A 53470-nucleotide genomic window follows, 5' to 3' on the forward strand; every position below is an offset into this window, starting at 1 on the left:
GTTGTAACAGTTCATCATTATCGATTACTGCGATACCAGCAGAATCATAACCTCTATATTCCAAACGACGTAATCCTTCCAGTAAAATTTTACTGATATCCCTTTCAGACACAGCTCCAATAATCCCACACATACCCTGCTCCTCGTTTCAACAACCGCACATGAACGATATATCAATAAAAAAACGGCAATTATGCCATAAACATTTATAAATCACTAACATGTTCCGTGTTGTGAGCGAAAAAGGACGATGTCGCAAATTGCTCCTCTAAGATTCAATTTAAATGCTAAGAGTAGGTGTAGCGATCAATTGAGCGATTCTGCAAAAAGAAAACCTGGGCTACAGCAGTACTTTCACCCAGGCTATGCTGGAAAACTCTTAGCGACTCACAACTCTATTTACTCTATAGGATTTTGACACATTACATCATAACCATGGTATTTCATAGCTTTGCACACTTCAAACGCAAGCAATCCATGGGCACGTGTACTTGGATGAATTTCATCCCAGAATAAATAACTTTCAGGAGTATCACATACTTGATAGTTCTTGTCTCCTGAAGCAAAACTTGCATCTCTATATTGAAGTACTTGCGCATAACGTAAAACATAGTTGTTAGCAAAAGGCGAGCTACGGAATGCATCATACATAGGAAGTTTTACATCAATACACGCATCCGTGGTGTTAGTAAATCCATAATTTTCCGGATTCTTTAAAGCACGTTCAAAATAATCGCTCATGTCGATATAGAGAAAATTTGCATCAGGGTAAATTTTTGCCCATTCCTGCATACGATTTCGAAGTCGATCGTTGTGCATATCAATCGCATTATTCAAAACCTCTCTATCAGTGGTTTGCGCAACGCGAGGAGTGTCTCCTATATGAGGCAGCCCCATGATTACAAAACGACGTGCGCCAGCCTTCATTAGTTTCATCACAGCAGAACCCGCGCCGGATAAAACATTATCAACATAGGTACTCATCACTTCCGTGTTGTAATTATCTTCAAAGAACAAGACATTAATGTAATCATTATTACCTGAGAAAATAAAAAACACGGTTTCTTTACTTAAAGCGGGATGTTCTAATAAATAAGCTTGAACGGTTAAACCGAGGCTTGGAGGAACCAACTTACCTACAATTAGATTTTTGATTGTTCCTAATGGATGACGAATCAAATTCCACACCGTTAATTGATAATCATAAGTTGCAGTCCAGCTACCTCCAAACGCGCGGTTTAAATAAACCTCTTCATCCTCTGGGGCAATGGAAAGCATTTTTGCTAAATATTCATTCCATACCTGGCCATTGGAAAAACGCGCATTCCAGTAAGGTTTTCCGGGTAATACAGGAACTAATTTAATTTTACTCACCAAATTGGCAATATAAGGTGCCAATTGGTTATCAAAAAAATCAGTAACTATGGCGATACCTGAATCCAAAACCATTTGTGGCACATAATATTCTTCGGCAAACTCAACCATTTTATTGAGAACAAATACTTTAAAAGGGGCTACTAAAAAAGCGGGGTCTTCTTCCTGACGTAAACTTTTAAGTAAGTGGGTTGTATTCCCTGTATCAGACAAACTGTCGCCAAAAACCACCATAGACTTTACTGGAGTAGCGGCGAAACTCATGAAGGGAACAAATAAACAAAGGATTAAGAACCAACGCAACTTCCGGATGTAATGGGCCATATTATCTCCTTATAAAATAAAGCCGCAAATGAAAGCACTGATAGCTTTGGTATATAACAGTATGATCGCTGGTTCGTTTTTGTCAACGCATTTAGTATTTTTTGCTTCATATTTAAACCTGTGTCTCATTGAACGAGGCACTAACCTAGGATGCATTTAATTCAAGCCTATTGATTAAATTCTGTGTAAATGGTAATTTTTGCCGAATATTTTTGTTTCTATTTCAGGTAGTACAATGGAAAAAATAGTGATTGCGGCATTTTATAAATTTGTTTCTTTGGATAATTTTGAAACAATGCGCGAGCCTTTGCTTGCAAAAATGCATGAAATCAAAATAAAAGGTACCATCATATTAGCCTCTGAGGGAATCAATGGAAGTTTTGCCGGTACCCGTGGGCAAATGGATCTGTTTTATCAATTCATTCGGCAGGATGAACGTTTGGCAGATTTAAAGTTTAAAGAAACTTTTGATGATGAAAACCCATTTGAAAAATCTAAAGTCAAGCTGCGCAAAGAAATTGTAACCATGGGCATAAAAAATGTTGATCCTTTAAAATCAGCAGGAACCTATTTAAGTCCTGAAGAATGGAATGAATTAATTCAAGACCCCGACGTGGTATTAATCGATACCCGTAATGATTATGAATTTGAATTGGGCACATTCAAAAATGCCATCAATCCCAGTACTGAAAACTTTAGAGATTTTCCGGAGTACGTGCGCGAGCATTTACTTGATAAAAAAGATAAAAAAATTGCTATGTTTTGTACGGGTGGGATACGCTGTGAGAAATCCACTGCTTACTTAAAAGATCTGGGTTTCGAAAATGTCTATCATTTGTATGATGGCATTCTCAATTATATTGAACAAATGCCCAAACCAGAATCGCTCTGGGAAGGGCAATGTTTTGTTTTTGATAACCGAGTAGCAGTTGATGATCAATTAAATCGAGTCTATCCTCAATTACCACTGGATTACAAACATGATCGCAACAAAGAATAAATATGACAAATAAAAAACAATCCGATTCAACCATTGTGTTGAACCGTAAAGCAGGCTTTAACTATTTTATTGAGGATCAATACGAGGCAGGTTTAGTACTTGAAGGTTGGGAAGTCAAAAGTTTACGCGCAGGAAAAATAAATCTTTCCGATGCCCATGTTATTATTAAATACGGCGAGGCTTTTTTGCTTGGCGCCCAGATTAATCCACTCATCACCGCTTCGACACATTCTATTCCTGATCCAATACGTACTCGCAAACTATTATTGAATAAAAAAGAATTAAACCATCTCATCGGTAGCGTCGAACGCCAAGGCTATACTATAGTCCCACTTTCTTTATATTGGAAAAAAAATAAAGTCAAAATAAAAATAGCTCTGGCCAAAGGTAAAAAAGAGCATGATAAGCGAGACTCCATTAAAGATCGTGAATGGCAAAGAGACCGTTCGCGCATAATGAAAAAAACAGGGAGAGATTAATGAACATAGATGAATCGGTACCCGATTTTGCATTCACAGCAACCAATGGACTTAATTCTCGTTTGAACGATTATCGAGGGCAATATGTAGTTCTTTATTTTTATCCTAAAGATGCAACCCCAGGATGTACTATAGAAGGGCAAGACTTTCGGGATGCATACCCTCAGTTCCAAAAATTAAATACCCAGATATTTGGAGTTTCCCGCGACAGCTTAAAATCGCATGAAAATTTTAAAGCCAAGCAAAATTTTCCTTTCGAACTCATTAGCGATCCGGACGAACAGTTATGCCAATTGTTTGAAGTAATTAAAATGAAATCCATGTATGGCAAACAAGTTCGTGGCATTGAACGCAGCACGTTTATCATTGATCCTCAAGGAAAATTAATCAAAGAGTGGCGCAAAGTCAGTGTTAAAGGACATGTAGACGAAGTACTCAGCGCATTAAAATAAAATTTATTCTTGACTGAAACTCATCCCCTAAGCAGAATGAAAGAGGTAATCAAATAATTGTAGCCCGGGTGAAGGCTACACGTTTTACTCACAAAGGTGAATTTTATGGATAATAGCAATACCCGTCGAAAGCTGTTTGTACTTGATACCAATATTTTAATGCATGATCCTACTGCCATCTATCATTTTGAAGAGCATGACATCTATTTGCCAATGGTTGTTCTGGAAGAATTAGACAGCCATAAAACGGGTACATCAGAAGTAGCACGCAACGTACGTCAAACCAACCGCATGTTGGTGGAACTCATGAGTAATGCGTCTCACGAACAAATCGTATCCGGATTAACAATACCCAACTACCTCAACTCAGATAAAAAAAAGTGCAGCGGCAAGCTGTTTTTTCAGACCGATGAATTCGATCTGGTTGTTCCTACCACTCTTCCAGGGCATAAAGTAGATAATACGATTCTTGCCACTGCTTTGGGTTTACAAAAAAAATACGCAGGCAAAAAGCAAGTAATTATTGTATCAAAAGACATTAACTTGCGTATCAAAGCAGGAATACTTGGAATTTCCGCAGAAGATTACTACAGCGACCAGGTATTGGATGATGTGAATCTGCTGCATAGAGGCCTGCACATTCTTGATAATAATTTCTGGGATACCCATGCTAAAGATATGGGATCATGGCAAGAAAGTGGTAAAACTTTTTATAAAGTAACAGGACCATTAATCAATCAATGGAACCCCAATGATTGCATCAGTACTGAGGATGATCAATTTCAGGCGATTGTGAAAAAACTTGAAAGCGACCATGCAGTAATTCAGTTAATTCGTGATTACACAAAGCACTCGGTATGGGGAATTCACGCCAAAAACCGTGAACAGAACTTTTCTTTAAACTTGCTCATGGATCCAGAGATTGATTTCGTAAGCTTACAAGGTCCGGCTGGAACAGGAAAAACACTGCTCACCATCGCTGCAGGCTTAACCCAGGTCCTGGATCAAAATCGTTACACCGAAATTCTCATGACGCGCGTGACGATTCCTGTGGGTGAAGACATTGGTTTTTTACCCGGAACTGAAGAAGAAAAAATGACACCCTGGATGGGCGCTTTAATGGATAACTTAGAAGTTCTGCACAGCTCACAAGTAGGTGGCAGTTTTGGACGCGGAGCAACTCAGGATTTATTACAAAACAAAATTAAAATTCGCTCCTTAAATTTCATGCGTGGGCGTACTTTTTTAAATCGCTACATCATTATTGATGAAGCGCAAAACCTAACTCCCAAACAAATAAAAACTTTAGTCACCCGAGCAGGCCCAGGCTCCAAAATTATTTGCCTCGGTGATATCAAACAAATCGATACTCCATACTTGAGTGAAACCACTTCAGGTTTAACTTTTGCAGTCGATCGCTTTAAACACTGGGAACATAGCGCACATATGAGTTTAACTCGTGGGGAACGCTCAAGACTTGCATTTTATGCTGCGGAGCATTTATAGTAGTGGCTTTAAGGATTACCATGACTGACCATGCCATCACTTTTGATGACGTTCTACTTGTTCCTTCGTACAATCACCACGAATCAAGAAGAGTAGTAGAAACCACCAGTACCGATAGACTGAGTAAATTAACCCTCGAGCTTCCTGTAATCAGCTCAAATATGGATACTATTACTGAAAGTGACATGGCTAATTTCATGAGCTCTAAAGGCGCTATGGGCGCCTTGCACCGCTTTATGTCCATCGAAGAAAACATCGAAGAATTTAAAAAGTGTCACCATAAAGTTTTTGTTTCAGTTGGCTGTACTGCTGCTGAATTGGAACGAGCAGAAGCACTACGTGATGCAGGAGCTGACTATTTCTGTGTGGATGTTGCCCATGCGCATGCTAAATATGTAGGAAAAACCTTAAAAAGCTTGCGTCATATACTTGCTGACCGCTGTATTATGGCAGGAAATGTTGCCACTTACGCTGGCGCTGATTATCTTGCTTCATGTGGTGCTGACATCATTAAAGCGGGCATTGGCGGTGGTTCTGTGTGCAGCACTCGTATTAAAACCGGTTTTGGCGTACCCATGCTCACTTGTATTCAGGATTGTTCGCGTGCTGATCGTTCTATTGTTGCTGATGGTGGAATAAGAACTTCCGGCGATATCGTCAAAGCGATGGCCTTTGGGGCTGATTTTGTCATGATTGGTGGAATGTTAGCGGGCACATCGCCAACTCCTGGTGAAGTCATTCAAAAGAAAGATGGCAGCAAAGTGAAGCGTTATCGTGGAATGGCGTCCAAAGAAGCGCAAGAGAACTTCTTGGGACAAATGCATGAATGGAAAACTGCCGAGGGCGTAGCAACCGAAGTGCCCTTCAAAGAAAATCCTGATGCAATTATTGCAGACATAGTAGGGGGCTTAAGATCCGGCCTTACCTATGCTGGCGCGGATACAATCAGTGAACTGCAACGTAAATTAAATTATGTAGTGGTCACGCAAGCCGGACGCATCGAAAGTTTACCGCATAAGTTATTGAGTTAAAATAAATCATACATGGATTGTAGGATTGTAGCCTGGGTGAAGCGAAGCGGAACCCAGGTTAAATCGATCGAGAATAAGGTCCCGGGTTCCGCTTCGCTTCACCCAGGCTACAACTATTGCATGCCCTTAACCAAGTCAGAGCCTTCCTCCAAAGCAGGTTGTTCTGAGGGGGTAGGAGTTTTAGGCTTATCGGTCAACAAGTCATCCCAACCTTCCATATCGCCAAATGCTTCTCTGGCCTCCATCAATAAATCCTCAGATTGAGTGCTCTCAGGACTCTTCATCTGGGTCTCGCTTTCATCAAGCTCTTCCCCAGGCTCTTTTTTGCCAATGTTACTTACCTTCTCTGTAGCTGAATCTATGGCATCAACCAATCCCTTACTAATTTTGTCAGGAATAGAACCCACAGTATCTTTTATACTTTGAATCGCTTGGCCCACCGTAGTCTTACCGAAAGCTGTACTCAGTGCATCGACTTTATCATCTATTTTTTTTCCAATTTGTTCTTTTATATCTGATACTTTCTCGCCTATTGCATCGGTCAACCGGCCAACAGCTTGTCCTACTTCTGTTTTTTTCAATTTATCCCAACCAGCTTTGGCCACATCTCCTAATGCTTTATTTATGCTTCCATTAATATCTGCAACCAGCTTTTCCAAACTCTCAAGCAACTCAAGATTTGGGTCTTTCTTTTTGTCGCCACCTTCTTTTTGAGGAGTAGTAGCTTTTTTAGGCTCTTCTGGCTGAGGTTTCTTATCGTCATTACCCTTTGCTTTTGGCGCAGGCTTGTCCTCAACAGTAGGAGCAATAACTTGTGGCTCTTGAGGGGGTACAGGATTTGTTGGTTTGGTCTCTACTTTTGGATCAGTTTTCTCAGTACTCATAAAATCTTAACCTCTATAATCTACCCCTAATATATTAAAGATAGCACATTAAAAAAAACATTGCCTTTAATATAGATAGCATAGATCCAATATTTTCAGATACACTAAATCTTATCAAGATTTATTTTTTTATGAGTTGTTTTGGACCATAATTTACAATAATTTTTCAAAATAGAGTTCTTTTCATACTCAGTAGGAAAGAGGTCATATAAATGCAACTTACATATGGAATGATTATGAATCCTAATAATTTTCGCTTCATGCGCCGCGGCAAACAACTGTTTGATTTAAAAAGGGAGGATTTTTCACTCCTTAAACCAATTCGACAACTAGGAACAAAACAAGATCGCGCATTACTGCTTTTACACGGATTTACTTCTTCACCGGCTGTTTATCGCTATCTTATTCCTCAATTAAATCATTACGATGCTTTAGTCTGCCCTGCATTACCAGGGCATGGAGACAGTATCGCTGCTTTTGCACAAGCTACGGCCAATGATTCGCTCGAATGTGTTACCCAAGAATGTGATGCATTATTTAAGCAATACCAAAAAGTAGATGTACTCGGATTATCCTTTGGCGGCATACTGGCATGCCAGTTAAGTGCACATTTTACATTCAATCATATGTTTCTTTTAGCTCCTGCCTTTAAATTGCAGTTGAATACCCATCAGAATCTAAAGCTTCTTATCGCACTGCAAAAACTTGGATTTTGCGAACTACGAGGCAGAGCAGGGAATCTCGTCACCAATAAATATGCTGAAATATCCTACAGAAAGATTCCAATTCCTGCACTGATCGAACTGTTTACCCTGATTAATGAATATCAATGGGTTTCCCCAAACTGCCCCATTGATCTCTTTTTTGGTGCCCATGACATTGTTGTTGCCTCAAAAGAGGTCGAAAAAATGTTCTCTCATTTACCCAATACGACCATACATTGGCTCGCAAACTCAGCACATGTTTTACCATTAGATAATGATCTGGATATGATTGTTCAGTGCATTAATCAACGTATGCTGGGTGAAAAATCTTCTCCCTTGTTAGGAGAAGAGATGCTGGTGACTGGAATATAGTAGCCTGGGTGAAGCGAAACGTAACCCGGGTTTCCTTAACCCGAACTTTCCCCGGGCTACGGCTTTCACCTTCACCCAGGCTACAAATCTGCTGCCATTATTTACTTTAAGGAAACTGCTTGTTGTAGCGCGTGAAATCTTTCAAATCATATTGATTCCATTCACGCATATCCAATACTGAACCATTATAAGCCATAAAATCCGCGCGTGTGGTTGACAGATTAAAATAATAAATATCACTCGCATCAGTAGCCATAGTGCTCTGATGCTTCACCGCCGAAATCTCTGCAACAGAATGATCATGGGTCCTCACAAAACTACGTTGTGCACGTAAATAACGTCCTTTAAATCGTGCATTTCCCCAAAGCTCAACATCAAGTCGATTCACCGCACCTGCTAATTGAATCGTTGTTTTCTGTTTCGCACGTACCGTTAAGTTATCCGTTTTAACCCAATAAAAACTGATCCAAGCATTTCCCTGCATGGTTAAATTAGATAAATTGGCAACACCCGAAAGTTGTACCTTTGGACTTTCCTGCAAATGGATCTGTAAGCTTGGACTTGTTATTCCACTAATTTGCATAAGCCCTTTCCCTTTTATATCCAGGACACGCAAGCCAATAGATCCCCCTAATCTTACATTTCCAGTATTTATCAAATATACATCCAATATGCTGGTATGCAGCCTATCTCCTGTGATTAGAGGCGTACCATTAGCCATCAAGCGGTTAAGAAACTGGCCTCTAACATCAGCATAAACTGGACCAAATTTTGGATAACCACTGCCTAGAATCAAATACAGCGTGTTTTGTGTTACTTCGACTTTTATTGCCGCCAAATCACGCGCATCACCCGATAAAATCACTTCAGGTTTTTTATAACCTGTATGCAAACTGACATTGATTTGTCCTTGCAGATTAACCTGATTAAAAGCAGAGACTTGTCTGACTTGTTTTGTCTTAACTGCTTGCGGCGGAGGTAGCGGTTGTTTTTTTGGCGCATGATGTGCGCAAGAAGCTAATAAAAAGACAATTAGAATCAATAAATAACACCGCTTTAGCATAGGTTTCATTCCCGTATCAATAATTCCTCTACATTAGAGGAAGTTCCGACAATGTGCAAGGCTATCCAGACTGCTTAAAACCAGGTTTCTTTATTAAAATTAGAAAGCATGACCTTGACAGGACACGTGTCATTCACTTGAGAATTAGGCGCATTATCGATGAGTGACTCTAATGGTTCATCGAAAGGAATTAATGCGGGTAATTGAATATAAATATCAACCAATATGCCATTCCTGCAACCTAAATAAACTTTCCCGGAATTATTTTTACCAAATGCTTGGCCTACCATCTCCCGCAAAGCGGTTAAGGGTACCTTTTGCCCCTGATGCTCCGTTAAATACTGCCCCAAAACAGAGTGATCGACTGATTCAGTCAAACGCATGGCCAGTGAAAAATATTCATCCGCAGACAAAATTTGACAACTGCCGTGTTTATTCCATTCATGGCGTTCCAAACAACTTCCATAATGATAACTGGGCATAATTTTTTTTAACTGTTCCGCTACTTGGGACGATAAATTTAATGGGGGATAGGCACAGTGATTGGATTTCTGCTCTACACCACAATATCCATAACTTTGTCCGCAAGCGCTTTGATTGGGCCATAAACCGTGTAAGGTCAGATGTTTTGCTTGATAGGAATTTTTAGGTAAGTGCATACACTCTGGTTTACCTGCTTCATATCCATATGTTTGACAAAAACCCGGCTGCGAACTAAGCGCTAAGACATAAGAATCGGACATGCCCGCATGCGTATCACACGTGTCACCAAGTTTAACAGAAGCAACAACGTTGACAGAAAAAACAAGCAACAACAGGATAGTGAGCTTTTTCATTAAGACACTCCAGTCAGGCTTCTTTTGAATATTATACAGAAGAAGATGATGGACGCCAGTTTTTATTTTTATATAACTGCATTGAATTTTAATGAAAAATTTTAAATAAGGTGTCTATTTTAAATACTAAATAGCACTCTATTCTGTAAGGAGACACAGCGAAACCCGGGTTATGATAAAATCATCACCCAGGCTAATAATCTATTACAGGAGCGTCCCTTGGACCATCGTTGTCCAATAGGCGTTCTTTTCCATTCTCGGAGAAAAGACGGTCACGTTCAATTTTCGGCTGCTGCTTTTCAAGCTCATTGCAAAACTTCTCATATGATTCCTCATCAAATTCCAATGTCTTTTTTTCCTCGGGTTTAAATAGCGCATCCACGAGCATCTTCGTTGCAATCGCTAAGGCTATTACGGCAATAAGTACCGGTATAATCCCTAGTCCTCCCAGAGGAACCGCCACTAAACTTACGATAACAACGACAGGAACTAAAGCTTCAATCATAATACGACGTGCTAAATTTACTGATTGATAAATCATCATCTGTTTCTGATATTCTGTTTCTGCCTGAAGTTGCTTAATTTCAAGATAAAGAAGTTTTTTCTCATTCTCATCTAATTTTGGATTCGCTTTTAACAAGCGCAGTAACTCTTTTACTTTGTCATCATGATCCTGCTTTTTCTCTTGCAGTGTTTTATAGGTTTTATAGAGTTCAATGCCTCCTTTGACTGCATTATTAATAACAGTAAATGCAAGACACGCTGCCGCGCCAGCAATAACCATGATGCCTGCTACTGGAGCGGAGACAGGTGCAGCTAAGACAATAAAAGCTAACATAAGACCAACGGCATAGGCAATACTAGTGATATAGGATACTTTTTGCAGTTGCCACTCTCTGTCGCACTTTGTTCTCTCTCGTCGTAATGTACGTAGTTCCACCTCGATTTGGCGTTTTTGCCTTAGCTCATCATCCTGAAGTTGCCTTTCTTTTTCTTGGTCTAGGAAAAATTTTAATTGATTCTCTAATCTTTCGATATCTTGATCATATTGCAGCATGGCCTTTTGATATTTTGCTTTTTGCTCTGCAAATTCCAATGCAACCATAGCGATATCAAAAATTAAAAGAACAAGCGTTAGGGCATCTCCAGCAGTACCCAATGCGCCCGCTCCGTTAAGCTTAAAGAAGCAAAGCAAATTAGCCGTTCCCCAAAGAAAATCATTCAGTAACGCAAATTTTCTTTGTGACCATTGAGTGAGAAAACGCTCTTCCCACGGTATTTTTGCTTCCTCTTCACTCATCCATGAGCCTTTGATGGTATGTTTGAGCAATAAACCTAACTCCAGGAAAAAACGTGCATAATATAAAGTCCAGCTCAAATTTCCCGTGTAAGGATCTGGAGTTTTCATGGCGTCAGGTGCCTGTGCTGCATACATATAATCAGGCAGGTGACCAACTACTGTTTTTAAAAAAGTTGAACCCCAAACCCAATAAAGTCGCCCTTCATTGATTTTACCCATGTACTCTTTAATGTTCTTAGTCACGCCCCCAGATAAATCAACCATATCATTAGCCAATAGTTGCCCAAGAGGAATACCCAAATATTTTACTGGTTGTTCATCAACACCCTCTGCAAGGCTCTCAGCTTGAAACCTTTTGATCCTTTTTTGATATTCAGGATCCAGCTCCATAAGAAATTTTGAGCATCGTTTAATATGCTGATTATAGGTGTTTACGTTTTCAGTTTTCTGATATTCTATTTCGTGTTGTTTTTGCGCCAGCAAAAGCAACAGCGTAATTTTCAGATTAAATGCCAGCTCTTCTTTTTGAGCATCGTTCATATAATCGAACATGACTCGATCAGTCTGTCCCAATATCCCTAAATAAAAATCGAGTGAAGAAAGAAAATGATCGCTACGATGTTCTGTGTAGGCACGGTCAGTTACAGACCTGACCCAATCCAACTCATCTCCCCTTGCTCGTTTATAGAATTCAGAGCACGATGCCTTGAGTCGCGTATAATCCTCTACTTTTTTGTCATCTGGTTCCGGTTCAGGAAGTTTACGAACTTTGCGACCTTGTGCATCTGTGTATGCATGGTAAAGCTCATTGTTATACAAAATGATCGCATCATTACCATTTAACCAACTTTCGAGTTCGTCAATACTCTCTTCAGGGTCAAAATATAAACTAATAAGGCCACATTCAGCGCGGTTGAACCGTAGCAAGTCCTCGAAGCTCAAATCAGCAAGTTTCTTTTTATCTTTGAATGCATCTCTAAGAAAGGATTGCAGAACTGCGCTACTCGTTGCCATAATGTCACCTCTGTGTCATGAATTGCGGCGACTAATTCATTTAATCACAAAAAAATTAATATGTTCTTTTTTATAACATAGCACTAATTTTAAAAACAAGCTGGACATTCATTGATTTACACTATTGAAACTAAAATTTGCATAAAATAGTGAATCTTCGTAGGGATTAACTTCTTAGGAGACATTGTAGCCTGGGTGCAGCGAAGCAAAACCCGGGAAATTTTTGTTTGGAAAACCCGGCTTTCGCTTCGCTGCACCCAAGCTACAAATTTTTTATAAAACAATTATTAGGAAAGTTCGCGTGCGTAGATGTCATCAAAACGTTTAATATCATCCTCGCCTAAATACGCACCACTTTGAACCTCAATAACATAAAGTGGTTCATTACCGGGGTTGCTTAAACGATGAAGTGTATTTTGGGCGATATAAGTTGATTGATTTACTGATAAATTAATCGTTTGGGTGTCATTGATTACTTCTGCCTTTCCAGAAACAACAACCCAATGTTCGGCTCGATGCTGATGCATCTGTAAGGATAAGCGAGCACCAGGTTTTACCATAAGTCGTTTTACTTTAAAAGAAGCACCCTCAGCCAAAACTTCATAATATCCCCAAGGACGAGATACGCGTTGGTGATCTTGAGTCAATTGATGGTGATCTTTACTTAAAGAACTCACTAAATCTTTAACGTGTTGCGAATATTGCTTGTCCGCGACCAAAACAGCATCTTGGGTAGCAACAATGATTTGATCTTGTACACCTATTGCGGTCACTAAAATGTCTGTGCTGTGAATCAGGCAATTAGAGCTCTGCTGTGCAATCACTTTTCCTGTCACCGTGTTTCCGTCTTGATCGGGTGTATTCGCATCCGCTACCGCAGACCAACACCCTAAATCGCTCCACTGCATGGAAACAGGTATCACTGCAGCTTTATCCGTTTTTTCCATAATTGCATAATCAATGGACTCAGCCTCACAACGAGAAAAACATTCTAAATCGAGACGTAAAAAATCATGGCGATGCTGTGCTTTTAAAACAGCTTGCTGACTAAAATAATGGATGTCTGGTTGGTATTCGACTAATTCTTGAAGGTATACGTCCGCACGGCAAACAAACATGCCGCTATTCCAAAAATAATTTCCACTGGCAATAAATTCTTTTGCTTGCTCAAGTGCCGGTTTTTCTCTGAAACTTAAAACCTGTTGCACTCCATCCGTTAATGATAACCCTGCTTCTATATAACCATATCCGGTTTTAGGACTATCCGGCTGAATGCCAAAAGTAATTAAAGCATGATGGTCTGCAGCAAATTGTGCTCCTTTTAACATGGCTTCTTGCCATGCCTGATCATCAGCTATCCAATGATCGGATGGAAGTACCAACATCACTGCATCAGGACCGGCAGTTTGGGATAAATAATGCGCTGCGCAGGCAATTGCTGGGGCTGTATTACGGGCGCAAGGTTCCAGTAAATAAGTCATCGAATGAGTTAAATGATTTAATTGATCCTGACAAAGAAAATAATGCGCATCGTTACTGACAATAAGTGCATGAGTATTTACCAGATTCTGCGCTCTGTTCACAGTTTGTTGTAAAAGAGAGAGTTCACCATTTAAGGCCAAAAATTGTTTCGGATAATTTTTACGAGATAAGGGCCATAAACGAGTTCCTGAACCGCCTGCAAGGATAACTGGATAAAGAGTAGTCGTCATAAAGTTCCATGTTATGGCATAATGGGCGCATTCTAGCAGCATTTTAAACCTAAAAAAAGGTAACTTCTTAAGAAGACTGTACAAATTAAAATCGCCCAGGCCCTGCGACTTATCCGCAGAACGTAGGATGTGGTTCTTGCATGGGCTTATAGAAGTTAAAAATGAGTGAATTTTGGAGACTTATATACTATGAAAAAAGCGGTAGTCCTATTATCTGGCGGCCTGGATTCAACAACGTGTCTGGCATTAGCACGCTCCAAAGGTTTTTCCTGCTATGCAATCAGCTTTTCTTATGGACAAAGGCACTCAGCTGAATTGCTCGCTGCACAACGCATTGCCCAACATTATCATGTTGTGACACATCAAATTGTCACCTTAGATACTGCATTGTTTCGTAATTCAGCGTTGACAGATTCTAATATAGAAGTACCTTCATTTCAGGAAGGCTCTGACATTCCAGTGACTTATGTGCCTGCACGCAATACCATTTTCTTGGCTATGGCCTTAGGTTTTGCAGAATCTATAGGAGCAAGAGAAATTTTTATCGGTGCAAGCTCTGTTGATTATTCTCATTACCCGGACTGTCGACCTGAATTTATCCAGGCCTTTCAAACTTTAGCCAATTTAGCAACTAAAGCAGGTGTAAGCGGTGATCGCTTTTCCATTCATGCGCCCTTACAACATTTAAGTAAGGTAGAAACAATCCAATTGGGGCTAAGTCTGGGGGTAGATTACAGCTTAACTGTTTCATGTTATCAGGCAAATGATGCCGGTGAAGCATGTGGCCAATGTGATAGTTGTACATTTAGAAAGCGCGGCTTTCTTGGCGCTGGAATTGATGATCCGACTCTATATCGTCGTTCCGATTACTAATAAAACTGCAGGGAATTATCAGGTGCTTACATAGTTCCCTTTATCGATACACCATACTTAAGTTTTTTATGTTTAAAAAAAAACCTTAAGGATTTATTAATATAAATCTTGTTCATTTATTACACTATTCACGCGAAAAAATCAAATATTTTTACACTTTTGTTACAACAAATTGAGCATTTTTAATTCACATATAGCAAAATCATTGCTATTATTCGCCCTGATTTATAACCTTGGAGTAACACATGAAACTTAGAAAAATAGCGAAGACAATTTTTGAATTGCCCGCAAATGCTTTTACAGGTATCACTAACTTAGTATTTGGTTCTACTGTAAAAGTAACAGGTAGAGACGGTGTTGAAAAAGTTAAAATCGGTCTTGATGGTAAACCTGTAACTACGCCTGGTTTAGTTGGTTATCTAGCTGATGGCATTAAATTTGTTAGTCGTTCAACTGCTGATTTCCTCTCGAACCACAAACAAGCAATCGCTGCTGCTGCATGGATTTCTTTACTTGCTGCTGGTGCAGTTGCACTTACTTTATTCTTGTGGCCTGCTGCTCTAGCTGCAGTTGCTACTTTCTCAATCGGTGGTCTTTCTATTGCTGCGATCGCTGGCGCGAGCACTGTTGCACAAATCGGTCTTGCTGCTGGATTAGCTGCTGCTGCTGCTTCTGTTGCAACTTATGTAACCGCTGCTGCTGTCAATGGAATTAAATGGCTTGCTGAATGCTGCAAAGGTCTTCGTGCTGGAAGCAGAAAAGGCAGTACAATAGAAAAACTAGACCTTGACTTTGACCATGTAGAAGACACTCATGGGCATGACAACAAGCGTAATGGTACTGATACTATGGTTATCAGCAGCCCATACACCTTGCTTCAACCCAAAGAAACAGTTAAGCGCACAGACAGTAGTTTAGAGAAGCGTTCATCAGGCACTGTAGTGACTTTGAATAAAAGTGAAGAAGTAGAACATCACTCGTCTCCTTTGTTGAGCACCAAGCCTCCTGTTAAGAAAGATGAAGTGGTCGTTGAAGAGACAAGAAAACTCAGTCTGAGCCAGTCTTAAGTATAAATCTACTAAATAGTAGAAATGCAAAACGCGGCGTATGCCGCGTTTTTTATTTCTAATGAATTATTTATAAGACATTAACCATAAATAATGGATGAATACTAAGCTATAGTCACAATTTAAAATTCTTGTTGTGTAATGGCAACCACAATTTACTCTATAACATAACTCCGTTGTCTACAGCATTTATGACTCACATGCGCTATAATCTGTCATTTTCACATATGCAGGTACTGAATTAATGGCGAAACAACGTAAAATGCTGGTAACCAGCGCCTTACCCTATGCAAATGGGCATTTACATCTCGGACATTTAGTAGAACATATTCAAACCGATATTTGGGTGCGTACCCATAAAATGTCTGGAATCGATTGCATCAGCATCTGTGGTGACGATGCGCATGGTACCCCGATTATGTTGAAAGCAGAACAAATGGGAATTACTCCAGAGACTTTGACTGCTGAAATAAAGCAAAGCCATGAGCGTGATTTCAAGGCGTTTGCGATCGATTATGACTGTTATCATACAACCCACTCTTCAGAAAACCAGACCTTAGCTGCAGGCATTTACGCGTCATTGCAGGCACATGGTTCCATTATTAAAAAAACCATACGGCAAGCTTATGATCCCGTAAAACAAATGTTTTTGCCTGATCGCTACGTCAAGGGAACATGTCCCAAATGTGGTGCTCGCGATCAATATGGGGATAACTGTGAGGTCTGTGGCGCGACCTACTCACCTACGGATTTAATTGATGCGGTATCTGCTATTTCAGGTGCCAAACCTATAGAAAAAGATTCGGAACATTATTTCTTTGATTTGCCACGTTATGAATCGCTTTTAAAAGAATGGACCCGTAGCGGTCATTTGCAAGCGGAAGTAGCGAATAAACTGGATGAGTGGTTTGCCGCAGGATTAAAGCAATGGGATATATCGCGTGACGCACCTTATTTTGGATTTCCAATTCCCGGAACTACAGACAAATACTTCTATGTCTGGCTTGATGCCCCTATAGGTTATATGGCCAGTTTTAAAAAATACTGCGATGAGCAAGGCATTTCTTTTGCTGAATATTGGGATAAAGACTCTACCACCGAGTTATATCATTTTGTTGGCAAAGACATTGTTTACTTCCATGCTTTATTTTGGCCTGCCATGCTTGCAGCCAGTGGTCATCGCATGCCTACAGCAGTGTACACTCATGGTTTTTTGACTGTTGATGGCCAGAAAATGTCAAAATCACGTGGAACTTTTCTTGAAGCTCGGACTTATCTGGAGCACCTGCACCCCGAATACCTACGTTATTATTTTGCCGCCAAGCTAAACGGTCGCGTTGATGATTTGGATTTAAATTTTGATGATTTCATCAATAGGATCAATGCTGATCTCGTGGGTAAAGTAGTCAATATTGCCAGTCGTTGTGCCGGTTTTATCAATAAGCGCTTTGATAACCGCTTAAGTAACAGTTTGAGTGCCCCTCAATTGTATGCAGAACTCCTCGAAATGCGCACTGAAGTGATTGAATCATTTATTTCTCGCGATTATGCACGCGCTATTCGTCATATTATGGATTGCGCCGATAAAGTGAATCAATATATAGATACACACAAACCCTGGGTATTAGCAAAAGAAGAAGGACGTTTGCCCGAAGTACAAGCCATTTGTACCATGGGGATTAATTTATTTCGGATTTTAATCACTTATTTAAAACCCGTATTGCCGTTGATGGCCAAAGCTGCAGAAGATTTTTTAAATTGTGAACCCCTTAACTGGGAATCCATTAATCAACCTTTGCTCAATCATAATCTCAATACTTTTCAGCCTTTAATGGTTCGTGTTGAAAAGGAAAAAATACATGCCATGCTGGAGCAATCCAAACAGGTGTACCATGGCCTCAGTTAAAGAAATTGATGCGCTTTTGCCACAAACTCAATGTGGCGAATGCGAATACCCTGGCTGCTTGCCCTATGCCGAAGCTCTGGCTCAAGGGACTGCTCCCATCAATAAATGCCCTCCCGGAGGCGTTACTACAGTCAAAGCGCTAGGCGCTTTACTCAATATTGATCCTGCTCCTTATTTGGAGAAAGCGCTTATGAATACCCGCTCCCCCTCTGTTGCGGTTATTCGTGAAGCAGAATGCATTGGGTGTACCAAATGCATCAAAGCCTGTCCGGTGGATGCAATTATTGGGAGCGGCAAATTAATGCATGCGGTGATTAACCATGAATGTACGGGTTGTGGCTTGTGTGTTGCTCCATGTCCGGTAGATTGTATTGAGATGGTTACTTTACCGGATGTACATTATGATAAAGACTTAGCACGTAACCGCTTTAATGCCAAACAAACACGTTTATTACGTGAGGAACATGAAAAACAACAGGCTTATAGAGAAAAGCGCCAACTTGCATTAAAAGCGGATAAGACTCAAGACCTAAAAGCCAAGCAAGACTATATTCAACATGCATTGGCACGGGTAAAAGCGAAAAAAACTCATGAATAAACAGCAGCGCCATGAAATTTTTGTGCGTTTTCGTAAACAAAACCCACATCCAACTACGGAGTTGGTTTATCATTCCGCTTTTGAATTACTAATTGCTGTCATTCTTTCAGCGCAAGCAACTGATGTGGGCGTAAATAAAGCAACAGCCAAACTATTTCCAGTAGCGAACACCCCCCAGGATATTCTTGATTTGGGAGAGGAAAAATTTAAAGATTATATTAAATCTATAGGTCTTTATAACAGCAAAGCACAAAACATTATGAAAACCTGTGCCTTACTGATCAAAAATTACAATGGAAAAGTACCTAATAAACGTAATGACTTGGAGTCTTTACCAGGAGTAGGTCGTAAAACAGCGAATGTAATCCTGAATACAGCTTTTGGCGAATCCACAGTGGCTGTAGATACCCACATATTTAGGGTAGCAAATCGTACTGGACTCGCTAAAGGGAAAACTCCTTTGGAAGTAGAAAAAGCGCTGATAAAAAATATTGCTCCTGATTTTTTAAAAGATGCGCATCATTGGCTTGTTTTACATGGGCGTTATGTATGTACTGCACGCCGCCCTCAATGTAAAACGTGCATCATTCAGGATCTTTGTGAGTACCCGGATAAAAACTTATAAAAACAAAAAATAACCCACTTTGTCTTATTAAGATTAAAAATTTAATAGAATCGTAGCACTATGTAATCTTCCTGGGCTTCATGAGAAAAAGACTAGCATTTCTAATTTTTTACTCATACAATAAAATTTCGTTGTTGCAGGGAGAGCAATACTATGAAATTTTGGACTTCTATGGGCGAGGGAGCCAAGTCACTTGGTGATGGAGCGACATGGCTTTGGAATAATGCCATAAAACAAACCGTAGGCTACGCTGCAAACACAGCATTTTATGTGGCCGAACAAGTCTTAGCCTTACGCGAGGCAATTCCTGCGGTGGTCACACCCCCGGTGATGAAAATCGTCAACGGGACAGGGAATATTCTTTTTTATGATGTTCTGCCCGTTGTCGCGGTACATTATGCAAACAATAGCATTCAAAATTATTTGCGCCCAACTGACCCAACATCCATGTTGGCATCCTATGCAGTTCTACCCACCTTGGCTCTGGTGAATTACGCGGCGTGGGGATTTACCTATAGACAGTCATCTAAATTAGTTGTGCATACTTTTGCGCTTGATGCATTAGGTTCCTCCGCGTTTAACGAGCACAAAGCGAAGCTCAATCCCCCTCCTCCAACACTCTGTGGCGAAAAAGAAGAAGATTGTAATTTCAAACGTAAATTTAAAGGAACCCTACGTGAACCCTTAGTTTTGGCCTTTAATGATCTGGTGCTTTGGGGAATTAGTAAATCCCTTCCTTATGGGGAGCAAATCTCATGGATATTAGCCATCTATTTTTATGGTGAATACATTACACGCATGGCAACACCCGAGCGCTGTGAGCGCCATAAAGCCATGAAATCCGAATCCATACTGTCTTTCGGTGCTGTCTATACTGGATTCTCGTACTTGATGGATTATGCATTTGAGTCCACAGTAGGTACTCCTCCATATCTGTACCTCAGAACATTGCGTCATTTATTACTTTTAGGACATATTAATGTTGCATCGCATATGTCTTTGCCGCTAGTCCGCTCGGCAAAAGATAAAATTCCGGTTGATCCTTTAGTGATTTATGATCGCGCCAAACGGTTTGTCGTTGACGTTGTGTTTGCAGGATTAATGCAAAGAATACCCATTGATTTTAAACCACCTCCAGGCACAAAACCATTTATTCCTTTATCAACTGTTTTCAAGTTCCTAACTCGAGTACTCGAAAGTGATTTAGAGCAAGTAAAAGTGACATCACCTGGTTTTTTTGGGAGAGCACTTAAAACAACAAAGGAAATTGCCCTTCCAAGTATGTTTCATAGCCCCAAAAATGCAGTCAATGATCCGGTGATTAAGGAATTTTGGCCCGACATTCGCACTGATTTACTCTATATTATAGAAGTCGTTGAAGCCACAAAGCCTGTTAAAACACTGACAACGGCACCTATGGCAATCGCATCTACAGTCAAATATACGCTCCCAGTCGTATTAAACTACCGCTTTGGTTTGCCCATAAAGCTCACTGAGTTTCTTTTATCATTGAGTAAAAAAGAAGATTTTTGGGATTTTGTATCAGCGCTTAAATTATGGATCGAGCGAAATAATGTATCTCATGAGGTACTCTTGGCTAAAGGAACACCTAATGTGGGCTTGCATGAAACGGACAAGATCATTGAACTTCCTCCAGAATCGCAAGTCAAAGTTATACCTTCAGCCAATGAGTTAAAAACACCACGAACGCCAACGGTGATTGAAGCCAAAAAGCTAATTCCTCAAAAAACTTTACCCTTAATATCAGCAAATAGTTTATTTTCTACCAAACAGCGCCCTGCACTCGTCACCAACACATCGCGCAAAAAATCGGAACTTGAATCATCAACTACCTTGGGGGAACTGTCTTCATCACTTGAATACAGCCAATAAGTTACTGTCTCTTAGCCACAAGTGACGAATTCTGGGGAAAAGTCAGATTTGAGTGCGAGTTGGGTTAAAATGTGGTTTTTCGATGAATTGCTGGAAGATTCAGTAATAAGTTAAGGGGGATCGAAAGAATGTATGTAGCGATTTTGATTCTTTTGATCACCTTAATTGGAATTGCCTTTCGTAGAATGACACGAATTATTATTCCAATCTGGCTTATTACCACCGTGGGCGCTGCTGCTGCACTACTATTGAAACAAATCACCCCTGCCCGTGCAGTTGCAGCAATTGAACCGGATGTGATGATTTATTTATTTGGTGTTTTTCTCATTGCACAAGCAGCAGAAGACAGTGGCTACTTAGAACAACTCACCGACAAAATGTTCTATCATGCTCACAATGGGAAACAGGCTTTAGTCATTATCTTATTTATCCTTGGGCTAAGCGCTTCCTTACTCATGAATGATACGATTGCAATCATAGGTACCCCCATTATCATTCAATTATGCCAATTACATAAAAAACTAATCAAACCCTTAATTTTTGCATTGGCATTTTCCATCACCATAGGCAGTACCCTCAGCCCTGTAGGTAATCCTCAAAACTTATTGATCGCAGTAAAAGGAGAAATGCCTTCTCCTTTTTTCCAATTTATAAGGCTGTTGGCGATACCGACATTGATAAATCTTGCCATTACTTACCTATTCATATATTTTTTTTATAAAAAAGTCTTAAACGAACCCATTGAGAAGCCAACTCCTTCACCTGTGAGTGATCACCATACAGTAATATTGGTTAAACTAAGCTTAGTGACTTTATGTCTTTTAATCATTCTTAAAATAGTTTTTGATTGTATGCAACCATCCACTCACTTAAATTTCAGCCATATAGCACTTGTCTCATCCTTACCCATTTTACTCAGCAAACGTCGAATAGAGCTCATCAAACGCTTGGATTGGGGTACTTTAATATTTTTTGCAAGTATTTTTATTCTGATGCAAAGTGTGTGGGACAGTGGTTTTTTTCAAACCGGCATCAATCATTTTCATCTTTCAATTACCCAAGTCCCTACTATTTTGATAATCAGTATTATTCTGAGTCAATTTATATCCAATGTACCTTTGGTGGCTTTATACTTACCGCTTCTCATGCACTATCCTGTTTCTGATTCAAGTTTATTAGCCCTGGCTGCAGGAAGTACTATTGCGGGTAATTTATCGATTTTAGGGGCAGCAAGTAACATCATTATTATTCAAAACTGCGAGAAACGCAGTGTTAGAGGTTTTGATTTTTTTGAGTTTATAAAAATCGGAGCTCCGCTCACGCTTGTTAATGCTTTGATCTATGCTTGTTTTCTTTAAAAATCAGTACGAAAAATAGAATTAAGTTTATCTGGATAAGGATTTTTTATCGTTCCATTTCACCCCATTCACTCTGTTTGCCAGTAGAATTACGTAACTACTTGCCATATTAAATGCAGTAGTGTTATATTTGCGCGCGAATTAGCTCATTACAAGGCAATTATTAGCAAATCAAAAATTATGGAAATCCTAAGCATATGAATCAATCATTGCCTTCACAGCGGTGCTGTTTTTTATTTCTAACTGTAAGTGTTATCACCTCTCTTATCTTATTAATTAATGTATCGTTCAAAATCGTTCTCATAGAAGGACTCATGTTCTCTGTGAACTGTTTGATCTGTCCACTCATTGCAGGTTTGTATTTATTAGCATTAAGAAATTGTACCATTAAAGAACAAAGACATTTACTGAATATCTCTTTACTGACTTTGTATGTATTTTGTATCGGGGTTTATATACTCATAAACTTACCCGCAGCCGAATACATGCATAATAATCCTGTTTATCAAATTATTTTTGAAGACATCCCTAAAAAATTCTTTGCAACTACTATTGCTTTTGCACTGAGTTTCTACGTCCCCCATCTATTATTTTATCCTAAAGCCAGTAAAGCATTGCCTTCACCCAAACAATGTATGCTGCTTGCATTGTTAGGGGGCCTCAGTTTTTTTGGATTGGACTTTTTCCTCTTATTTTCAGGGGTTCATCTGCACAGCTTCAAACACATTTTTATTGATTCATTCATGCTTGCATCAATCATACTACTTATTATTGGTGTGTTCTATCTGACCTTTTTACTGAAATACCAGAATTTGCCTTTTATCCCAGACCTCAAGCGAGATAGAGAAGCACTCCCCTTATATCATTACTTTATTTGTGTTGCGATCGTCATAATGCTCATTTGTTTAGCTTGCGAATACAGAATAGTAACGATTATCAATAAATATATGGTTTTATCAGCCAGCTCATTATTTTTTCCCATTACTTTAATGATAAGTACAATACTTGGCGAACTGTGGGGTTACAGAGTCAATTTAAAATTATGCCTAATCCTTATTGCGAGTCAATTCACTTTTGATATTTTGCTTATAGGAATTGTTGCTTTGCCATCGCCAACGTTCTTTAATTTGAATCCTTTTTACAACTACATTATGTTAAAAAGGCTACCTACTGCTTCTCTGACATTATTTGTTGCGTTCATCAGTAATGCTTTGCTACTACACCTCTTGAAACACTCAAAATGGAGTTTACATCGCCCATTACGTATCTTAATTGCTAATTTTTGTTCTAATTCTTTGTTGTGTTTAATTGACTACAGCTTACTATTCGGTGGTATTTATCCTTACGATCAAATTATTAGTTTGGTAGCTAATGTTTGGCATTACAAATTATTCATGACATTGGTTTTTCTACCCTTCATTATATGGTTCTGTGCCTATATGGAAAAAAACAAAGCATCGACTTTGCAGTATGATTGAGGTTCGATTTTCCGTAACGGTTCAGACAATCGCATCAACCTAAAAGAACAAACGAGCGGCAACTGAATCTTGGTGGAAAGTCAGATTTGAGCTCAGGTTGAACGAAAAATATGCTGAGAAAGCGCAGCATACATCAGTATGTGAGCATTTATCAGCATATTTTTCGTTCAAGATGAGCCAAATATGGCTTTCCGGTTATACAGAGTGAGTGCTTATTATTCTTTTTTCGCTGGTCTCTTCCAACCATACACCGTTTTCTGCCTTGATTCAGTAAGGGTCAATTCACCAGGAGGAACATTCTTTCGAATGGTACTGCCTGCTCCTATAGTTGCATAAGCACCTACAGTCACCGGCGCAATGAGTTGGGTGTCTGAACCGACAAAAACACCATCTTCAATGACGGTTTTGTGTTTATTAACTCCGTCATAATTGCAGGTAATTGTACCTGCTCCTACATTAACTTCTTTCCCTAAACTCACATCACCTAAGTAACTTAAATGACTTGCTTTGGAACCCGCACCAAATATAGCTTTTTTGGTTTCAACAAAATTGCCTATCTTACAATGTGCAGCTAACTCAGTACCTGCTCTTAATCGAGCAAAAGGGCCAATAGCACAATCATTTGCTATGGTACAACCTTCCAAGACACTGTTGGCATAAATCTCACACCCAGCATCTAAACTTACATCAGTAAGTATGCAATTAGGTCCTATAGAGCAACCATCTCCGAGAATCACCTTTCCTTTAAATACACAATTCACATCAATGAATACGTCTTTACCACAGATTAACTCACCACGTAAATCAAAACGATTTGCATCTGCTATAGCTACTCCCTGAAGCAATAATTTTTCAGCGTGTCGTACTTGCCATATTCGCTCTAATTGCTGTAATTGCAATCGGTTATTCACACCTTGAATTTCTGCACTATCTTTTACGCTCAGTGTTCTAATTGGTGTTTGACTCGCAGTAGCTAAAGCAATAATTTCAGTGAGATAGTATTCAGATTGAGCATTATCATTACCCAACTTGGGCAACCACTTTTCTAAATCATCAGAAATAGCACAACAAATCCCTGAATAAATTTCTTTTATATTCTTTTCTTGCTCATTTGCATCTTTTTCTTCTACAATGATGGAAACTTCACCTTGGTTGTCTCTAACAATCCGTCCAAGACCACTCGGATCTTCAAGATGAGCAACTAAGAGTGACAAAATGGATTGATGAGCGTTTGCTGTATTGCTGCACGCAATTAATGCGCGTAGCGTATCTGCTTGAATAAGCGGTACATCAGCAGATAAAACAAGAACTTGTGTTTGTGGTGGAATAAAGGGTAAAGCCTGCATTACTGCATGACCTGTACCTAATTGTTCTGCCTGATAGACCCAATGCACAGTTAAGTCAGGGAGTGAGTTCTTAAGTTGTTCACCACCATGACCGTATATGACATGGATTACATCAGGATTTAGTTGCTGTGCGGTTTCCACTACCCGAGTTAACATGGGCTTCCCAGCAATCTGGTGAAGTACTTTAGGAGTGCTGGAATACATTCGCTTACCCTGACCCGCAGCTAAAATAATAATTTGTAAATTCATGGAGTTATGAGTTCCTAGGTTAAAAACAATAACAGTTTTTCAATAAAACAATCTGCCTCAATATTAATGATTAAAAAGAGATATGATAACTAAAATACAGTTCAAGGAGTAGAGCAATGTCATCAATATTTGTTAGAACAACCAAAGCACTTACAGATCGCGTTTTAAATAAATCAATAGAAGATTCGATTAAGGATGATACCGGAATGTTTTACGGCTATTTTCGCGATACGAAACACTCCGAACAACAAAGAAGTTTAACCCGTACCCTGCAAAAATGCATTTCAGATTTTTCAAAGGAAGACACGGATAAGAATAATTTAGCCACGATAAAAGAGCAGATCAGTACAATAGACACTGCGGTGGAGGTTTTACGCAAAAAAAAATCATGGAATCGAGGTGACTTAAATGAGACCTTAAGTAAACTTAATTCCAGCCTAGACAGGTTTTATCGAGCTCTTGTTGAAATCCCCGCTCTTGCTGAGAAAACGTTTCTTCTTGAAAAAGCATCTCTTGGTGAGAAAAAAACATTTCTTGGTGATAAACCATTTAGCCTTATTGATGTAGCTGATGATGATGATCCGTTTAACTTACTTTGTGCTCATGCAGCTTATTACCTGGGTGAACATATTATTTGTCCTCCCGAAGAAGGCATGCTTGCTAAAATATATGAAACCGTTTCCAATACCATTAGTCATTCTACAGCAATAGAAATCAGAGCTAAAAAAGAAGACTGTCTGATGAAACACATTCTAAGATGCAAAGAAAAACTAGACGGTTTAGATAAGGAAAAATCGAATTATAAAGAGTTACGTAAGACTTTTGTTCTTGAAGCAATCGATGCGATTCAAAGAGAGAATGCTGGGATTTGTGAAGAATCAAAACCCATTGACTCGATACCTGTACAAGTAACCTTGATTGCAGTGGCCAGAGTTAAAGCACCTACTATAAAGCCCAGCAGAGGACGATTAAAAGTCGCGATGGACAATGCGCTTGAGGAAATTAAAGAACGATGCCCATCAGTGAGTGAGGAAGCAAAATCGTCATTAACCGTTTAACCCTTTGTATACTCATCCGCATAACCCTCGCAACGAACCTCGGAATTCGAAACCCAAATAAAAATGGTTCAATCCGGGTTCCGCTGCGTGGCATTTAGGCTTCAAACTCACGATTACGCAGTCAATTCCCCACAAAGATCCGTTTCCATCAGTCTTTTTATTTCTGAAATGTCCAATCGTTTACTGAGCAAATACAGTAACTTGCAATGCGCCGCCTCAGGGGTCATATCATGGCCGCTAATCAGTCCTGCTTTTTTTAAGGAGTGTCCCGTAGCATATTGACTCATTTCCACCCCTCCCTGTTGGCATTGAGTGCAGTTAATAATGATCACGCCGCGTGCACAAGCATCTTTAAGCAATTTTAAAAAACGAGGGTCATTATTTTGCGCATTGCCTGCACCATATGTTTCTAAGATCAGACCACATAAGGGTTGATTTAAAATATAAGCTAAAACGTCGGTAGCAAACCCTGGGAATAATCTGAAATTGGCAATAAATTGGGGTTCGATCGTTTGTAAGTGAAATGACTTCTGCGACCTTTTGAGCAAAAGATTTTTCTGCACCTTAATATCTATTCCTATCGCTGCCAAGCGTGGATAATTCGGCGAATCAAAAGCCTTAAATCCTTGCGAACTGATTTTTTGTGTTCGGTTGCCGCGTAATAAATGTTGATTAAAGTAAATGCATACCTCATGTATGGGCTGATTTGCACAAAGCCATAATGAAGTAACTACATTATCTATTGCGTCATTACGTACTTCCGATAAAGGAATTTGGGAGCCTGTAATAATTACTGGTTTACTTAAATTTTCCAGCATAAAAGACAAAGCCGATGCCGTATAGGCCATGGTATCAGTACCGTGAAAAACGACAAAGCCATCAAAATTTGCATAATCATCCGCTATATCTCTGGCTATTCGGTTCCAGTCGTATACGGTCATATTGGATGAGTCAAGCAAAGGGCTGTATTCTTTTACCGAATATTCAGGCATGTCTTTATGTTTGAGCAAAGGTATTTGTTGCAATGCAGCTTCCACATAACCTGCAGCAGGCTCATAACCATTTTCTGTTTTAATACAACTGATAGTACCACCCGTATTAATAATTAAAATTCTCTTTTTCATAGGAGTATAAATTAGACTATGTTTCTCAATTATATAACTAAATGATTTGAAATAGGTATTCGCTTTTATTGAACGTTTGTAGCCTGGGTGCAGCGCAGTGGAACCCGGTTTCGCTGCGCTGCACCCAGGCTACAAATACAATCCAGAAATAGAAGATAAGTCAGTTTTTATTGAGTAGTTATCTTTTTTCAATAATAATTACGGATTTAATTGCCAAGGTCTCGCTGTTTATGGAAAAATCAAGCTATTAGCAGTTTAATCTAAACAGTGACATCATGGTGATTGATCGTGCCGGTTATCGGTTGAATGTAGGTATTGTCCTAGTCAACGCACAGAATAGAGTTTTTTGGGGGAGAAGAACTGGTCATGATGCCTGGCAATTTCCACAAGGCGGCTTGGCTGCTGGTGAAACATCATTAGAAGCAATGTTTCGGGAATTGCATGAGGAAGTAGGATTGAATAAGGAGGATGTAGAAGTTATTGGTTCTACCAAGCGCTGGCTTAAATACAGACTCCCTAAACAATATCTACGTCATGGCAGCGAACCCTTAGTAATAGGACAAAAACAAAAATGGTATTTATTAAAGCTCATTGCCAGTGAGCAAAAAGTCAAACTGGATCTGAGTGATTCTCCAGAATTTGACAGCTGGCGTTGGGTTGATTTTCATGAACCTGAAGGACAGGTTATCTTTTTTAAACGTCAGGTTTATATGCAGGCGTTAAAAGAGTTGGAGCCTTTGTTGAAAAAAAATCGTCGTACACCTTACGGCATTAAACGAAAAAAGAGGTAATATAAGCGTAGATGCTCAAAGTACTTAAACGGATAGTTCAAGAAGTCACTGCAGCCAAGCAGCTCTCCGATGCACTTGGCATTCTGGTGCAACACATTAATAAAGCCATTAATGCTGAGGCCGCTTCCGTTTACCTCATCGATACCAAACATGCTGAATACGTTCTTATTGCAACCGAAGGTTTAAACAAGCAAGCACGATTCCGAGTTCGTATTTCATTTGATAGCGGCCTTGTAGGTCTTGTCGGCCGACGCGAAGAACCTATTAATCTAGAAGATGCCCCCGCCCATCCCGATTTTTATCATAATCCCTTATTAGGGGAAGAGCATTTCAAAGCATTTTTAGGCGTTCCTATTATTCAGCATAGAAAGATCTATGGCGTTCTCATTGTTCAGCAAACAGAACAACGTTGCTTCGATGATACAGAAGAGTCTTTTTTAATTACCTTAGCTGCCCAACTTGGCGGAATTATCGCTCATGCTGAAGCAACAGGAGAACTGGCTGAATTAACACAACCCAAGCCTTTGGGCGTTACCAAAAAAATTGAAACAGGTACAACCGCTCTGGCGGGAATCGGCTCTGTTCCCGGTATTGGAATAGGTACCGCTGTGGTTGTTTATCCCCAGGCAGATATTGATGCGGTTCCAAAAAATCCTGTAGAAACTTTGGATGAGGAAATTAATGCATTTTATGAAGCTCTGGAGTCCACCAGAGGTGACATGCACCGCTTGAGCAGACGTATGAAATCCGTTGTTGCAGAAGACGAGCATGCGCTGTTTGATGTGTACTTACGTATTCTTGATAAAGACAGTTTGGGGATTGAAGTAGAGCAGGTAATCCGTAAAGAAAAAATTGGAGCGCAAGCTGCTTTAGCGACCGTCATTAAAAAACACATCGCACAATTTGAAAATATGGAAGATTCATATCTTCGTGAACGAGCCAGTGATTTTCGTGATTTGGGACGTCGTGTTTTAGCCGCATTACAATGGTCACAACAAGAAGAAATTGTTTATCCCAAAAGGACGGTTCTCGTTGGAGAAGAAGTAACTGCTGCTGCATTAGCAGAAGTTCCGGAAGGATGTCTGGCTGGAGTTATATCAGCCAAGGGCTCCAATAACTCACATGTCGCAATTTTAGCCCGTGCCTTGGGCGTGCCTACAGTTATGGGCGTTCGTGGTTTAAAATTAGATTTGATTTCCCGCCGTGCCATTATTGTTGATGGATATTATGGGCAAGTTTACATTTCCCCATCAAAATCAGTACTCGCAGAATTCAAGCTTCTAGAGCAAGAAGAGCAGGCATTGAATCAAAGCCTGGTTAGTTTACGGGATAAACCTGCAGAAACTGTTGACAACTATAAAGTTTCTTTACAAGTAAACACCGGTTTAGCCATGGACGCAGGCTTATCCATGAGTGTCGGCGCAGAAGGTGTTGGCTTATACCGCTCAGAAGTCCCTTTTATGAGCCGCGATCATTTTCCTTCAGAAGATGAACAAACGATTATTTATCGACAAACATTGAAAGCCTTTGCGCCACATCCTGTGACGATGCGAACTCTTGATATTGGTGGTGATAAAGTACTTCCCTATTTTCCTGTTGCAGAAGATAACCCTTATTTAGGGTGGCGAGGAATTCGCGTCACGCTGGATCATCCTGATGTCTTCCTGATGCAAATCCGTGCGATGATGCGTGCAAGCGAAGAGTTGAATAATTTACGAATTATGTTACCCATGGTCACCAATTTAAGTGAGGTCGAAGAAGCTTCCTATCTTATTGATCAAGCGTTCACTGAATTATTAGAAGAAGGTTGTGCCATTGAAAAACCAAAGTTAGGGGTTATGATCGAAGTTCCCGCAGCTGCTTATTTGGCACGTGAAATTGCCAAACGTGTTGATTTTATCTCAGTAGGCAGCAAGACTTGACCCAATATTTTCTGGCAGTAGATAGAAATAACGCACGCGTTGCGGGCCTTTATGACGCCATGCATCCTGCCATGTTGCGTGTTTTGCTCAAAGTAGTTGAAGGAGGTCATGCAGCAGGAGTAGAGGTGAGTATTTGCGGGGAAATGGCCAGTGATCCCTTAGCTGTTATTTTGCTAATCGCCATGGGCTTTGATACCTTAAGTATGAACTCTTCAAGTTTACCGAGAGTGAAATGGGTTATTCGTAATTTCGCTATTGCAAATGCCCGCAAAATTTTAGCCGAAGTCTTGGAGTTTGAACACCCGGCCCAAATACGTTTTCATTTACAAAAAGCCCTAGAGGAAGAAGGATTGGGCAGTCTCATCAGAGCCGGAAAGTCTTTATGAATGGAAATCTGATTGAAAATTGTAGCCTGGGTGCAACGCAGCGGAACCCGGGAGTTTTGAGCTCAGCTAATCCCGGGTTCCGCTGCGTTGCACCCAGGCTACGTTCTCTCCATGATTTCGCTCTCTTAAATTATGGAAGTGCGCACATAGATAAAAAAGGAACTTAAAAAGATATGCTCACCTTTCCCTATATAAATCCTGTTGCATTTTCAATAGGTCCGATAGAAGTTCATTGGTACGGATTAATGTATCTGATTGGCTTTGTGAGTGGCTGGTTACTTGGCCATTGGCGCGCAAAGCACTATCAATTGGATTGGACCTCAGAACAAATCAGCGATTTGATCTTTTATGCAGCCCTCGGTGTCATTATTGGCGGACGTGTCGGCTACATGCTTTTTTATAATTTCCCTGAATTAATACATGATCCCTTGTCATTATTTAAAATCTGGCAAGGCGGCATGTCTTTTCATGGCGGCTTACTTGGTGTCGCTCTTGCACTTTGGCTCTTTTCTCTCAAAAGTAAAAAATCATTTTTGGAAATAGGCGATTTTATTGCGCCGCTGGTTCCCATAGGCTTAGGCGCTGGACGCATTGGTAATTTTATTAACGGTGAACTATGGGGACGGGTTACTGATGTGCCTTGGGGAATGATATATAGCCACGTTGATAATCAGCCACGTCATCCTTCAGAGTTGTACGAATTTGGCCTGGAAGGAATTGGGTTGTTTCTTCTTGTTTGGATTTATGCACGCAAACCGCGTCCCGTTGGTCGGGTATCCGCCGTTTTTTTAATGGGGTATGCCGTGTGTCGTATTATTGCTGAGTTTTTCCGACAACCTGATCCGCAATTGGGCTATATTGCGTTCGGATGGTTGACTATGGGACAAATTTTATCTATTCCCATGTTATTGCTGGGATTTTGGTTATGGTGGGCTAAACGATGAAAACTTATTTAAACTTGTTAGAACATATTTTACAACATGGAACCCAAAAAACAGACCGAACAGGCACAGGAACTTTATCGGTTTTTGGCTATCAAATGCGCTTTGATTTACGCCAAGGGTTTCCTTTAGTTACTACAAAAAAATTACATATGCGCAGTATCGTGCATGAATTACTCTGGTTTTTGAAAGGGGATACCAATATCGCCTATTTAAATGAAAACGGAGTAACTATATGGGATGAATGGGCTGATCGTAATGGTGACTTGGGGCCGATTTATGGCAAACAATGGCGAAGTTGGCCAACAGTTGATGGCCGCACCATTGATCAACTCAGTGACGTCATCCAACAAATTAAAACCAACCCTGACTCTCGCCGCTTACTGGTCAGCGCCTGGAATGTTGGGGAACTGGATCACATGGCGTTAATGCCTTGTCATGCCTTATTCCAGTTTTATGTAGCCAATAAAACGCTTTCTTGTCAATTGTATCAACGTTCTGCGGATGTATTTTTGGGTGTCCCCTTTAATATTGCATCTTATTCGCTGCTTACCCACATGGCGGCGCAACAATGCAATCTCAATGTAGGTGATTTTATCTGGACTGGCGGAGATTGCCATTTGTATCTAAACCATTTGGAGCAAGCACGCACTCAATTAGCCAGAGAGCCTTTGCCCTTAGCTACTTTAAATATCAAACGAAAGCCGCAATCATTATTTGACTATGTTTATGATGATTTTGAGTTCTTAAACTATCAGTCTCATCCAGCAATTAAAGCACCGATTGCTGTTTAAAGATACAAGCCTGGTTGCTTGCAATTGTCTCTTAATCACCTCTACACCTACGCCCCGCGGCTTGTCCGGCGTTGTTGTAGATATAAAGAACTCCTAGCCCCAAGTAGGCTACTTAAAAAACAGTAATGTAGCCTGGGTGCAGGCGAAGCCGTAACCCGGGTTTCTGGGTAAACATCACGCTTCCATAACCCGATTCATATTCTTATTTTAAGTGCATTCTTTTACGTCAACTCACGTTAACCAAGACTTAATGATCAATACACCCCTACATTGGCTATAATTATACCATAACGGATTAATTATGGCCTGTTTATGTTTAAGCGTAAAGAAAAGTTGACCCCGAAGACCTCCTCGGTCGAGGAGATCCGTGATGCAATAGCAGAAAGGTTAACTGGAATAATAAATAAACAACTTAAAAAACATAAAGATTTAGATAATCCCTATGATCAAGAAAGGGTAGCTAATCTGCAAAACTACATTACTTTCATTCAAAATTGTAGCTCCATGTCAGAGATAGCTGGGGTAGCTAAAAAAATAATTGCATACTGTAATGAACAAAAAAAAGGAACAGAACCAAAGAGTACTCATGGAAGAGAATTACTAACTAAGTTAAAAAAAGAGTTATTGCCATTTCAACATCAACTAACTAAGTATCAAAGACGTAATTTGAAGCAAGAGCAAAGAGAAAAAGAAGGAATAATCCCATTAGCCCCCTCAGTTGAAGATATTAAAAAAGAAATAATCAAAAAATTAGCAAAAATATTAAAAGCACATGCTAAAACGCATGAAGAAAGTACTGAGGACCAAATTGGTATGACTCTAGGTCATATAGATGCAATCGAGAAATGCACATCCCACATGCAGTTGGTTGGAATTGTTGATACGATGATCCGATACTGTGCTGATAATCAAGAAAAAGGGAAAAGTGAACTATTAAGTAACGTAATAGACGAATTGCTGTGGTTAAAACCTAAATTTGCTCTTTATGAAGCAAATATTTCTGATGAAGAAGCTCGACTCACAAAGCTACTTAAGTGTGATGATGACCATCCAATTAAGACAACCCAAAAGGACTTTGCCAGAAATAAACACGCTACTTATTTCAATAATAAAAAATTAGAAGACGTGATTCAGAATAACGATTTGACTGAACAATTTATGAGTGACTCACTAAATAAAATGGGTGTAAACAATCAATTTATAGATTATCTCCTAGAGAATGCAAATCAACACGGATTGTATCTATATTTCAGTTTAATTCCCGCAGAAGCATTTTCCCATACTGACGCTAGATTTCTGCTTACACCCGTGCAAAAGAATACTCAGTATTATTTTATGGATTTATCCACCTTAACATGGCAACAATTGCACCAGACAATCATTACTCATGGAGTTGAAAAAACTGCATCGAGCTTAGGACTTAGCGAAAAGGAACTCAGAAGCCATCTGCTTAACAACGTCAACATGGATGCTGAGGCATTTTGTAGCCTTTCTGATGAGCAAGTGACTCAAATAGCTCATGATTTAAACGAGGATCGTGCTTTTGTTAATAAGGGCAATTTACATTTCAGATGTGAGTTAGTTATTCATTTGTACGATCAACGAAAAGACAAAGAAGAGGAAGAAGCAAGTGACCCGTTTATTCCATTTAGGATTGCACTGGACGTCGACCTCCACATCGGAGATAGCAATACTGTATTAGTTCAAAAAATGAATGTCACAATCCCCGAGGAAGACCTGGACAATTTGAAGAAAAAAACAGCATACATAAAAAATCCTGATGCAAGAAATCAACTAAACGCTATCGTCCAAAAAATAAGGGACAAACCTGATGTCATACTTACTGAACTTCAAGAAAGACAAAAACTCAATGATGAGATAGGATCTGGACTCCATACTTAGAGGTAGTATTTCAATTGTTTATGTCGAATAGTCTGATCGAAAAATTCAGGATTCTCCTGTGAGCTTACGAAAAATGGTTGGCAAAGGAACCGATTTATTTTGCGTATAATCCACCCAAACAATTTTACAACTGCCTTGTGCCATCAGGATTTCATCCTGATACAAATCATGATCCATCATCATGCTGGAGTTTCCTAAACTGTGTATTCTTGAACATAAAGTCACTGTTGCAGGATAAATTACCGGTTTCAAAAAGGTACACGCAACGTGAATCACTACAGGACCCATTTTTTCAGTCATACTGATATTAAGTTGTCTTAACCAATCAATACGTGCTTCCTGAAAATAATCAAAATAGCGGGCATTATTCACATGTCCCAGTGCATCCATATCACCCCAAGCAATGGGAAAAATTTTTTTATGTACTTCAACCTTTGAGTCAGTCATTTCTCTATCTCCATTATCCTAGAAAAAGCAGCGGTAACCGTAGCGAACAAATTAAAGGTGAACTGCTTTTTCTAGAGTTATGATAAATCCATAGGATCTACATCAATATTCCAACGCACACCATTCCCTAATTTATTCCCTGTGAACCATTCACGCAATTGGGTTAACGAGTTTTTAAGCATTTTTCTTGAAGAGGACTTAAGTAACAGCTGCATACGATACTGATTGGCTTTCCGAGGCATAGGCGCAGGAGCTGGCCCCATTGCTGTAATGGAGTGGGTTACGATTTGCTCTTTGGCCGCATGTAAAAACTTTAATACGCTTCCTGATACTTTCCCTTGTGCCCTAATTACAGCCAGATAGTGAAAAGGAGGGAGTTGGGCTTTTTGGCGTGTAGTTAATAAAGCATCGGCGAATTGATCATATCCTTGCTGAATCAATAAATTCAGCAGCGGATGATCAGGCACATGGGTTTGAATCAAAACCTGACCGGCTTGCTCTGCTCGACCTGCCCGCCCTGAAACTTGCATGAGTAATTGTCCTAAATGTTCTAGAGCACGAAAATCCTGATTATAAAGCCCGGCATCTGCATCCAGCACAACAACCAAAGAAAGACGAGGAAAATGGTGGCCTTTTGCGAGCATTTGGGTGCCGACGATTAACTGTGCCTTGCCATTATGGATTCGATCCAAATGTTCATCCAAAGAATTTTTTTTGCGTACTGCATCGCGATCGATACGTACGACCTCAGTATCTGGAAAGTATGCACTTAAAAACTCATGGATGCGTTGAGTGCCTGCGCCAACAGGGATCAATTCCATACTGTTACAGCTGGAGCAATGATCGGGAGTTTTTTGAGTCAACCCACAATGATGACAAATCATCTGCCCCAACTGTTTATGCAAAGTCAAATGGCTGTCGCAAGCGCGACAATCAACCATCCAGCCGCATTGATGGCACAACAGAACCGGAGAAAAACCTCGGCGATTAATAAATACCAAAACCTGATTTTGTTTGAGTAAATGCTCTTTAATTACGTGCAGGGTGGTAGTTGCCAAACCATGTTGGAGTGATTGTGAGCGTAAATCAATGAGTTGATAGTGCAAAGGGGTTGCGGTGAGTGCTTTATGAGTTAAGCGTAACACCGTGTATTTTTTTTGCATTACGTTGTACATGCTTTCCAAACTAGGGGTCGCTGAGCCCAGGATAATGGGTATATTTGCTAAATGTGCCCGCATTAATGCGGTATCCCGCGCTGAGTAGCGCACCCCCTCCATTTGCTTTAATGAAGGATCATGCTCTTCATCAATGACAATTAACCCTAAGGCAGGCATAGGTGTAAAAATTGCTGCTCGAGTTCCTATCACCATTTTAACCTTGCCTTCTTTTGCTAATTGCCAAGCAATTTGTCGTTCCGATTCATTTAAGCCGGAATGGATGACCGCAATGGGGTGTTTAAAACGAGCGGTAAATCGTGATACTAATTGCGGGGTTAATCCGATTTCAGGCACCAAAATTAAAACTTGTTTTTGTTGTTCTAGCACCGTAGCAATCACGTGCAAATAGACTTCTGTTTTTCCACTTCCGGTAACTCCATGCAATAAAAAGCACTGATATTGATGCAGTGTCTCTATAATGGCTGCCACAGCCACAGCTTGCTCAGGATTAAGCATTAATGGAAGTGATCGTGAAGTATTTTCTTTTTCTGGCAGTATTATTTGTTGGGATAAAGAAAGAATTTGTCCGGCAAGCAGAGTACAGAGTTGGCTTGAGTTAAATCCTTTTTCCGTCAAACATTGTTTGGCAACCGGTTCTTTTTGGGTACTCAAAAATTCGACCAGTTCCAGTTGTTTACGTGCACGAGCAGGAATAAGCTTTTTGGCGTCATCGAGAGGTAATGCTAATTGATAAAAATCACCCATAGGTAATTGGCAAAGCTGCCCCAATCGATATTTTTTAGGTAAGGCGAGTGGTAATACTTCAGATAAAGGTGATTGATAGTAACTTGCGATCCACGAACATAAAGTTAAAATCTCTTGTGTCATTAATGGTTGTTCATCAATGACTGCGTTAATGCTTTTTAATGATGCAGCATTGTATGAAGATTCACTTTTGCCAATGACTATGCCCAAACGTGTTTGTTTACGAAATGGAACCCAAACACGCGCCCCTATGCACGGGATAACCTCTTCTGCAGCATAATCAAAAAAATCTCGGTGTGTATGTGGAATACAGACTTGGTAAGCAGCCTTCCCCTTGTGCTCACATTCTTGCGTTGTGTTCCCGCCCCCCCTAATCGTTTCCACGGATGCACCTGTAGAACGTAATAAAGGGGAATGTTCCATAGAATGATCGTGATCGTTTTTATTCATTCTCTCTTTGCCATTGATGACTGGCTGATTGACCTGGGGCAGAAAAAACCTTCACCACAACCTTCTCAATGCGATGTCGCTCCAACTCCGCTTTGTCTTTAATCAGCTCTTGCACAAACCAACGCGATAATTCTTCAACGGTAATATTGGTCACTGGCAATAAAGTTACGTCCTCTTTTAAAAAGGGAATTTTTTTGTGGTTAAAAGTAAAGTAATAATATTCCTCATCTTCAGCATATTCCAGAAAAGGGGAAAATTGCGGCATCAGGAACGTTTGATTCAAATAACGGCATAATTTATGAATACGTTCTTTATAATAACGATAGTCAAAAGTCATCCCATTTTCTTCAACCCAAGTAGTGAGTGCCAAATAAACCCCATACATATGGCCATGTAATGGTTCTCTTTCTGTTGCAGAGAAAATAGTAGTATGACCCGCAGAAAACTTCATGGACTCTTTTTGTAATTCCACTGTGGTTAGGTATTTTTTTCTGTTCATAAACTCACTCGTTTATCATTTAATAGAAATCCGTTTAAGGAAATTTCCACATTTTTACTCAGGGCGATTACTTTAAATAACTCTCCCATTTCACTCGGGAGGGTAAGCTGTTTTATCGCTTGTTTTGCTTGTACCTGATCCAATTCACTATCCAAGGTATTAATCAAGCTTAGCAAACCGTTAGCCAGCAAAAAAGAGGCTTGATTTGTAAAACCCGCAATATGAAAACCAGCTTGCTGTCCCGCTTCCGCAACATGAGTAAAATCCACATGCGCAGTGATGTCTTGCTCCCCCGGATGCAATAAAGGATCGGGATGACTTTGATGTTGATAATGACACATTAAAGTCCCTTGGTTGCGATCAGGATGATAATATTCATGACGAGGGAATCCATAATCAATCAAAAACACTACGCCTTGTTTTAACATGTAATAAATATTCATGATCCAATCATCAATAAAAAGATTCGCCTCAGAAAGATAAGGGGTATTGGACAGTGATAATCGGTTATGAATGTAATCAAGCAAGCGCTGATTATGACACGGTTTAAATTGTTCCGTTAATTGTTGTTGTTCATTCAAAGCGATATAACTTTCCATAACGCCTTGTTCTGTTTTCATAAAACGATGCACAGGCATCGCATCCAGCACCTCGTTTGCTAAGACCACTCCATTAAAAGGAGTTTCCGGCCAACGGTCAAGCCAGGTAACCAGATGAGCTAAATGAGGAATTTTTTGTGCAATCAGTTCGCGCTGACGATGGTATAAATTGGCACTAACTTCCAAAATGTAATAGGTCTCTGGCAAAGAATTATGCTCCGCTAAATGCTCCAAAAGCGCAACACAAAGAGCACCAGAACCTGCACCAAATTCGAATAATACTGGAGATTCAAGCTCTTTTAATACTTGCTGACACTGATTCGCTAGCGTTTTACCAAATAAAGGGGTGAGTTCCGGAGCAGTAATAAAATCACCCTGTTTCCCTAATTTTTGCAACCCAGAACTGTAATATCCTTCACCAGGAGCGTACAATGCAAGTTGCATGAATTCCACAAAAGAAATAGCCTGGCGTTCGGTCAGTAATGCGTGCAGGGTTTGTATTATACTCATAGTTAATTACTTAAAAAGTGTAGCCTGGGTGAAGCGCAGCGAAACCCGGGAATTCTTTGTTACTAAATCCTAGGCTACGCTCGGTTTCTTCAGGATAATTTTAGAATAGGAAACATACCTTGAATCCGACAAACAAACAAGAAGTGAAAGTTGCTTTAGTCACCGGTGGTGCGCGCCGTATTGGCGCAGCTATAGTCCAAAAACTACATGCAGCAGGATATAAAGTCGTGATTCATTGCCATCACTCATTGCAAGAAGCCCATGCGCTTGCAGTCGACTTAAACGAGCAACGACCAAACAGCGCCTTTGTTTTACAAAGAGAATTATCCGAGACGTCTGCCGCAGCAGAAATGATGACAGCAATCCAAGATTGGGCTGGACGTTTGGATTTATTAGTGAATAATGCCTCTGTTTTTATCCGCACTGAATTTACTGCGTTTGCTGAAACGGATTGGGATGTTCTTTTTGATGTTCATGTTAAAGCCCCTTTCTTACTGAGCCTTGCAGCGCGTCCTTTATTGGCAAAACACTCAGGAGCCATTATCAATGTGAGCGATACCCATGCGGAAAAACCACTGAAGGGATACTCTGTTTATTGTCAAAGCAAAGCTGCTTTGGAAATGCAAACAAAAAGCTTGGCACGTGAATTTGCTCCCGAAATTAGGGTTAATGCGGTTGCCCCAGGCGCCATTGCCTGGCCTGAGAACGCCAATACGTTAACGCCGGAAATACAAGAAAAAATTATTGCGAAAACCCCACTAAAAAAACATGGCGATCCAGAATATGTTGCCCAGGCAATTTTAGCTTTGGCCGAAAATCCCTATATTACCGGACAAATACTCAAAGTGGATGGAGGAAGAAATTTACTTGGTTAATACGCTAATAAGGTATACCTAATTGCTAAACTTCATAGGGTCTGTTTCCAAACCCTACTGGAATGGAAAATTGCTTCGGCTATACGGTGCTCAAATCATGCCGTGCTTTTTTTAACCAAAAAGGTGATTTCCTACCGCTCTTGCTTTAAAATTGATCTATAATTTAACCATTATGGTTAATTTGTAGCCAATCATGTTTACACTAACTCATCGTGAACTTATAGAGTTGGGAAGACTACTTGGATATCCTTTAGATAAAGAAGGATTATGTAAAGGATTCTCAGGAATGTTGTCACTAGCAATACTTGCTGGGGATGAAGAAAATTTTTGGAACAGACTTAATTACATTGCTTGTTATAACCCTAATTTCATAAAATTAAAAAATGCAATAGATAACAAGTCCACGTTGAGTGATGTGGAGAAAAAACATTTACGTGAAACCCCTGCTTTTTATTTTGGGACTACATTGCATTTACAGCCAGAGCAGCATAAAGATTTTTTTAATACTTCTCTTACTCAAGAAAACATTGAACAAATTTATTCACTCACTAAACCAAAAGAATTAGAACAAACTAAAATATCTACGCCACTGAAGAAATCTTATGTTTGTGATAAATATAATTTGTATTTGTATTTAAAAGATTTAGCAGATGTACTTAAAGAAAGTGATTCAGACCTTCCTATTCATATAGACTGTAATAATCACAGTGTTCACTTAAAATATGATAAATCCAAGAATACTTGGCAATATGCAGATACAAATTTTTTTGGTTTTGGCTTAGACAACCCTTATGTTCTCGAACTTAATCATGAAGAGCTTGCTCATACCATTTTTGTTTCATTTAATAAAGATCTTGAAGAGATTCCTGAGTTTGTAACCTTTACAACTACTGTACTTGCAAAAGACACACCAAACCTGCCTGCCCTCAAAAAGAAGTTTGACGCGTTTAATTTGAAATACCCAATCAAAAAGGAACATGCAGAAATGTATGATGGACGGGACTGCGGATTACTTTACCTCGCCTGTCAGACTGGAGATCTTGAGACGGTGCAGAAATTATTAAGTCTAAAAAAAATTGATATTAACCATTGTGTTGACGGAGTCTCTCCTCTTAGTGCTGCCTGCCAATATGGTCATTTAGACATAGTTAAGTTGTTATTAAATGATAAAAGAATCGATGTAGATATAGGAGAACGAGCTCCCTTGGCGGCTGCTTGCCATTTTGGGCATATGGAAATAGTGAATGAGTTGTTACATCATAAAAAAATTGATTTTAACCAAGCCATGGAATCGGGAGAAATTGAGCTAATCGACCTTTATGATTACAATATGATTAAGGAAGTACTATTAAATCCAACAATTGATCCTTCCGAAAAGAGAAAGATAGCAGAAACCTTACTTTATTATTTTTGCAAAGACGGGAACGCAGAGAAGGTTGAATTATTATTCGGCCTTCCAGGAATAAATGTTGACACAACTGACTCTGTTGAATTTTTTATTAGGTCTCAAGGAAAAGGGGTTGACGAAAAAAAAATAGCATCTGCATTGAAGTCTGCGGGAGCAGGCAAAAAGACTACACCACTACAAATTGCCTGTGCATCGGAAAGTACCAAAGGCAATGAAAAATTATTCCACCTACTGCTTAATAACAAGGCGAGCCTTATCCATCAAGATTCATCGGGCAAAAAAGCATTAGATATTGCAATTGAGAATGATAATGACACAGCAACCTATGCTTTACTTGAATATGCTCAAAATAACAAACTTAATTACAATGACCTAATGTCTCCGAACTCTTTAAAAAAGGTCCAAACCGATTTTCCTGAGTTTTTCGTGCAAAAAACCCTGGAGGATGAACAAAGACCATCGATTAGCAAGAAAAGTCCCTATGCAACAATCAAAGCTTCTGGCCGTCTTCACACAGCGTGTCGAAAGGGAGATATCGAGTTTGTTCGCGAATTATTATCAAACCAAAATATTAGTATTATCAATAAGGTGAATGAAGAAAATGAAACTCCTTTATTTATTGCGTGTCAAAATGGGCATTTAGCAATAGTGAATGAGTTATTAAAGCATAAAAATATTGAGATTAATAAAGCCAATAACTTTGGTGAAACCCCTTTTTTTACCGCGTGTCAATTTGGGAATCTTGAAATTGCTCAAAAATTATTAAACTATAAAATTGATATTAATCAAACAAACAAAAATGGAGAAACTCCTCTTTTTATAGCATGTTTATTCGGTAGAGAAGACCTTATTGAGTTATTGCTTAACCAAGAAAATATAAATCTTGAAAAAGAAGCTCAAAACGGAACCACACCTTTGCAAGCTGCTTGTCAATCGCCGTTTACAAAAGGCAAGGAACAGTTATTTCAAAAACTTCTCGTTAATGAGGGCAGCGTAACTCATAAAAATAAAGAAGACGAAACAGCATTAGACATTGCTATGAAGAGTAATAATGAAACTGCAACGCGGTTGATTCTAACGTATATCGAAGATAAAAAGCTTGATCCAGCAAAGGCAATGTCTCTTAGTTCTTTGCTAAAAGCCAAAGATAAATATCCAAGTTTTAAAGGGTTAGAAAAGGCGGCTAAGGCCCAACTGGAAATTCAAGCAAGCGCAATTGTTGACAAATTCATAAAATCCTCACAGAAAGGGAAACGAACTGAAGTCCCATTTTTGGACAACCCCAAGGCATACTTCCAACGGCCTGAAGCCTTATATGTTATGAAACAATTAAAAAGAAAGGGATCTCTGGATAAACTCGTTGCTCCTAATAACACCAACATTTTTCACCTCGCTTGTGCTAACGGACACCTCGATATTATTCGTGAATTTTTATTATATAAAAAAACATTTCCTATAAATACGAGGAACGACGATCGAAAGACTCCTCTTCACTTTGCTTGCCAAGCAGGAAAAAATGAGGTAGTTGAGTTACTTTTAACCGCCCCAAAAATAAAGATTAATGCAGCTGATAAAGATGGAAATACCCCATTGCAGATTGCTTGTTTTTCGCCAGAAACAAAAGGCAATGAAAAATTATTTCAACTACTGCTTGCTCACAATGCCAATATAACGCATAAAAATAAAGAAGGGGAAACCGCATTAGACATTGCTATTAGTTGTAATAATGAAACTGCAATACGGTCGATTCTAAAGCATATTGCCGAAAAGGAGCTTGATCCAATAGTTGATCCTCATAAAAAAACCACCATTTTTCACCTCGCTTGTGCTTTTGGGTACCTCGATATTGTTCGTGACATTTTATCTCAAAAAACATTCCTTATTAATATGGAAAACGAAGATCTAAAGACCCCTCTTCACTTTGCTTGCCAAGCTGGGAAAAACGAAGTAGTTGAATTTCTTTTAACCTCTCCAACAATAAATATTAATGCATTTGATAACGATGAATATACTCCTTTGCAGATTGCCTGTTTTTCTCCAGACACGAAAGGCAACGAAAAATTATTCCACCTACTGCTTGCTCACAACGCCAATATAACGCATAAAAATATACATGGGCAAACGGCCCTAGACATAGCCATTGATACTCAGAATGACACAGCCATCCGTGCAATATTAGACTTTGTTTGCAGGAATCAGATTGAAGCTACAGCGGCCATGTCTCCCAAAACTTTGACGCAAGTGACCGCTGAATATCCAGAGTTTTTTGAAAGCGATACAAAGGACGTTAAAAAAGAAAGCCATTTAAAAAAACTCTCAATTTTTAAAGATAGTTCAGAGGGTTCATCAACACTAAGTACGTCTACAAGTGATGAAGAAGAAAAGGTAGAGGATTCAACTTTGACAAATAAGTCGGTTTAAAATCTGTGTTAACAGCATCGTTAAGTTAATTTGTCATTGCCAAGTAGGCATGATGATTTTGACTTTATCATTCACATGTTGTGTTGGGTAGGAAAATTCTATATCAAAACAGTAGAAAAACCTTTAAGCAAGCTACATGATCTGATTGATTAACAAAATCATTTATTTAATAATAAATACAAACAACAAGGATGAGTTAGTCAATTTATGAAAAATACAGTAACAACCTTTATGCTTTGTGCATTGAGCATCAAGATGGCTCAAGCGGGTACCCTGGGTGAAGTAAAACCTATATGCAGCCCTGATCATGTAACCGTTTCTTGCCCTTTCAATGCGTGGGATTTAGGCATTAGCGCCTTATATTTACAGCCAAACACCAATTCAGTACTGCTGAATCCGATTTTAAATGCAGGTGATGACGAATTTCATTCCGTTGATTCCTCGTGGGATTGGGGCTTTTTACTTGAAGGCAGCTATCATTTTAGTACAGGAAATGATCTCAATTTAAATTGGCTGCATTTTGATAATGACAATTTCGATGAACTTGCAGTTTTTTTTCCAGATGCAGCGATTCCTATTACACGTATTACCCATTTAAAATTCGATACCAATCTTGACGTCGTTAATTTAGAATTTGCCCAAACCAGTCATTTTGGCAAAAAAACAAATATTCGTTTTTATGGTGGAGGACAATATCTCTACGCCAAGATTAAACGTGCTAACTTTGAATATGAACAACCCCCATCGGATCCTTCCCCAACCCTTTTTCAAGAATCAACAACCCATACTAAATTCCAAGGCGCAGGTCCTCGAGCTGGTGTAGATATGTCGCATGATCTAAACCACGGTTTTGCGTTATTTGCTCAGAGTGCGATGACCCTGTTATCCGGACAAGGTAGAGCTAAATTGTCTGGAGCAAACTTAAGCGGACCTAATGTTTCACCTTTTAGTGCAGAAGCAAAACAAACGCATATTGTTCCTGAACTGGAAGCTAAATTAGGCGCCAGCTATCAATGGCATACAAATAATGGACAATTCAGTTTGATGGCAGGCTGGATGTGGCAATACTATTATGAGCTATTCCTTCTTCCTCCAGGAGGCAACGCGAATCCTATAACCACTGTTAGCCGGCATGATTTCTCTTTGGATGGTCCTTTTATTAAAGGGAAATGGGTTTCCGGTTAATTTATGATGTGTGATGTTTGATGAAATACAGGATGCCACTGAATTTCTTAAGTGATTTTAAAAGTGTGCAAAACACCGTGGGAATCCTGTTTTTCCTACTTGTCATCTTAGCCTTTGTATTTAAGGGAACCGGTGACTATTCCATTTTGCTTCTTAGTTATGGCGTGATGTTTGTTGCTGTGACTGGCTTCATTAATTTTTTTTGGCGCCAAAAAACAATTCACGGTTCTACCTTAACTCTTTTACTGGGAATTTGGCTTCTCTGGATAATTTTTCCACCTTTGATAGGCTGGGTTCCTAACACCGCTTTTTTCGGAGTTTTTCAATGCTCAGCGTGGGTATTTGGCTTTGTTTTATTTAATGAAAAATCATTCTCTGAACAGTTATGGAACAATTTACTCCGATTGCTGTGGATATTAGGTTTGATTTGCGCGGCATATGCTCTAATTCAATTATTCATGCGAAATGCAATGCCAACCGGTTTTTTTGCCAGCAAAAATACCGCTGCGGCTTTTTTAATGATGGTTAACCTGTTACTCATGGGAAAATTTTTCATTTTGAATCACCCTAAGTTTATAAAGACAAACCCCTCCGAATCGCAAAAAAAGATAAAAAAAATTGTTCTTTTAACCAGCATCTACATAATCAGCCTAGCCTTATTCGCTGCATTAAGCCGTGGCGTTATTCTGTGTTTTATTTTCTTTACCCTGTTAGAACTCACTTTATGTCGTCATGAACTAAAAATAAAAAATGTTTGCCACTTAGCAGTAATTTTGGCTCTGGCCTTGGCTACATTGTGTCTCTTTGCTCAACCTGCCATACACCACCGGCTTGAATTACTTGCCCACGAGAAATCACGTCTTGTCATCTGGCAAGGTGCTTGGCACTTATGGCAAAAAACACCCTGGTATGGGTTAGGCATTTTTAATTTTAAACATTATTACCCTGCATTTAGTTTGCCAGGCGACGGATCGAACCTCGAATACGCCCATAATGATTTATTGCAACTACTTATTGAAACTGGGGTTCCAGGAAGTGTTATTCTGCTTGGAATTATAGTGACTTTGGTCGTTTATTTAAGACGTTACTTAAGTCATCCAAGTCAGAACCCAATTGCACATATCCAGAGTATGGGCTGTTTTGCTGCACTGGGTGCTTTGACATGTCATAGTATTGTTGATTTTAACTTTTATGTATTTCCCATGAATCTTCTCATGGGTTGTTGTTTCGGTTACCTGCATTACTTTTTTAGGGAAGAAGGCCATGTCAGGATTTATTCATCCTCTTTTAAAAAGATTTGGCTCCTCGGCGGTGGAATAATTTTTGCAGTGGTTAGCAGTTATTTTATTCGTTTTTTAATCCTCGAATACTATATAGGGAAAACTGAAACCGCCATACAGGCAAAGCAATTCAATGATGCCCTTTTGCAAAGTAATCATGCACTGAAATCATTTCCTTTTGTTGACATCCAAAGTCTTAAAATAGATGCTTGTTTGCAACTGATTCAACAAGCAACATCCGATCACGCACGCCATTATTGGGTGGAAAAAACTAAAGATGCGATTAACCAGGCAATCGCTATGAACCCTTATTTTGCTCGCTCTTATTTTCAAATGGCTTTGTTGCAAAGTTTCGTTCTTAATGATACCCAAAAAGCTAAGGCATATTTTCTTAAGGCCTTAAAAAACAATCCTCATTTTTGTTTAGCGCGACTTACTTTTGCTCGATTTTTAATAGAACAAAATAAATTACATGCCGCTCAGAAACTCTTGGAAACCGGTCTTCAGTATCCTATTCCTCCTGAATATATTGAGCTTTACTTGAATTATCTTGCCAAACTTCGTTTTGAAAATGGGGATCAAGAAAAGGCAAAAAAAGCTGTCCAGCGATTAGAACATCTCATAGTTTACAATCAAGACTATAGTGATTTGCTTTAAATTTTTATCTCCGCCAAAAAGCCGTGAATTTTCTCTAAAGAATCCAATTGATAAAAACGATTTAATAATGATGCATCAACCAACTTGCCAAAATAGTAACGAACTAAAGACTTGCTTTGTAAAACTGCCTTATATTCATCTTCAAGTATCGCTAATCCTTGTAAATGCGTCATAAAAAGATCACATTTTTCCATTAAACTTACAGATACACTTTGCTGTTCTAATAACTCTTGATAAATCCAAGGTTTGCCACTTCCTGCACGCGAGATCATATAAGCATCGCAACCACTTAATTCTATTGCTCTGTATAAACTGCAAACATCATGAATATCTCCATTGGCAATCACCGGAATAGAAATGCTTTGCTTGATTTGTGCGATTTGTTGTAAATCTGATGCCACATCATAATCATCAATCCAACGTCGACCATGCACAATCAGTGCATCTGCACCTGCTTCTTCAATTTTTTTCGCCAAAAGAAAATCCTTTTCATTGCCTTGAATCCGAATTTTTATGGTTAGAGGAATAGTAATCGCAGCACGTACTTCTTTAACGATGCGCACCAACTGTTCTGGCTCCTCCAGCAAAGCACTTCCTGCACCTTTTTTACGTATTTTAGGTTTTGGGCAGCCACAATTTATATCGATAATATCCGCACCATTGAATTGTAATTGCTGTGCTGCTTGCGCCAATGTATGGGGTTCGATACCTGCAATTTGATAGGCCAGGATCTGTTCCTGCGGCGATCGATAAACATAACGTGAGTTCCGAGTATGTTTATGAAGAATATCTGTTGCAGAACTCATTTCAGTCACACAATACGCAGGTGACCGATAATGATTGAATAATGTTCGGAATGGTGCACAGCTGTAACCTGCTAAAGGACCTTGGATTAACCGATTAGGCAAAATTAAAGAACCTATTTTCAAAGAACTGTTAAGAAAAGCGTGCATCAATTTAATTCATGGATATAATGAGTGCCAATTTTAACATACTTGAATAGAAATCGAATCAAACAGGAAAACTCCTTTATGGACAAACGTTATTTATCCCCTTTGGAAATGCTCAATATTGCGACACAACATGCCTATGCTGCTGATTATCTATTGCAGCAAATCACCGATTGGACCTATAGACAAGCTGATCCACTCAGTGTATTAACCCCAGTCACTTCATTAATGTATCAAGCCTTTCAACTGACATTGAAAGCTTATTGTTTGCATGAACATCGTCCAGTCAAAGAGCATAAAAATCTTATGGAGCTGGTCGAATTGAATAACCATTTAGGATTTTCTCACCAAGAAATCATTTTATTAAAAACTCTGGCAAAGCAACAGGTTTTCCTTAAGGGAACAGATTATGATTTATGGGAAAACCAACAACAACTTCATGTTTTTTGTGAAGAAATTCTTTCCCTATATCAAAAATTGCAAACCATGATGCCTTTGGAACTTCACCCTGATTATCTACAATAATAAAATAAGATAAGGCGAACGTAATCCGTTTATATAAAACCAGGTTGCGTTGTGCCTCTCAAAGTCTATACTTCAGTTATTCTGTTAAAATTTTGAACAAAAAATAATCTGCAGTACTTGGCTTTGCGTGTAATTCACGCTAGGATAAGTTTTTTTATTTAAATACTGTCGATGTTATTTATATTAAGGTAGAAACTATGGAGCAAGTAGAAGACAATAAGACTGGAAATGCGGTGCAACATCAAATATTACAGTTAAGTCATCGCTTAAACTCGCAAATTTTAGGTCAGAGTGGATTAATTTCACGTTTACTCATTGCCTTACTTGCTGACGGCCATTTATTAGTTGAAGGAGCGCCTGGGTTGGCAAAAACACGGGCAGTTAAAGAACTGTCTGATGGCGTTGAAGGTAATTTTCATCGCATCCAGTTTACTCCTGATTTATTGCCTGGAGATTTAACGGGTACTGATGTATATCACCCACAAAATGGTTCTTTTGTATTTCAACCAGGTCCTATATTCCATCACTTGCTTTTGGCAGATGAAATTAACCGGGCTCCAGCGAAAGTACAATCTGCTTTACTTGAGGCCATGGCTGAAAGACAAGTTACTATAGGAGGCAAAACCTATCCTTTGCCTGAGTTATTTTTGGTAATGGCAACACAAAACCCCATTGAGCAGGAAGGAACTTATCCTTTGCCCGAAGCACAATTGGACCGATTTTTGATGTATGTAAAAATTAGTTATCCTGATGCCAAAATCGAGCATGATATTTTAGCTTTATCACGCAGAGAAGCCTTGGGAGCGGTTATGGCCACTAAACCTCCTGCCTCAGAAAAATTATCACAAAAAACATTATTTGAAGCGCGTAAGCAAGTACTTAATGTGCATACGAGTGAGGCATTAGAAAATTATCTGGTCCAGTTAGTCGTAGCAACACGTAATCCTGGCGTATACAGTGAAGAGTTGGGTCGTTGGTTACGCTTTGGTGCCAGCCCGCGCGCCACAATTGCTTTAGATCGTTGTTCTAAAGCTCATGCCTGGCTTTGTGGGAGGGATTATGTCACTCCAGATGACATCCATGTGATTGCTCATGATGTGTTACGACATCGAATTTTACTAAGTTTTGAAGCTGAAGCAGAAGGAATCAATAGTGATGATTTTATTGATTCCTTATTACGCTTGGTTGCTGTTCCGTAGCCTGGATGCAGCGCAGTGGAACCCAGGATCAGAGTAAATCGATAACCCGGGTTACGGCTTCGCCTGCACCCAGGCTACATTACTTGGTTGCTGTTCCCTAGAAAACATGTAGGTTGGGAATTCGGACCAAAAAAAATAATAAGGTCTGTTTCCATTTAGCTAGCTTGAGTCAAAATGGTCTGATTTTTGAGTACCGAAGCGCAGCATACATGCAGTATGTGAGCATCGGAACGCAGAAAATCAGAACAGTTTGGCCAAGATATTAGAAATGGAAACAGACCCTAGCCTTGAATCTTATGATTCAGTCCCCATTTACAGAGCATATGAGGTGCAAGAGGTTTTTATGGTTAATGGCGTTATTGCAGAATTAAATGAATTGATTGACTTGAGACGCTATGTACAATCTGTTCATTATCGCCCCGAAGGTAAAGCAATACGATCAGGCAATCATTTATCCAAATTACGTGGTCGTGGTATGGATTTTGCCGAAGTAAGAAATTATCAGGCTGGTGATGAAATACGCCACATGGAGTGGCGCGTTACCGCACGTACCGGCAGACCTCATGTCAAAATTTATCAGGAAGAACGGGAAAGACCCGTGGTGATTCTCACTGATTTTAATCCCTCAATGATTTTCGGTACTCGCGTTGCATTTAAATCAGTCATTGCTGCACGATTAGCAGCTCTCCTTGCCTGGACAGTGATCAAAGAAGGAGATAGAGTGGGCGGAGTATTCTTTTCAGCTACAGATCATAGTGAATTTACGCCACGCAGTCGTGATATGGGCGTACTGCCTTTGCTGGCTTCATTAAGTCGATATACTGATCAGACAGAAGTGCAACGTGAAGCGCAGCCAAGACTGCTTAGTGACGCATTAGTACGCTTACGCCGTGTGGTCAGGCCAGGAAGTATTCTGGTTTTGATCAGTGACTTTTACTCTATGGATAGTGAATGTGAAAAGCATTTAAAACGATTACGCTACCACAATGACATTCTAGCTTACCATGTTTGCGATCGAGTAGAACTTTCTCCACCCAAACCTCAGCAATACGCTATAACGAATGGGCAGCAAGAAATAATACTCGATACCAGCTTACGCTCAGTGAACAACGCTTATGAGCAATATTGCCAACAACGGATCGAATACCTGCACGATCAGTTTCGGCGCTTACATATTCAGTATGTTCAAGTTACAGCAGACATTGATTTAGCACCATTAGTGCGGCAAACGTTTCCCAGGAGGTCTCGTGGCTAACACTGATCCCTTGGCACAGTTAAAAGACATTCATCTTCCCACACCAATTGGCTGGTGGCCATTGGCTCCGGGATGGTATATTCTGATGGGTTTGATTTTATTTTTAGTAATCATATTCGCTTACGGTGTTTATAAAAGATATCGCAATGCTCTGGCCAAAAAACATGCACTGCTTTTGTTAAATACCTATCAAAAAGAATATGAGCAAGAACATAATGGCACTCACACCAGTGCATGTATTTCAGAATTGTTACGCCGGGTAGCGCTTGTCTATTATCCAAGAGAGCAAGTTGCAAGTTTGCATGGAGAAAAGTGGCTCAACTTTTTAAATAAAACAGGTAAAGGAATTGATTTTAATTTAGTAAAAGATTTGTTGTTAGATGCACCCTTCAAAACAGGGGAAACCATGGATCTCAAACCCTTGTTCAGTACAGCACAGCTTTGGATTAAACAAAGAGGAGTGCCATGTTCGAATTAGCTAATCCTTGGGTTTTAATACTCTTTCCTTTACCCTTAATCTTCTGGTTTTTGATGCCCAGAGCCAAAGTACAATTGCCTGCTGCATTGAAAGTCCCTTTCTTTGCCGCGATGGTCGACATAGCAGATCAGGAAAAACGTTCTGTTTCTGCACAATATACGCTGCTTATCCCAGCCATTATATGGTTATTATTAGTTGTTGCTTTAGCGGGGCCTCGCTGGATTGGTGCACCCAAACCTATTGAGCGTGAAGGTTATAACATCATGATGGCTTTAGATTTGTCTGGCAGCATGGAAATTCCTGACATGCTCCTGCATGGCCGACCTGTAAGCCGCTTAAGTGTTGTAAAAAGTGCGGCCGATCAATTTGTACGTGATCGTTCAAGTGATAAAATTGGTTTAATCCTCTTTGGTACTCGTGCTTACTTGCAAACACCACTCACTTATGACCGACATACCATTCTCCTGCGTCTTGAAGATGCCACTGCCGGCCTTGCAGGTAAAACCACATCGATTGGTGACGCTGTAGGCCTTGCTGTTAAACGGTTGAGGAACGTACCCCAAAAAGGAAGAGTTCTTATTTTACTAACAGATGGTGCGAATAACTCTGGCGTACTGGCTCCGTTAAAAGCAGCCGAATTGGCTAAAGAAGAAGGAATTAAAATCTACACTATAGGTTTAGGCTCTGAAGCCGATTCAAGAGCATTAGTCGGTAATTTTATGATGCAAAATGCTTCGGCCGATTTGGATGAAGAAACCTTAAAAAAAATGTCTGACATGACAGGAGGTCGTTATTTCCGTGCTACGGATACTGAATCATTAAATTCAATTTATAAAACGATTAACGAATTGGAAACCATAAATCAGGAACAAGCTACAATCCGACCACAAAAGGAATATTATCCTTGGTTTGTCGGTTTTGCCTTAGTGCTCTGTTTCTCTTGGTTAGTGAGAAAAGCAGATTTAAAACTGAAAGTAAGCTCTGTAATGCCAAATAGGGAGGCATTAAAGCCATGATTGCAGATTTTCATTTTTTAAGACCTTGGTGGCTTTTAATGATTTTTCCTTTATTAGGATTAGCTGTAGCTTTTTGGCGTCAAAAACCTAAATTGCATGCATGGACAGAAGTTTGTGATCCACATTTACTCAGCCATCTCATGCAAAAAAAGGGACAAGGACAACGTATGGGCTCGATGCTCTGTTTGTTTTTAAGCATTCTGTTTATGATTTTGAGCATTGCCGGCCCTGTTTGGTATAAGCTGCCTGTAGCCACCTATAAACCAATACAACCCCGAGTTTTAGTTTTGGATATGTCGGACAATATGATGGCTAATGATTTATCACCTAATCGTTTAAGTCGCGCTAAATTTAAGTTGCATGATTTATTTGCTCACAAAGAGGTCGGTCAGTTTGGTCTTGTGGTCTTTACCAGCGAACCTTTTGTTGTCTCTCCTCTTACCGATGATGGACATACTATTTCTTCCCTACTTTCTTCACTAACTCCAGATATCATGCCGGTAACTGGACAAAATCTTGATAGTGCCTTGAATGAAGCCAGTAACTTAATCAAACAAGCAGGTTTTAAGCAGGGACAAATTTTGGTATTAACCGCAGACTCACCTTCCGATGCATCAATCGCCCTGGCAAAAAAATTAGCTGAATCAGGCATTTACTCCTCCATTATGCCAGTCAAAGCAGATAAGAATCTAAATCCGCTATTTAATCGTTTTGCTGATGCAGGTGGAGGGCTATTGATAAAATACACTTCTGATTCACAGGACATCGATCAATGGCTCAGTTCCAGTAACAACAATGAATTTGCTCTAAGTGAAGATGAAGACATTCCACTTTGGCGAGATGAAGGACGCTGGTTTTTAATTCCTGCGTTGCTGTTACTTTTGCCCGTATTTCGACGGGGTTGGATACAGAGGGTAGTTGTATGATGCGTTGCCTTATTCTTTTCTTCTTCTCGTTTTTATCCTTTGCTACTCATGCCTTTAGTTGGCAAGACTTGTGGTCCACGCCGGATCAACAAGGACGAGACTTAATGACAAAAAATCAATTTAAACAAGCCAAGGAAACATTTACACGCAGTGATTGGGCTGCTGCCGCTGCCTATCGCGCAGGCGATTACCAAAAAGCAGCTGAGTTGTACCAGGATTTAAAAAATGAACAAGGCTATTATAACCAAGGAAATTCCTTAGCTCATATGGGGCAATATGAAGAAGCAATTAAAGCTTATGATAAAGCATTAGCAATCAATTCTACAAATCAGGATGCTCTTTATAATCGCAAGTTAGTTGAAGAACTTTTGAAGAAAGATAAAGAAAAAAATCAGAACAAAGATCAGCAAAACAAAGATCAGCAAAACAAAGATCAACAAAACAAAGATCAACAAAACAAAGATCAACAAAACAAAGATCAACAAAACAAAGATCAACAAAACAAA

At 39.6% G+C, this 53470-nt stretch carries 44 protein-coding genes and 1 pseudogene (1 of these 45 cut by a window edge); 31 read left to right on the forward strand and 14 right to left on the reverse strand.

The genetic code is table 11. The features are described from left to right. Together glmS and plaC are read right to left on the reverse strand one after the other, a co-directional pair. A protein-coding gene (gene glmS / locus Lani_RS06140; protein WP_019232839.1) for a glutamine--fructose-6-phosphate transaminase (isomerizing) crosses the window boundary here: on the reverse strand, positions 1–133 show its 5' portion. 1682 nt of this gene lie to the left of the window's left edge; 133 of the gene's 1815 nt are visible here — the first part of the coding sequence; it begins with the start codon at positions 131–133; its stop codon lies off the left edge, out of view. A gap of 266 nt (positions 134–399) precedes the next feature. Further along, positions 400–1698 (reverse strand): lysophospholipase/glycerophospholipid:cholesterol acyltransferase PlaC, encoded by a 1299-nt coding sequence (gene plaC / locus Lani_RS06145; protein WP_019232838.1) that lies wholly within the window; start codon positions 1696–1698, stop codon positions 400–402. Between the two features lie 235 nt (positions 1699–1933). Between plaC and trhO the strand changes: the two genes are divergently transcribed. The 5 genes from trhO (at position 1934) to Lani_RS06170 (ending at position 6166) form a co-directional block, all read left to right on the forward strand. Further along, the gene (trhO, locus tag Lani_RS06150; RefSeq protein ID WP_019232837.1) at positions 1934–2698 is read left to right on the forward strand and encodes an oxygen-dependent tRNA uridine(34) hydroxylase TrhO; all 765 of its coding nucleotides are present in this window, start codon (positions 1934–1936) and stop codon (positions 2696–2698) included. Between the two features lie 2 nt (positions 2699–2700). Then, positions 2701–3177 carry an SsrA-binding protein SmpB gene (smpB, locus tag Lani_RS06155; RefSeq protein WP_019232836.1) on the forward strand — a complete coding sequence of 159 codons (477 nt, stop codon included), beginning with the start codon at positions 2701–2703 and terminating at the stop codon, positions 3175–3177. Next, positions 3177–3629 carry a peroxiredoxin gene (locus tag Lani_RS06160; RefSeq protein WP_019232835.1) on the forward strand — a complete coding sequence of 151 codons (453 nt, stop codon included), beginning with the start codon at positions 3177–3179 and terminating at the stop codon, positions 3627–3629. Before smpB ends, Lani_RS06160 begins: the two co-directional genes overlap by 1 nt. A gap of 105 nt (positions 3630–3734) precedes the next feature. Then, positions 3735–5135: a PhoH family protein gene (locus tag Lani_RS06165; protein WP_019232834.1), complete on the forward strand. Its 1401-nt coding sequence runs from the start codon at positions 3735–3737 to the stop codon at positions 5133–5135. 20 nt (positions 5136–5155) lie between these two features. Then, positions 5156–6166 (forward strand): guanosine monophosphate reductase, encoded by a 1011-nt coding sequence (locus Lani_RS06170; protein WP_019232833.1) that lies wholly within the window; start codon positions 5156–5158, stop codon positions 6164–6166. 113 nt (positions 6167–6279) lie between these two features. Here Lani_RS06170 and Lani_RS06175 read toward each other — a convergent pair whose 3' ends face one another. Beyond that, complete coding sequence (locus tag Lani_RS06175) at positions 6280–7050, reverse strand: hypothetical protein (RefSeq protein ID WP_019232832.1); 771 nt, start codon at positions 7048–7050, stop codon at positions 6280–6282. Between the two features lie 236 nt (positions 7051–7286). On the opposite strand from Lani_RS06175, the gene Lani_RS06180 reads away from it, so the two are divergent. Beyond that, positions 7287–8126, forward strand: a complete 840-nt coding sequence (locus Lani_RS06180) for an alpha/beta hydrolase (protein ID WP_051045693.1) — start codon at positions 7287–7289, stop codon at positions 8124–8126. Between the two features lie 106 nt (positions 8127–8232). Here the strand turns inward: Lani_RS06180 and Lani_RS06185 are convergent, their stop codons facing one another. The 4 genes from Lani_RS06185 to Lani_RS06200 form a co-directional block, all read right to left on the reverse strand. Continuing rightward, entirely contained in the window at positions 8233–9189 is a 957-nt protein-coding gene (locus Lani_RS06185) for a GIN domain-containing protein (RefSeq protein ID WP_040522178.1), read from the reverse strand. Positions 9190–9263: 74 nt separating this feature from the next. Continuing rightward, positions 9264–10025: a ribonuclease T2 family protein gene (locus Lani_RS06190; protein ID WP_019232829.1), complete on the reverse strand. Its 762-nt coding sequence runs from the start codon at positions 10023–10025 to the stop codon at positions 9264–9266. 193 nt (positions 10026–10218) lie between these two features. After that, a complete protein-coding gene (locus tag Lani_RS06195; RefSeq protein WP_019232828.1) occupies positions 10219–12339 on the reverse strand; it encodes an AAA family ATPase in 2121 nt (706 codons plus the stop codon). 287 nt (positions 12340–12626) lie between these two features. After that, on the reverse strand, positions 12627–14051 hold the full coding sequence (locus Lani_RS06200) for a mannose-1-phosphate guanylyltransferase/mannose-6-phosphate isomerase (protein WP_019232827.1): 1425 nt from the start codon (positions 14049–14051) through the stop codon (positions 12627–12629). Between the two features lie 189 nt (positions 14052–14240). On the opposite strand from Lani_RS06200, the gene queC reads away from it, so the two are divergent. The 8 genes from queC to Lani_RS06240 all read left to right on the forward strand — a co-directional run bounded on the left by queC (position 14241) and on the right by Lani_RS06240 (position 23849). Then, positions 14241–14924: a 7-cyano-7-deazaguanine synthase QueC gene (gene queC / locus Lani_RS06205; protein ID WP_019232826.1), complete on the forward strand. Its 684-nt coding sequence runs from the start codon at positions 14241–14243 to the stop codon at positions 14922–14924. 245 nt (positions 14925–15169) lie between these two features. After that, complete coding sequence (locus Lani_RS06210) at positions 15170–15991, forward strand: hypothetical protein (RefSeq protein WP_019232825.1); 822 nt, start codon at positions 15170–15172, stop codon at positions 15989–15991. Positions 15992–16235: 244 nt separating this feature from the next. Further along, the gene (metG, locus tag Lani_RS06215) at positions 16236–17897 is read left to right on the forward strand and encodes a methionine--tRNA ligase (RefSeq protein WP_019232824.1); all 1662 of its coding nucleotides are present in this window, start codon (positions 16236–16238) and stop codon (positions 17895–17897) included. Next, complete coding sequence (locus Lani_RS06220; RefSeq protein ID WP_019232823.1) at positions 17884–18495, forward strand: RnfABCDGE type electron transport complex subunit B; 612 nt, start codon at positions 17884–17886, stop codon at positions 18493–18495. Before metG ends, Lani_RS06220 begins: the two co-directional genes overlap by 14 nt. After that, entirely contained in the window at positions 18488–19120 is a 633-nt protein-coding gene (gene nth, locus Lani_RS06225; RefSeq protein WP_019232822.1) for an endonuclease III, read from the forward strand. The genes Lani_RS06220 and nth overlap by 8 nt, the downstream gene beginning before the upstream one ends. 153 nt (positions 19121–19273) lie before the next feature. Continuing rightward, on the forward strand, positions 19274–21013 hold the full coding sequence (locus Lani_RS06230) for a hypothetical protein (protein ID WP_019232821.1): 1740 nt from the start codon (positions 19274–19276) through the stop codon (positions 21011–21013). Between the two features lie 128 nt (positions 21014–21141). After that, entirely contained in the window at positions 21142–22371 is a 1230-nt protein-coding gene (locus Lani_RS06235; protein ID WP_019232820.1) for an SLC13 family permease, read from the forward strand. Positions 22372–22568: 197 nt separating this feature from the next. Beyond that, entirely contained in the window at positions 22569–23849 is a 1281-nt protein-coding gene (locus Lani_RS06240; RefSeq protein ID WP_019232819.1) for a VUT family protein, read from the forward strand. 215 nt (positions 23850–24064) lie between these two features. Here Lani_RS06240 and glmU read toward each other — a convergent pair whose 3' ends face one another. Continuing rightward, positions 24065–25444, reverse strand: a complete 1380-nt coding sequence (glmU, locus tag Lani_RS06245) for a bifunctional UDP-N-acetylglucosamine diphosphorylase/glucosamine-1-phosphate N-acetyltransferase GlmU (protein WP_019232818.1) — start codon at positions 25442–25444, stop codon at positions 24065–24067. A gap of 116 nt (positions 25445–25560) precedes the next feature. Between glmU and Lani_RS06250 the strand changes: the two genes are divergently transcribed. Then, a complete protein-coding gene (locus tag Lani_RS06250; RefSeq protein ID WP_019232817.1) occupies positions 25561–26502 on the forward strand; it encodes a hypothetical protein in 942 nt (313 codons plus the stop codon). A 113-nt stretch (positions 26503–26615) separates the two neighbouring features. On the opposite strand, the gene ansA is transcribed toward Lani_RS06250, so the two are convergent. After that, entirely contained in the window at positions 26616–27626 is a 1011-nt protein-coding gene (gene ansA, locus Lani_RS06255; protein ID WP_019232816.1) for an asparaginase, read from the reverse strand. Positions 27627–27901: 275 nt separating this feature from the next. Here ansA and Lani_RS06260 point away from each other — a divergent pair, with 275 nt between their 5' ends. The 5 genes and pseudogenes from Lani_RS06260 (at position 27902) to Lani_RS06280 (ending at position 34362) form a co-directional block, all read left to right on the forward strand. Further along, positions 27902–28417, forward strand: a complete 516-nt coding sequence (locus Lani_RS06260) for an RNA pyrophosphohydrolase (protein WP_019232815.1) — start codon at positions 27902–27904, stop codon at positions 28415–28417. Between the two features lie 11 nt (positions 28418–28428). After that, positions 28429–30725: pseudogene (gene ptsP, locus Lani_RS06265) on the forward strand (phosphoenolpyruvate--protein phosphotransferase). Between the two features lie 173 nt (positions 30726–30898). Next, positions 30899–31669, forward strand: a complete 771-nt coding sequence (lgt, locus tag Lani_RS06270) for a prolipoprotein diacylglyceryl transferase (protein ID WP_019232812.1) — start codon at positions 30899–30901, stop codon at positions 31667–31669. Beyond that, complete coding sequence (gene thyA, locus Lani_RS06275; RefSeq protein ID WP_019232811.1) at positions 31666–32460, forward strand: thymidylate synthase; 795 nt, start codon at positions 31666–31668, stop codon at positions 32458–32460. The genes lgt and thyA overlap by 4 nt, the downstream gene beginning before the upstream one ends. Positions 32461–32772: 312 nt before the next feature. Next, on the forward strand, positions 32773–34362 hold the full coding sequence (locus tag Lani_RS06280) for a hypothetical protein (RefSeq protein WP_019232810.1): 1590 nt from the start codon (positions 32773–32775) through the stop codon (positions 34360–34362). A gap of 45 nt (positions 34363–34407) precedes the next feature. Here the strand turns inward: Lani_RS06280 and Lani_RS06285 are convergent, their stop codons facing one another. The 4 genes from Lani_RS06285 to Lani_RS06300 form a co-directional block, all read right to left on the reverse strand. Then, entirely contained in the window at positions 34408–34809 is a 402-nt protein-coding gene (locus Lani_RS06285; protein ID WP_019232809.1) for an acyl-CoA thioesterase, read from the reverse strand. Positions 34810–34886: 77 nt separating this feature from the next. Next, entirely contained in the window at positions 34887–37181 is a 2295-nt protein-coding gene (locus Lani_RS06290; RefSeq protein ID WP_019232808.1) for a primosomal protein N', read from the reverse strand. After that, a complete protein-coding gene (locus tag Lani_RS06295; protein ID WP_019232807.1) occupies positions 37174–37680 on the reverse strand; it encodes a 6-pyruvoyl trahydropterin synthase family protein in 507 nt (168 codons plus the stop codon). The genes Lani_RS06290 and Lani_RS06295 overlap by 8 nt, the downstream gene beginning before the upstream one ends. Continuing rightward, the gene (locus Lani_RS06300; RefSeq protein ID WP_019232806.1) at positions 37677–38789 is read right to left on the reverse strand and encodes a class I SAM-dependent methyltransferase; all 1113 of its coding nucleotides are present in this window, start codon (positions 38787–38789) and stop codon (positions 37677–37679) included. Before Lani_RS06300 ends, Lani_RS06295 begins: the two co-directional genes overlap by 4 nt. A 119-nt stretch (positions 38790–38908) precedes the next feature. Here Lani_RS06300 and Lani_RS06305 point away from each other — a divergent pair, with 119 nt between their 5' ends. The 4 genes from Lani_RS06305 to Lani_RS06320 all read left to right on the forward strand — a co-directional run bounded on the left by Lani_RS06305 (position 38909) and on the right by Lani_RS06320 (position 46615). Then, on the forward strand, positions 38909–39664 hold the full coding sequence (locus Lani_RS06305) for a pteridine reductase (protein WP_019232805.1): 756 nt from the start codon (positions 38909–38911) through the stop codon (positions 39662–39664). Between the two features lie 415 nt (positions 39665–40079). Further along, a complete protein-coding gene (locus tag Lani_RS06310; protein WP_162264373.1) occupies positions 40080–43493 on the forward strand; it encodes an ankyrin repeat domain-containing protein in 3414 nt (1137 codons plus the stop codon). Positions 43494–43700: 207 nt separating this feature from the next. Beyond that, complete coding sequence (locus Lani_RS06315; protein ID WP_019232803.1) at positions 43701–44678, forward strand: Lpg1974 family pore-forming outer membrane protein; 978 nt, start codon at positions 43701–43703, stop codon at positions 44676–44678. A gap of 32 nt (positions 44679–44710) precedes the next feature. Further along, positions 44711–46615 carry an O-antigen ligase family protein gene (locus Lani_RS06320; RefSeq protein ID WP_223499355.1) on the forward strand — a complete coding sequence of 635 codons (1905 nt, stop codon included), beginning with the start codon at positions 44711–44713 and terminating at the stop codon, positions 46613–46615. Here Lani_RS06320 and Lani_RS06325 read toward each other — a convergent pair. Beyond that, on the reverse strand, positions 46612–47568 hold the full coding sequence (locus Lani_RS06325; protein WP_019232800.1) for a tRNA dihydrouridine synthase: 957 nt from the start codon (positions 47566–47568) through the stop codon (positions 46612–46614). The genes Lani_RS06320 and Lani_RS06325 overlap by 4 nt on opposite strands. Before the next feature lie 78 nt (positions 47569–47646). On the opposite strand from Lani_RS06325, the gene Lani_RS06330 reads away from it, so the two are divergent. From Lani_RS06330 to Lani_RS20735, 7 genes are all read left to right on the forward strand, one after another. Next, positions 47647–48090, forward strand: a complete 444-nt coding sequence (locus Lani_RS06330) for a hypothetical protein (RefSeq protein ID WP_019232799.1) — start codon at positions 47647–47649, stop codon at positions 48088–48090. A 197-nt stretch (positions 48091–48287) separates the two neighbouring features. Continuing rightward, the gene (locus Lani_RS06335; RefSeq protein WP_019232798.1) at positions 48288–49289 is read left to right on the forward strand and encodes an AAA family ATPase; all 1002 of its coding nucleotides are present in this window, start codon (positions 48288–48290) and stop codon (positions 49287–49289) included. Positions 49290–49632: 343 nt separating this feature from the next. Further along, positions 49633–50544 (forward strand): DUF58 domain-containing protein, encoded by a 912-nt coding sequence (locus Lani_RS06340; RefSeq protein WP_040522177.1) that lies wholly within the window; start codon positions 49633–49635, stop codon positions 50542–50544. Then, positions 50537–51022: a DUF4381 domain-containing protein gene (locus Lani_RS06345; protein ID WP_019232796.1), complete on the forward strand. Its 486-nt coding sequence runs from the start codon at positions 50537–50539 to the stop codon at positions 51020–51022. Before Lani_RS06340 ends, Lani_RS06345 begins: the two co-directional genes overlap by 8 nt. Further along, complete coding sequence (locus Lani_RS06350; RefSeq protein ID WP_019232795.1) at positions 51010–52038, forward strand: vWA domain-containing protein; 1029 nt, start codon at positions 51010–51012, stop codon at positions 52036–52038. Before Lani_RS06345 ends, Lani_RS06350 begins: the two co-directional genes overlap by 13 nt. Continuing rightward, on the forward strand, positions 52035–52964 hold the full coding sequence (locus Lani_RS06355; RefSeq protein WP_019232794.1) for a VWA domain-containing protein: 930 nt from the start codon (positions 52035–52037) through the stop codon (positions 52962–52964). The genes Lani_RS06350 and Lani_RS06355 overlap by 4 nt, the downstream gene beginning before the upstream one ends. Next, positions 52961–53470 (forward strand): tetratricopeptide repeat protein (locus Lani_RS20735; RefSeq protein ID WP_238585180.1); only part of this gene is annotated, 510 nt, incomplete at its 3' end. The genes Lani_RS06355 and Lani_RS20735, both read left to right, overlap by 4 nt.

Origin of the sequence: Legionella anisa (assembly GCF_001467525.1) — a bacterium.
Lineage (GTDB): Bacteria > Pseudomonadota > Gammaproteobacteria > Legionellales > Legionellaceae > Legionella > Legionella anisa.

What these genes read in the sequence shown, in the direction of transcription:
- plaC (WP_019232838.1), bottom strand. Translation starts at nt 1,698, where the DNA reads ATGGCCCATTACATCCGGAAGTTGCGTTGGTTCTTAATCCTTTGTTTA.
- trhO (WP_019232837.1), top strand. Translation starts at nt 1,934, where the DNA reads ATGGAAAAAATAGTGATTGCGGCATTTTATAAATTTGTTTCTTTGGAT.
- smpB (WP_019232836.1), top strand. Translation starts at nt 2,701, where the DNA reads ATGACAAATAAAAAACAATCCGATTCAACCATTGTGTTGAACCGTAAA.
- Lani_RS06160 (WP_019232835.1), top strand. Translation starts at nt 3,177, where the DNA reads ATGAACATAGATGAATCGGTACCCGATTTTGCATTCACAGCAACCAAT.
- Lani_RS06165 (WP_019232834.1), top strand. Translation starts at nt 3,735, where the DNA reads ATGGATAATAGCAATACCCGTCGAAAGCTGTTTGTACTTGATACCAAT.
- Lani_RS06170 (WP_019232833.1), top strand. Translation starts at nt 5,156, where the DNA reads ATGACTGACCATGCCATCACTTTTGATGACGTTCTACTTGTTCCTTCG.
- Lani_RS06175 (WP_019232832.1), bottom strand. Translation starts at nt 7,050, where the DNA reads ATGAGTACTGAGAAAACTGATCCAAAAGTAGAGACCAAACCAACAAAT.
- Lani_RS06180 (WP_051045693.1), top strand. Translation starts at nt 7,287, where the DNA reads ATGAATCCTAATAATTTTCGCTTCATGCGCCGCGGCAAACAACTGTTT.
- Lani_RS06185 (WP_040522178.1), bottom strand. Translation starts at nt 9,189, where the DNA reads ATGCTAAAGCGGTGTTATTTATTGATTCTAATTGTCTTTTTATTAGCT.
- Lani_RS06190 (WP_019232829.1), bottom strand. Translation starts at nt 10,025, where the DNA reads ATGAAAAAGCTCACTATCCTGTTGTTGCTTGTTTTTTCTGTCAACGTT.
- Lani_RS06195 (WP_019232828.1), bottom strand. Translation starts at nt 12,339, where the DNA reads ATGGCAACGAGTAGCGCAGTTCTGCAATCCTTTCTTAGAGATGCATTC.
- Lani_RS06200 (WP_019232827.1), bottom strand. Translation starts at nt 14,051, where the DNA reads ATGACGACTACTCTTTATCCAGTTATCCTTGCAGGCGGTTCAGGAACT.
- queC (WP_019232826.1), top strand. Translation starts at nt 14,241, where the DNA reads ATGAAAAAAGCGGTAGTCCTATTATCTGGCGGCCTGGATTCAACAACG.
- Lani_RS06210 (WP_019232825.1), top strand. Translation starts at nt 15,170, where the DNA reads ATGAAACTTAGAAAAATAGCGAAGACAATTTTTGAATTGCCCGCAAAT.
- metG (WP_019232824.1), top strand. Translation starts at nt 16,236, where the DNA reads ATGGCGAAACAACGTAAAATGCTGGTAACCAGCGCCTTACCCTATGCA.
- Lani_RS06220 (WP_019232823.1), top strand. Translation starts at nt 17,884, where the DNA reads ATGGCCTCAGTTAAAGAAATTGATGCGCTTTTGCCACAAACTCAATGT.
- nth (WP_019232822.1), top strand. Translation starts at nt 18,488, where the DNA reads ATGAATAAACAGCAGCGCCATGAAATTTTTGTGCGTTTTCGTAAACAA.
- Lani_RS06230 (WP_019232821.1), top strand. Translation starts at nt 19,274, where the DNA reads ATGAAATTTTGGACTTCTATGGGCGAGGGAGCCAAGTCACTTGGTGAT.
- Lani_RS06235 (WP_019232820.1), top strand. Translation starts at nt 21,142, where the DNA reads ATGTATGTAGCGATTTTGATTCTTTTGATCACCTTAATTGGAATTGCC.
- Lani_RS06240 (WP_019232819.1), top strand. Translation starts at nt 22,569, where the DNA reads ATGAATCAATCATTGCCTTCACAGCGGTGCTGTTTTTTATTTCTAACT.
- glmU (WP_019232818.1), bottom strand. Translation starts at nt 25,444, where the DNA reads ATGAATTTACAAATTATTATTTTAGCTGCGGGTCAGGGTAAGCGAATG.
- Lani_RS06250 (WP_019232817.1), top strand. Translation starts at nt 25,561, where the DNA reads ATGTCATCAATATTTGTTAGAACAACCAAAGCACTTACAGATCGCGTT.
- ansA (WP_019232816.1), bottom strand. Translation starts at nt 27,626, where the DNA reads ATGAAAAAGAGAATTTTAATTATTAATACGGGTGGTACTATCAGTTGT.
- Lani_RS06260 (WP_019232815.1), top strand. Translation starts at nt 27,902, where the DNA reads ATGGTGATTGATCGTGCCGGTTATCGGTTGAATGTAGGTATTGTCCTA.
- lgt (WP_019232812.1), top strand. Translation starts at nt 30,899, where the DNA reads ATGCTCACCTTTCCCTATATAAATCCTGTTGCATTTTCAATAGGTCCG.
- thyA (WP_019232811.1), top strand. Translation starts at nt 31,666, where the DNA reads ATGAAAACTTATTTAAACTTGTTAGAACATATTTTACAACATGGAACC.
- Lani_RS06280 (WP_019232810.1), top strand. Translation starts at nt 32,773, where the DNA reads ATGTTTAAGCGTAAAGAAAAGTTGACCCCGAAGACCTCCTCGGTCGAG.
- Lani_RS06285 (WP_019232809.1), bottom strand. Translation starts at nt 34,809, where the DNA reads ATGACTGACTCAAAGGTTGAAGTACATAAAAAAATTTTTCCCATTGCT.
- Lani_RS06290 (WP_019232808.1), bottom strand. Translation starts at nt 37,181, where the DNA reads ATGAATAAAAACGATCACGATCATTCTATGGAACATTCCCCTTTATTA.
- Lani_RS06295 (WP_019232807.1), bottom strand. Translation starts at nt 37,680, where the DNA reads ATGAACAGAAAAAAATACCTAACCACAGTGGAATTACAAAAAGAGTCC.
- Lani_RS06300 (WP_019232806.1), bottom strand. Translation starts at nt 38,789, where the DNA reads ATGAGTATAATACAAACCCTGCACGCATTACTGACCGAACGCCAGGCT.
- Lani_RS06315 (WP_019232803.1), top strand. Translation starts at nt 43,701, where the DNA reads ATGAAAAATACAGTAACAACCTTTATGCTTTGTGCATTGAGCATCAAG.
- Lani_RS06320 (WP_223499355.1), top strand. Translation starts at nt 44,711, where the DNA reads ATGCCACTGAATTTCTTAAGTGATTTTAAAAGTGTGCAAAACACCGTG.
- Lani_RS06325 (WP_019232800.1), bottom strand. Translation starts at nt 47,568, where the DNA reads ATGCACGCTTTTCTTAACAGTTCTTTGAAAATAGGTTCTTTAATTTTG.
- Lani_RS06330 (WP_019232799.1), top strand. Translation starts at nt 47,647, where the DNA reads ATGGACAAACGTTATTTATCCCCTTTGGAAATGCTCAATATTGCGACA.
- Lani_RS06335 (WP_019232798.1), top strand. Translation starts at nt 48,288, where the DNA reads ATGGAGCAAGTAGAAGACAATAAGACTGGAAATGCGGTGCAACATCAA.
- Lani_RS06340 (WP_040522177.1), top strand. Translation starts at nt 49,633, where the DNA reads ATGGTTAATGGCGTTATTGCAGAATTAAATGAATTGATTGACTTGAGA.
- Lani_RS06350 (WP_019232795.1), top strand. Translation starts at nt 51,010, where the DNA reads ATGTTCGAATTAGCTAATCCTTGGGTTTTAATACTCTTTCCTTTACCC.
- Lani_RS06355 (WP_019232794.1), top strand. Translation starts at nt 52,035, where the DNA reads ATGATTGCAGATTTTCATTTTTTAAGACCTTGGTGGCTTTTAATGATT.